Source organism: Paraburkholderia sp. RL17-380-BIE-A (genome assembly GCF_046028085.1).
Lineage (GTDB): Bacteria > Pseudomonadota > Gammaproteobacteria > Burkholderiales > Burkholderiaceae > Paraburkholderia.
In genome coordinates, this window is sequence record NZ_JARESQ010000024.1 from 55,745 (window position 1) to 113,415 (window position 57,671).

The window sequence follows — 57,671 nt, forward strand, 5'->3', positions numbered from 1 at the left end:
GCCGATCAATCTTGTTGCGGGCGGCTCTGCCCGCCTTTTTCATCGTACTGCCCGCTGCGTTCGCCCAGACCAATCCCGCGATTGCCCAGGTGGCGTACAAGGTGGTCGATGGCAGCAAGGTCGACAGCAATACGCTGCAAGGTTGGAAGACCTGGCGCGCGCTGGCCTGCGAACGCTGTCACGGCGCGCAGCAGCAGGGCATGGTCGGACCGTCGCTGGTCGAAGCGTTCAAGACGCTGGACAAAACGGAGTTTCACCGCACCGTATTCGGCGGCCGGGTCGACAAGGGCATGCCCGACTTCAGTTCGAGCCAGATGATGCAGAAGAACTGGGAGAACCTTTACGCCTATCTGAAAGGGCGCTCCGACGGCCAGATCAAGCCCGGCGATCTGCAGGCCATCGACGCGAAATAGCGCCCGCGTCTCTACTTCAGGAGGTTATCGATGCGTCATGGCAAACGAATGCCCACGCACGTCGCGCTCGTCGCCGCCGCGCTGTGCTACGCGGTGATTGCAGGCGGCGCGGTGCGTGCCGAAGGCGAGGCAATGCCGAATAACGATGGCGCCGACGGCGTGCTGCGAGTCTGTGCGGACCCGAACAACATGCCTTTGTCCAACAACAAAGGCGAAGGTTACGAGAACCGGATTGCAAGCCAGATGGCGAGCGATTTCGGTTACAAGCTCGAGTACACCTATTTTCCGCAGCGCATGGGCTTCGTGCGTCACACGTTGCGCGAGAAGGTGCCCGAGACGGAGCGCTACAAGTGCGACCTGATCATCGGCGTGCCGAAAGGCTACGACATGACCTCCACGACGCAGCCCTACCTGCGTTCCACGTATGCGATGGTGTTTACCAAGCGGCCTGAACTCGCCGGCATCAACACGCCTGATGATCTGCTCAAGCTGCCGCCGGACCAGTTGCACAAGCTGCGCTTCGGCATTTTTTCGCAGACGCCCGCAGTCGACTGGCTGCTCAGTCATGACCTGATCGATCAGGCGGTTTCGTATCAGGTGCAAAGCGGCGATCCGCAAGAATATCCCGGCCAGATGATCGAAAAGGATCTGCAGGCGGGCAATGTCGATGTGGTGTTCCTGTGGGGGCCGATTGCGGGTTACTTCGCCAAGCGTTCCGGCGATACGGTCAAGCTCGTGCCATTCCCCGCCACGCCGGGGATCCGCTTCGACTATACGATCTCGATGGGCGTGCGCTACGGCGAGAAAGCGTGGAAGGACAAGGTCGATCAATGGATCGGCGCGAACCACGACAAGATCGACAGCATTCTCACGAGTTACGAAGTGCCGCTTCTGAAGCCCGTCGACACGCCGGCCGGCAAGTCCGCGGACGGGTCGCCATGAAGGGTGCGCGAATGCGGTTGCGCCGCGCGTGGCGGCAGGTGCTTGCGGTGGGCGTCACGTGCGCGGCGTGTGGGATGCCTGCCGCAGCGTTTGCCGCGAACGCTGATGAAATCTCGGCCGCCGAGCGGCTCATCTTCACGACGGATCATTTGCCGGGCGTACAGCAGCAGACCGAGCTCGACTACACGTTCCTCAGCTCGAATCAACCGGCGCACAGCACGGACGTCGTCAAGGTGCTGGTGCTCAGCCCGGACAATGCCAAAGGCGATGCCCAGGTGTCCGATCACAGCGGAGCGGTGCCCTTGCCGAATGCCGGGTTGCAGTGCAATCCGGTGATCATCTATTTCCTCGAACGCGATATCACGGAGATGCAGAACCTGACCGGCGGGCAACGGCGCTACTTCCAGCAGCGTCTGCGGCTCGCGCTCGCCGCGGGGCCGAAGATCGAGACGGTGACCAGTCAGATCGGCGGCAAGACGGTCAAGGCCCGGCAGATCGTCGTGCAGCCGTATCTGGGAGACCCCAATGCTGAACGCTTCGCGCAATACACCGGCAAGCGCTATACGTTCCTGATCGCGGATTCGCTGCCCGGCCGGGTCGCGCTGATCCGCACCGACGTGCCCGGCGCGAACAACGATTTTGCACATCCGGTGCAGACCGAGACGCTCAGCTTCCAGGCGGCGTTGCAAAAGCTGCCGTCGCCGCCGCACGCGCCGCATGCGCCGGTGAAGCCTTCCGACGCGCCTCGTGCGAGCCGTTAGCGAGGCCGCGCCAAGGTGAATTTCATCCGCTCGCTGACCTTGCGTCAGTTGCAGATCTTTGTGGTGGCGAGCCGGTACACGAGCTTCGCACGGGCCGCGGAGGAACTGCATCTGACCCAGCCGGCGGTGTCGATGCAGATTCATCAGCTCGAAGAGGCGGTCGGTCTGCGGCTGTTCGAGCGGATTGCGCGCAAGCTCACGTTGACCGAAGCGGGTGAAATGCTGAGCCACCACGCGAGCCGCATTCTAGGCGAGATCAAGGATGCCGAAGACGCGATGACCTCGCTGAAGCAGGCCGATAGCGGCTCGATCGCGGTGGGTATAGTCAGTTCCGCGACATACTTCGCGCCGAAGCTGCTCGCCATGTATTCGCACCTGTATCCCAAGGTCGATGTGCACTTTTCCGTCGGAAATCGCGACGCGCTGCTACGCCTCTTGCAGGACAATGCGATCGACCTCGCCATCATGGGGCGGCCACCGCCGGAACTCGACACCACGACCGAGCCGCTCGCGTGGCATCCGCAAGTAGTGATCGCGCCGCTCGACCATCCGTTATGCGGCGCGCGGCGCTTCGATCTGCAGGAGCTGCGCGGCGACACATTCCTGCTGCGCGAGCACGGTTCGGGAACGCGTATGGCAGCCGAGGAAATGTTCAGGCAGCATCTCTTCACGCCCGCGAAGGTCGTCACGCTCGGCAGCAACGAAACGATCAAACAGGCGGTCATGGCCGGCATGGGGGTGAGTCTGATTTCCCTGCATACACTGCTGCTGGAACTGCGTACCCAGGAAATTGCGTTGCTCGACGTCAATGGCACGCCAATCGAACGGACGTGGCAAGTCGTGCATTTGCGGGCCAAACAACTGTCGCCGACCTGCACGGTGTTCCGGCAGTTCCTGCTGGAGCAGGCCGCCGTTTATCTGGAGCGCGAGTATGCGCCATACACCACGTTGCCCGCGAAATCAGGAGTGATGAGATGAGCATGACAGGACGTGGGGCGTTTGTGCGATACGTGCAGTACGTGCGATACGTGCGGACCCTCGGCGTGATCTGCGTGGCGCTCGCGTGCCCGCAGGCGTTCGGCGCGCCGACCTCGATCGCGGTCATGGATTGCGTGCTGATCGACGATAACGCGGCTTATAACGATGCCGCGACCAACCGCATCCAGCAAGCGCGTATCGAGATGGTCAGCGAGGCGCTGCGTGAGCAGTTGCGCGACACCCAGCGCTATCGTGTCGCCGACAATGCGCCCGCCACCGGTCTGATCGCCGAACTCGGCGCGTCGCAAGATCTGAACGCGTGCGCTGACTGTGCGCGGCAGGTGGGACGCAAACTCGGCGTCGAACAGGTCGGCCGGTGCTGGGTCCAGAAAGTCAGCAACCTGATTCTGAATATCAACCTGCATGTCGAAGATGTCGCGAGCGGCGCAACCGTCTTCCAGCGTTCGGTCGATATCCGCGGCAATACCGACGTATCCTGGCGCCGCGGCGCAGCGGCGCTGGCGGGACTGCTTGCCGGCAGTGCGGCGGCGGGTTCGGCTGCGAGCAGCATTTCACCGTGAGAGGGTCCGGGATTCTTCAGCGGCGGCACACTGTGTACTCGAATACGTGACACGTTGACATCGTTCCTCGCGCGGGCGCGCCTGCTGCGCCCGGCAGCGTACTGGCACAGAGTATGCGGCGACGTCCGCGCATAGCCATGAGAAGCACATTCATTTGGTGGGTTCATGACGAGCCCGCGCCTGAATTGTCTGCTATAGGGGATTGCATCGATGGGTGCTGGCGAATTGCTTCAGGACTGGCGCGTGCATGCGCTGCAGATCGAAGATGAAGTCTCGCGCGTCGTGATCGGCCAGCCGCAGATCATCCGTCTCATCACCGTCGCTCTGTTTGCCCGCGGTCATGTGCTCCTCGAAGGCGGAGTCGGTGTCGGCAAGACAACAGTATTGCGCGCGTTTGCGCGGGTGGTGGGCGGGGAGTTCGAGCGCGTGGAAGGCACCATCGATCTGATGCCCGGCGATCTCGTCTATCACACGTACGTCGACGCCGAGGGCAGGCCGCGCATCGACCCCGGTCCGCTGCTTCGACACGGCGAGGGGCTGAGCACGTTCTTTTTCAACGAAATCAATCGCGCGCGCCCGCAGGTTCAGTCGCTTCTGTTGCGCGCGATGGCGGAGCGTTCGGTGTGGGCGTTCGATCGCGAATTCCGCTTTCCGCATATGACGGTCTTCGCCGACCGCAACAAGGTCGAGAAGGAAGAGACCTTCGAGCTTGCATCGGCCGCGCGCGATCGCTTCCTGTTCGAGTTGGGCATGCCCACGCCGACCGAGCCCGACGTGCGGCGGGCGCTGGTATTCGATCCGACGTTCCATGACGTCGACATGCTGCTTGCGCGACTGCCGCCCGCGATCGTTCCATGGGAACAGTTGAACCAGGTCGGCGCGGTCATTCAGGAGAGTGTGCAGTCGAGTGAGACGATCGAGCGCTACGTTCTGGATATCTGGCAGGCAACGGAGACGCCACAGCGTTTCGGCATTGCGCTAGAGGGCGTCGATATGGATCGCCTCATTCTGGCGGGCGCGAGCCCTCGCGGCATGAGCGCGCTGCTGCGCGCCGCGCGCGTGGTGGCGTGGCTGGCCGGCCGTGCGCATCTGGTGCCCGAGGATATTCATGCGGTGCTGATGCCGGCGCTCGGGCATCGCGTGTTCTTCACGCCGATCTACGAACTGCGCCGCCAGGAGCTCGCCGAAGCGCTCACGGCGCAAATCATGAACAGGTTGGCCGTACCCTGAGCCATGAACGCGACCCCCGAATTTCACTACCGTTTGCCGATGCGCGCAGGCGGTTCTCGTCCCGGTTCGCATCCGGGATCGAGCTTCGGCGCCGGCCAGGAATTCGCGATGCACGGCCGCCTTTTCGACTACCCGGATCCGCGCCGCCTGGATCTGCGCGCCAGCGTGCGCGCCGCACGCTCCGAATGGCTGGTGCGGGTTCACCTGCAGCGCGCTGCGGTGCCGGTGCAGGTGATCGTCGATGTTTCGGCGTCTATGCACTTCGGCGCGCGCCAGACGAAATTGCAGGTTGCCGCCGATTTTGTCGAGGCGTTGGGATACAGCGCGTTTCGCGTCGGCGATCAGCTGGGCATGCTCGCCTTCGATAACGCTGCGCGTGACGATCTATTCATGCCGGCGCGATACGGCCGGGGCGTCGGCAACCTGCTCGCGACGATGTTGCGTGACAGCACGAGCGACACAGCCGGAAGCGGCGGTATTGCCGGGCTGCAGCGCGCCGCTTCGACGCTGGCCGGGCGGCGCGCGCTGATCTTCCTTGTTTCGGATTTTCACTGGCCGCTCGCGGAATTGCCCGCCGTACTCGACCTGCTGGTTCATGCCTGTGTGGTGCCGATGGTGGTCTGGGATACCGCTGAGATCGCACCACCGCACGGCGCTCCGCTGCTCGCGGTCCGTGACGCCGAGTCCGCCCGGCAGCGCACGCTATGGCTGCGTGGCAGCGTGCGCGCGCGTTGGCGCGAGGCTGTCGCGCGGCGGCGTGCTGAACTCGCGACGATGTTCGGCAAGCGTGGCATGCAGCCGTTTTACATCGAGAGTGCTTTTGATCCAGAGGCGATGTCGCGCTATTTTCTGGAGACGATCGCATGAGACTCGACGTGCGCTGCACTGGCGGATCGTATAGATTGCTGCGCGGGACCTCTGTCGCGAAGAGGTTTGTCTCTTCGCTAGCGTGGTTGTTGGTGGTGGCGTTGGCGCCGGTCCCGCTAATCAGCGTCGCCGCAGGGCCGGCCGATGTGTCTCAGCCAACGGTTCAACAGCCGCGCGCATTCGGCCACCTGCTCGGCGATATCCTCACGCAACGCATTCTGCTGTCCGCCGGCGATCACGATGCGGGTTCGGTGGCGCCGCCTTCCGTCGGCCGCACTGACGAGTGGCTGGAACGGCGGCCCGCCCGGTTCGAAACCGATGCCGACGGTCGTCGCTGGATGGTAATCGACTACCAGATCGTCAACGTCGCGCCCACGCTCACCAGGATTGCTTTGCCGGCGTTGACATTGACCTCGGCGTCCGGCGCGACGCTGCAGGTCGCGGAGTGGCCGCTCAGCATCGGCCCGATGACACAGGTCGATGCCTTCGATGCCGGTGACCTGCAATTGATGCGGCCTGACCGGCAGGCTCCTTCGCTACCGACCGCGCCGCTGCGGCGGCAGGCGAGTTTCGCGCTTGGCCTGCTACTGCTGACGCTGCTGTCGTGGGCGGGTTGGTGGCGGTGGCGCAACTGGCACGAGTCGGCGCGGTTGCCTTTTGCGCGCGCGTGGCGGCAGATGCGGCGGCTGAACCCGCCGAACGCGGACACGTCTGCCGATGCATGGCTCTGCCTGCACCGCGCACTGAATGAAACAGCGGGCCATGTCGTTCACGCGGGTTCTTTGCCCAGCCTGTTCGCGCGAGCGCCGTATTTGCAGCCGCTACGCACGCAACTCGAACAGTTCTATCAGCAATCGACCGAGCGCTTCTTCACGCCTGCACCGGCGCTCGCCCCTTATCCGCTACGAGGGCTGTGCCGCGCACTGTATCGCGCAGAGCAGCGCCATCAGCGATGAACACCGCATTCGATTTCGCCTATCCGTGGCTGCTTGTTCTCGTGCCGTTAGCCGCGCTGCCGTTGTTGCCACGACGCGGCGACACGCTGGTCTTCTCCTGGGTCGCATGGCTTCCGGAGGATCGCGTTGGGCAATGGCTCGGCTTCGTCGTGCGGGGCAGTGCCGTGCTGGCGATGGTGGCGATTGTGGTTGGCCTCGCCGGTCCGGGACGCTCGCAACGGCAAGTGCTGCGTACCGGCAGCGGAGCCCAGATCCTGATCCTGATGGACCGCAGTGCGAGCATGGACGAAACGATGAATAGCAAAGGCGTGGAGTCGCCGGCGGGTGAATCGAAGAACAAGGTGGCGCGCGCTTCGTTGACGAACTTCGTGGCTCAACGGCCCAACGACCGGCTTGCGTTCATGATGTTCGGCACGAGTTCGGTGCTGGCGATGCCGTTTACCTACGACTCCCGTGTGATCGAAGCCGCGATTGCGGGCACGGCGGTGGGTCGCGGCATGCCGGACACGCAACTCGACCATGGGTTGCTGGCGGCGATCGGCGAGTTCAATGGCTGGGCATCGTCGGGGCGCCGGGCGATCGTGCTCGTCTCGGACGGTGGTGCGAGACTCGACGCGGAAGTACGGCGTCTCATTCAGGATGGACTGACGCGCAACCAGATCGCGCTTTACTTTATCTACTTGCGCAGCGGCACCTACAGTCCCGATCTGAACGCTGCGGTTCCCGCGAGTGAGTCTTCGGCCGAAGCCGAACTGCATCGCTTCTTCCTCTCGCTGAAGACCCCGTACCGGCTTTTTCAGGCCGGCGATGCGCGAGCGATGAAGGACGCGATGGCCGAGATCAACCGCCAGCAAAACGCGCGGACTTCGTTTGTCGAGCATTTGCCACGGCAGGATCTCAGCCCGTATTGTTTCGCGCTCGCGCTGGCCGGATGTGGGCTATTGCTGGCTTTGCGGCTGCTTCAGGTGCGGGCCTGGTCATGAAGCGCGCGTCGATTCATCTCATCTTCGCGGCCGTCGCGCTGTGTTGCGCCGGTGTCGCGGCGTATGACGGGGTTCGCCTGCGGCACGCGCAGCACGTCAATCAGGCGGTCGCGGCAGTCGCGGCTGAAACAGCCAAAGCAGCCGGCAAAGCGGCCGCGACAGGCGCTCTGCGCGACGAACAGGGCCAACGCGAGGACGGCCAGGTTCGACTCGCGCGCGCCATCGCGTTGTCGAACGCGGGTGCCTACGACAGGGCGGGCCCGCTCTTCGAGGACCTGATCCGCGACGGGCAGTCTGGCGAGGTAGGGCGCGCGGCGCTGTTCGATCTTGGCAACATGTACCTGCGCGAGAGCATGGGCGACAGCCGCTCCGGCACGGTCCGGTCGGCCGCCATGATCGAGGAGGCGAAGGCGCGCTACCGGACCTTGCTGCGTGCCGCGCCGGACGATTGGGATGCGCGCTATAACCTCGAACGGGCGCTGTGGCTCGCGCCTGAAACGCACTCCACGGCGGAATCGCCGGAGGTCAAGTCGCAGCACAACGTCAAGGTGAGCGAGCCGCAGAGCAAGGATCTGCCATGAGATTCGGCGCGCCGCAGCGTGGGCTTTCCGGACGGCGGCACTGGACGATGCCCGTGGCGCTCGTGTTGTTGATCGCAGCGGTCGCCATGCCTCGCGTGGTACTGCCGCGCAATACGTTCAGCTACATCGTCACCTTCGACATTACGCAGAGCATGGATGTCGAGGACATCGCACTGAATGGCGCACCGGTGAGCCGCCTGGCGTTCGCGCGGGCTGCGGCGCGCGACGCGCTGGGGCGATTGCCATGCGGGTCGAAGCTTGGGTGGAGTGTGTTCACCGGTCAGCGGACGTTGCTGTTGCTGCCGCCCGTCGAAGTCTGCAGCAACTACGATGCGTTGCTGTCCTCGCTCGACAGGATCGACTGGCGAATGCGCTGGACCAACTGGAGCCGCATTGCCGAGGGCGGCGTCTATTCCGCGGTTCGTGTGGCGCAGGATATCGGTCATGGCGCGGCCGTCGTGTTCGCTACCGATGGACAGGAGGCGCCGCCAATCCTGCCTTCGGATGCGCCGGCGCGGGACATCAACCCCGCTCAGGTCAAGGGCTGGCTGATCGGCGTTGGTGGCGATCAGGCCGCGCCCATTCCGCGCACCGATGCCGACGGTCGGCGTGACGGCTACTGGCAGGCAGAGGACGTGATTCAGGTACCCACGCGGCCGGGATCCGAAACGCGGGCGGAAAGCCACGAGGAGCTGTCCGAATTGCACGGGCATTACCTTGCCGCCGTGGCCGAACAGATCGGCTTCGGATATCGCCGCCTGTCGAGCACTGCGTCCTTGAGCGAGGCCCTGCTCGATGCGCGATTCGCTCACCGCGAACCGGTGCCGACGGATTTGCGCTGGTGTCCCGCGCTGCTGGCGCTGCTGTTGCTCGCCTGGCGATTCGCACCGGAGTTTCACTCGGCCACGCGTCGCGTGAGCGCCGGACGTGCGAACTCGTCATACGGGTAAATCCGCTCTGCTCAATACCTGTCGAGGGTCTGGAAAATTTGGAGCGTATCGCCTACGCTTAAGCGAGCCGGCCTTTTGGGGCGAGGGCATGACCTTCGCCCGTCTGTGCGCAGCCGACCCATTCTGACAAAGCAATCAACGGTTCTAAATCGTACGCTTTTGTTGTTTGAGAGGGTTGTGCCATCCTGCTTTTCTACGCCATTGCTGGCGTGGATGAATGCCGCACTCCAGTGCTGAAATTCTTGAACAATAAAAAGCCAAGGAGACGCTCATGCCATTCGTTCGCATTCCAGATGCTATTGGTCTTTCCCTGCTCGCCATTGCATTCGGCCTACCCTCTGCTTTTGCCGCTGACGAAGTTCAGAACACTTCGACTACGACGAGCTCACCCGTGCCGTCGACGCTGCAGCCCGTAAGTCAGGATCAGCTCGACAAGGCGGCCACCACGTCCAACGACTGGCTGCTTTCGAACGGTTCCTACGCGCAGACGCGCTACTACCGCGGCGCACAAATCAACAAGACGAATGTGGCGAAACTCAGACCGGCTTTCATCTTCCAGACAGCCGTCAACGAGTCGATGGAAACGGCGCCGATCGTATCGAATGGTGTGATGTTCATTACCACCTCGTTTAACCACGTGTATGCGGTCGACGCGGTCACGGGCAAGGAATTCTGGCATTACAAGCACAAGATGGGCTCGGTCACGACGTTTTGTTGCGGGCCCAACAATCGCGGCGTAGCCATAGCCGGCGACCGGCTCTTCATGGGCACGCTCGATGCGAAACTCGTCGCGCTCGACGCGAAAACCGGCAACGTGCTGTGGCAAACGCAAATCGCCGATCCCGATCAGGGCTACTCGGAAACGATGGCGCCGACGGTCGTCGACGGCAAGGTGCTGATTGGCACGAACGGCGGCGAATATGGCATTCGCGGGTTCCTCAAAGCGTTCGATGCAAACTCCGGTCAATTGCTGTGGACGTTCTATACGATTCCGGAAACCGGCCAGGAAGGCGTGTGGGCCACGAAAGATGCGACTGGCCGCGACGAGAAACGCGATATCGATGCCGAGAAAAAACAGCTCGCCGCGAAGGGGGGTGATTTCTACAAGACGCTCGGCGGCGGTGTGTGGATGGCGCCCGCCGTCGATCGGCAAACGCATACGGTGTTCTTCGTGGTGGGCAATCCCTCGCCGGACCTGTATGGCGCAATCCGCCCGGGAGACAACCTCTATACGGATTCGCTCGTCGCGATCGATCTGGACAGCGGCAAGTACAAATGGCACTACCAGTATGTGCCGCATGACGTGTGGGATCTCGACGCCGTGAGCCCGCCGATGCTGATCGACGTGCGCGACACCAACGGCAAGATGATTCCGGGCGTGGTGCACGGCGGCAAGACCGGACACGTGTACGTTCACGATCGCGCCACCGGGCGGCTGATCCGCTATTCGCAGGCGATGATTCCCCAGGAGAACATGTGGACGTTGCCGACAGCCGCGGGCGCGCGGATGCTGCCCGGCGCGAACGGCGGAGTCGAGTGGTCGCCAATGGCGTTCGATCCGCAAACGCGCCTCGTGTATGCGGCCAATCTGCATCAACCGATGACGTATCAGGTCGAGGACGCGGCCTATCCGGGTGGCAGCAAGCTTTGGCTGGGCGGCGCGTTCAAGACGATCGCGGCCGAACAGCAATGGGGCAAGCTCTCCGCGGTCAACGTCGATACGGGTAAGGTGGCGTGGGACTTCAAGACCGAACAACCGCTGATAGGCGGCGTGCTGGCGACGGCGGGCGGTCTCGTATTCAACGGCGAAGGCAACGGCCTGTTCCGCGCATTCGATTCCGCCACCGGCAAGAAGCTCTGGGAGTTCCAGTGCGGCGCCGGCGTCAATGCGCCCGCGGTGTCGTACATGGTGCACGGTAAGCAATACGTCGCGGTCGCGGCGGGCGGCAATACCCAGCTCGACTTCAAGCGCGGCAACACCGTGGTGGTTTTTGCGCTGCCATGACGATGCGCATGCTGATGCTACGGGGAACCCGGGGAGCGGCGAGCCGCTCATGGACGGCATGGCTGTGCGGCTGGTTCGCCGCCGCATGGCTGCCGTTGAACGCGCACGCCGACGCCGAGGCGGGCAAGGCGAAAGCGCAGGTGTGCGTGGCCTGTCATGGGCCGATGGGCAATTCGACCAATTCGGACTATCCGATTCTCGCGGGTCAGAGCGCGCGCTATCTCTATCTGCAACTCAAGGACTTCAAGGAAGGGCGGCGCAGCGACCCGCGCATGTCGCCGATGGCGGCGAACCTTTCGCGCGACGACATGCAGGATCTGGCCGACTACTTCGCCGCGCAAAAGCTGGTGTCCGTTCCATTCAAGGCGGATAGCGCCAGCATCGAAGCCGGAAAGAATAAAGCTGCAGAGGTGTTATGCACGATGTGCCACCTGGGCGGCTTTTCTGGTCAGAACGAGATTCCGCGCGTCTCGGGTCAACTGTATCCGTACATCGTCAAGCAAATGCAGGACTTCCGTTCGCATACGCGGACCAACGACGCCGGCAACATGGCCAGTGTGACCCGCAATCTGACAGACGACGACATTCGCAATCTCGCCGCATACATCAACAATCTCCAGTAGCAGGGAGGCGATGCCGTGAAACAAACTCTCATCCGTACCACTGCTGTTGTCGTGTTGCTTGCGGGCGCATTCGGCGCATGCATGCCCGCGCATGCGCAAGGCGACGGAGAAACAAACAGGCAACTGCTTGCAGCCGCGAAAGACGGAGACGAGCCGTCGGCTCTCGCGGCGCTTCAGCGCGGGGCCGCAGTGGATGCCATGAACCGCATCGGCGACACTGCGCTAATTACCGCGTGCAAAAAAGGCGACGTGGGAACGGCGCGCATGCTGATCGAACATGGCGCGAACGTTCAGCACGCCAGCGCGCCGGGCGTCACACCGTTGATGGCCGCGGCGTACGGCGGCTTTGATGAAATCGTCGCGCTGCTGCTGGCGCACGGCGCCGATCCTCTTGCCACGGATCGCATCGGCAAGACTGCGATGGAGTATGCGGCCGGCCAGGGACAGTCGAAAGTGGTGAGTCAACTGCTCGATGCCGGGGTCGACGTGAATCGTCCTTATAAGAACGACCTCACTGCGCTGATGTGGGCTGCGGGATACGATCGCGCGGATACTGTCCGGCTGCTGATCGCACGCGGAGCGAATCGGTCGCTCAAGGATAATCGGGGATTGACGGCGAAGGATATCGCGGTGCAGACGAAGTCGGACCAGGTGGCTCGTCTGTTATCTGCCGGATAGTGCGGGAATGAGTCCGGCATGCGCGGACGCACATGCGTTGAGAAGAGTGAGCGCCTTGACGCTAAAGTTAGGCGGCGCTCATCGTTCGAACGAAGCGCTCGTTCACCGAATACGGAGCTTGAATTCAAGCACGGCCAACGAAGCGTCGGGCTGACCTTGCCGTTGCAGATCCTCCGCAAGAAGCTTTTGAAACAAGGCTAATTCTCGATCTCCATATAGTTCGACGAATTCGGCGAATACTTCGGTAATGGCATTGCTGCGTGTCGCCGGAGTCAGCGTACTGCCAATGTATGAGCGCCCTCTTGCAAGCTCGAGCGCATACGCAGAGCGAGCATTCCCGACGGCCGCGCTAATTTTTCCCCTTGCCATCTAATCTCTCTTTTTTTTGTGGGCCGACCGCAGGCCTTTTTAGGTCCGTTCATGCGAACCGGGAAAACGGTCTACCTCGAATTTAAGGGGAAATGCTGAAGGAAATCTTAAGGGAGCGGAATAGAGCAGACATGACGTGCCCCCTCTAAAACCGGAGGCCAGAAATCAGGGCGCACATTTTTCTTCGTCAGCGAATTCACGCGCGAAGAAGTTACCGATCGGATATCGGCATCAGTATCAACCCTTAGCGCTTGTCATAACGGGCCCACGGCTGAACGCGGCGCTTTGCGCCCGATTCAAGTTTGCGCCGGAAAAGCCGATAAGAAGCTGGATGAATGCACCATTTCCTGCGCTACGTTAGTAAGTTTTACTCCCATGTCCGATTTGCGTAACTTTGCGCGCGGTGTTAAGTGCACGTTGCGCCTCACATTACTTGCCGCAGCGTCTGCTGTTATCGCGGCACACAACGTTCGAGCGGCCGCGCAGGCGAAGCCGGAGCTATCCACGAGCGAGCATGCGCCGGGCGATCTGACCGCGCTACCGCTGGAGGCGTTGATGCAGGTCACGGTGAGTAGCGCCAGCCGGCTTGCCCAGCCGATATCCGACGCACCGGCCGCGGTCTTCATTCTGACGGCCGCCGATATCCGCGATTTCGGATGGAAGACCCTCGCGGATGCGCTCGCGTCGCTTCCCGGACTCTACACAACCTACGACCGGACCTATTCGTATCTCGGCGCACGGGGCTTTCAGCGCCCGGGCGACTACAACAGCCGGTTTTTGCTGCTGATCGACGGAGTACGAACCAACGACTCGGTATTCGACCAGGCTGCCATTGGCACCGATTTTCCGGTAGACCTGGATCTTGTCGAGCGTATTGAGTATGTGCCGGGTCCAGGATCGGCTGTGTACGGTTCGAACGCGCTATTTGGCGTCGTGAACGTGATTACAAAGACCGGCGAAAGTCTCCGCGGTGCTCAGGTCGCAGTCGCAGCAGGGAGTTTTGGCGAGAAGCAGGCGCGCGCATCCTACGGCTGGCATGGCACGAATGGCGCGGACGTACTGCTGTCGGCGAGTTCTTTTGTCAGCAACGGGCAGAGCCTGTTTTATCCGGAGTTCGATACGCCCGACCAGAACAATGGCGTGGCACAAGGACTCGACTACGATCGCAGTCAGAAGTTGCTCGCCAAGTTCACGTACGGCGAGTTCGGCCTTAGCATGGGCTATGGCAACCGGACGAAGGGCGTCCCCACCGCGCCGTATGGCGCGATATTCAACGCGCCGTTCAGCACGACCGATACGCATAGTTTTATCGACGGCACTTTTCAGCACACAATCGCGGAAGGCATACAACTGGCGTCGAGCGCGTACTGGGGACGTTACGACTATCGCAGTCCGAGTCTTTATGCGCCAGGGCCGGTGGAGAACGTCGATGGCGACCACGCGCTCTGGTACGGCGTCGACGTTCACACCACGTTCACGTCCCTTCCGAAAAATAGAGTCGTGCTGGGTTTCGACTATACGCGCGACGCTCATCGCGATCAGTACAACTTCAACGTCGAACCCTACGAGAGTTTTCTCGACGACCGGCGCTCCGGTAACCGCACCGGAATCTACGGTGAAGACGAACTGCAATTGCCCGCGAATTTTTCGCTCAATGTCGGACTTCGTTACGACGTGGAGACAGCGGCAGGCGGCAACGTGAGTCCACGCGTGGCGCTCGCCTACAAGCCGACCAACAGCGACACAGTGAAACTGGTGTACGGTCGCGCCTATCGCGCGCCGAACGCCTATGAACTCTATTACGCTGTACCGGGGGTGGGTGGACAGTCCGCGAATCCTTCATTGAAGGCTGAGCACATCACGACCACCGAACTGATCTACCAGAGACAGTTTGGCGCGACGGGTCACGCGACACTTTCTCTGTTCCATTACGACATTCGCGACCTGATCTCGGAAACGACTTCGCCGGCCGGGCTGTACGTTTTCGAGAACCTCGACCGGGCGAAAGCGAACGGCGCTGAAATAAGCTATGAGCAACGATTCGGTGAAACCCGAGTCCGGGCCAGCTATTCGTGGCAGATCGCCCGAGACGGCGCCACCGGAGACATTCTGCAAAATTCACCGCGGCATCTCGCGAAACTCAATCTGGTACTGCCGCTCTTTGGCAATGCGGCGCGGCTCGCCACCGAACTGCGCTGTGTATCAAGCCGACTCGCCGAAAGTGGCCACGCAGCAGGGTACTGCCTGGGCAATCTGTCCGTCGGCTCGACGCGCCTGATCCAGCATGCCGACGTGTCGTTCTCGGTGTACAACGTAGCCAACACACAGTATGCGGATCCGGCGGGCCCCGGCTATACGCAGGAGGTCATTGCGCAGCAAAGCCGCACCTTCCTCGTCAAAATGGTGTACGGATTCTAGTATGCGGTTCAATCGCACACTCCGCACATTCACCGTGTTGGGCTCGTTAGTCCTCGCGGTCATTGCCGGGCCGTCGAACGCACAGGTTGACGAAGCGATGCTGAGCGCAGCATACATCTACAACTTTACCCAGTTCACCACCTGGCCGGCAGGAGGGCTCTCCGATTCGAAGCTGGTCGTCTGCGCGAACGGTGAGAGCGCGCTGGGAATAGCGCTCGCGAACCTTAACGGAAAGATCGTGAGCGGACGCGCGTGGACTTTCGGCTCGCTGAGCCACGGTGATGGTCCGTCAGGATGCAACGTCGTTCTCGTCGAAGAAGGTAAGCCATTGTCGAAGCAAACGAGAGAAGTGCTCAACTCCGACAGGCCCGTACTCGTCATCACCAATTCCACGCTGGATACACAGGACACGGTGATTCGCCTGGTCACGGACGGAAACCATTTGCGTTTCGATATCAACAACCGCGAGGCGGCTCGGCGACATCTTTCGCTCAGCTCGAAGCTGCTTCAACTGGCAAGGACTGTCCTATGAGCTTGATCGAACGGAACAAGCCAAGTTTGTCGCGCGCGTTGGGACGGGTCAACATCATCGGAGTGGCGGTTGCTCTGGTGATTTCGAGCGTTGTCCTGCTCGTCTATGAGGCGGTTTCGCTTCGAGGCGCGCTTGCGGACAACGCCCGGCTTCAGGCCGCAATGGTCGCGGAAAATATGTCGGCGCCACTGCTCTTCCGCGACAGCGAGGTGGCGAGCGAAGTGTTGGCGCACCTCGGCAATCTCCCCTATATCGAAAGCGTTGCGGTCTTCGATGCTAAGGGCGGTCGCTTTGCCCGCTTCGTTCAGCGAGGGCTATCGGAATTTGAGCAGAACGAAGGCACGGAGGCCGCGGCGCAGACACAAGTGCGCCTTTCTTTCAAGGACGTGATCGTCGCCGCACCCGTGGTTCAGGGTGGCGCACGGGTCGGCACGGTGGTCCTCGTTGCGACGACCGACGGAATGAAGGCGGAATTCACGCGCTATGCCTGCTTCCTGTTTCTAGCGTCGGCGTGTGCGCTGTGGATAGCGTCGTTCGTCATGTCGCGTACCAGAGCGCGCGTCATCGAGGCGGAACGACAATTGGAATACTTCGCTCTGACCGACCCGCTGACTGATCTGCCCAACCGTCGCGCTTTCTATGACGAACTGGCTGGCTGCCTGCGTCCGGCTGCTGGTGTTTCCCCGCAGGTGACACTTGTCCTGATCGATCTCGACGATTTCAAAAAGATCAACGATACGCTCGGGCACGGTGCCGGGGACGAACTACTGCGCGCGGTAGCGCACACCCTGCGGGGCACTGTTCAACAACGGGACGTCGTGAGCCGTATCGGCGGTGACGAATTCGCGGTGTTGGCAACTTCGGATGCCGACCGGATCCAGAGCCGAAGGACCGCGGAGAAAATCGTGCGCAGCCTTGGGCGGTCGTTCGAACTCGAAGGGACGATGGTGCCCGTCACCGTGAGCGTGGGCTTTTCGCGGTATCCGGACGACGCAGGCGATATTGCGTCCCTCTTAAGTAGCGCGGATATAGCGCTCTATGCGGCCAAAGGCGGCGGTAAAAATCTTGCGGTCGAGTTCCGGCCGAAAATGACGGCAGAGGCGCAGCGGCGTGCGTCGCTGGAGCGCGATCTGCGCGAAGCGGTCGAGCGCGATGGCCTGGACATTGCCTATCAGCCGCAATTCGATTGTCGCACCGGGCGGTTAGTCGGCGTGGAAGCGCTTGCTCGTTGGGATCACCCTTCACAAGGGGCTATTTCTCCCGCCGAATTCGTGCAGATTGCGGAGAGTAGCGACTTGATTCTGTCACTCGGCCGATGGATTCTGACCCGAGCCTGTCAGGATGCCGTGCGGTGGAATAGCGATGCGGCGACGTCTGTTAGCGTCTCGGTGAATGTATCGGCCCGACAGCTCCGGCATCACACTTTCGGTGCCGACGTGCTTGCAACACTGCAGGAGACCGGTTTGCGACCGGAGTTGCTTGAACTTGAACTGACCGAGAGCCTGTTGATGGAGAATGTCACGGTGGCGGCGGAGGTCATGAGAACGCTGCGTGCGCGAGGTGTGCGCCTGTCGATCGACGACTTTGGCACGGGCTATTCGTCTCTATCGTACCTGCAGACGTTTCCGCTCAATCAACTGAAAATCGATCGCAGCTTTGTGAAGGCGTTACCGTATTCGGGGCAGCCAATTGTTACAGCCATCATTTCGATGGCGCACAGTTTTGGTCTCACTGTCGTCGCGGAAGGGGTTGAATATCCGGCGCAACTGGCGTGGCTATGCGATAGCGGGTGCGACTTCGTTCAGGGTTATCTCACGGGCCGGCCAATGACATTTACCGCATTGATGGAGGCATTGGAGGAAGAGCGCGAGCATTTCCTCGCCGCCGAGCGCACTGAGTCGGCTGGACCCGTCGCGTAGAAACATGTAACTTCACGTTGCGACTCTCAGGCTTGGTCCTGACGCAGCTTCAGTATCTTCCATGTGCAGGAGATGGAGTTAGGGCTTGCAAAACGATTCGATACGAATTGGCATTGATCGCGTCAAAGTACCGAATCGCGCTGCTTGCGATCTTGAACAGTAGCCGCGAACGATGCGGCTGACACGCGGCGCGAGCGTCGCGGAATCGGGGGTGAGATGAAAAGTTTTTTCGTTGGCGCAGCGCTGGTGAGTATGGGCATCACCGCTTCGGGATTTGCGCATGCGACGGATATTGGCGTCGGCATTAACATCGGTACGCCACCTGTCGTGGTCGCGCCGGCCCCGGTCGTCGTCGTGTCGCCTGGATGGCATGGCGACCGCTATTGGGACGGCCACCGCTATTGGGATCGCGACGAATGGGAGGAACACCACCATCATCACGGACATAAGGACGGTCACTGCCCGCCCGGACACGCAAAGAAGGGCGAATGCTGAACCGCGCAACCATCCATGTCTCTGGAGTTCCGCCAGAGACATGGATGTGCATGAACAAAGTGTAGATTCGCTCGCGTCGCGTCTACCATTATCGGCGGCAGGCACCGTACGTTGGCGTACGGCCTGCCGTCGTGCTTTCTGGTTCGTCACGGGTTGCATGCACGCGCGCGCCTTCGAATGGCGCGTGAATGGATGAGCGGCTAGGGAGCAGGGCCCGAAAAGACCGGATTTCCCGGCTTTACCTTCCGTACTTGAAACGCAAGCGTACGGTTCGTTCTAGATACAGAGAAGACTTTCCCCGGTCGCCCTGAGAAGCACAGGGCGCGGCGGGACAATTGAGTGGAAGGCACCCGTCACGCCGAGCTGCTGACGTGTGATGGAAACGATACGCAATGGTCTCTTTGCTTCAGCCCCCTCGACTATTTCAGGAGAGTCGTGATGCCCTATCATGCGAACCGTCTGCGGCCGTTGACCCGTGCGGAACTGGAAGTCCTCAGCCCTCTCAAGGCAACCAGAGAAAACCTGCGTGTGACCGCGAAATCCATCTGGTCTACTACCTACGTAACTGTCCCCCCCGGCGTGGAGCTAGCGCCAAAAGTGAAAAGCGAGCGAGTTGATGTGCGCCCCGATGGTCAGAGCCTGTGGAAAATCGGCGTCGAGATGAGCGCCGGTTCGACGCCCGGACTGCCCATGGGCTGCACGGTCCAGAGGCACGAAAAAACCGATACGATGGGACAGATTTCCGGCCACCCGTCGTTCCGGCCAGAATGGATGGACGTTCGATTCATTCCCAAAACGGGCATCCGCCGCCCGCAGCCGCAGATGCGAGACGGAAAAGGGCGCAAGGTCAAACCACTCACGGTCTTTCCCGGCGATGCACGCCAGGTTCTGTTCGATACAAGCTGGCCGTGGTTGCTGACTGGAAAGATCGTTACGAGCGACGGCACATCCGGTTCGGGCGTGCTGATCGGCGATCGCCTCGTTCTGACAGCACGCCACGTCATGCCTTGGAATAGCATCGGAACCGGCAACTGGTGGATGAAATTCACGCCGTACTATTTTGACGGTACGGAGCCATTCGGGTCGTCTTACGTCAGCGACGCCCGCCACTATGGGACCGACGACACGGACTTCAACCTGTCGCACGACTATGCGGTATTACGGCTATATGAGCCCTTGGGCAACCGGTTAGGCTATATCGGCACGACGAGTTTCGACGACGGCTGGAGAGGGCTGAACGTATGGGAGAACGTGGGTTACCCATTCGATGTCGCGGGCGGGGAGCGACCCGCGGTGCAAAGCTGGCAATCCTTCGAAGACGACTACGAAGACGACGACGGACAGACATTGGAAACGGAGGCGAGCCTGAACCACGGCAACTCCGGTGGCCCGTTCTTCGCATGGTTCGAAAATGGCAGTCAGGTTCGCGCGTGCGGCGTGGTATCGAGCGAAGTGAGTTTCGACGGCGACGCGGACAATTCGGTCAGCGGCGGAGACAATCTGGTCAACCTGGTCGACTGGGCGCGAGCGAATTGGCCGTTGTAGGGCGCTAATCGCGCAAGGCAATCCGGATCCGGGTGGCTCGGGGCAGTATGACGAGCAGCCACCCGTTTTCCATAGGTCCGTATCAGCTGTCTAGAAACACGAGAATAGTATTTCAGCAGCAGTCCCAGCATCTGGCCATCGGCGTCGAATTGCTGGCCGCCCGAATCAAAATACCCTCGCTTGAAATCCCACCATACAAAGGTGTGACCCACACCTCCCTTTCTCTGATCCGCCGATCCCAACGCATAACTATTCCGGCGATCCCATCCGGCCTATTCTGCTGAACACAACGAGCCGCAGCGAAGTCGTGGCCCGAAATGCTTCGAGTGGAGATTATCCGACATGACCGTACCGCTTTCTCGCCCCGCCATTCCCGTTCTCGAAGCCGGCATGCCGGCGCCGGATTTCACGTTGCAAGCCACACCCGACCAGAAGATCACCCTATCCGAGTTACGCGGCGCGCCGGTGGTGATAGCGTTCTACCCGGCCGACTGGAGCCCTGTGTGTGGCGACGAACTCGGTCTTTTCAACGCCGCGCTTGCTGAATTGCGCCGGTTGGGGGCGCAACTGATCGCCATTTCGGTGGATAGCGCGTGGTCGCACACGGCATATGCAACACAACGCAAGCTTCATTTTCCGCTGCTCTCGGACTTCGAGCCGAAGGGCGAAGTCGCACGAAGCTATGGTGTGTACCGCGCGAAGGAAGGTGTTTGCGAGCGCGCGTTATTCGTTCTCGATGGGAACGGCATTGTGCGGTGGGCCTATGTTTCTCCCATCACCGTGAACCCGGGCGTCGACGGAATACTCGGCGCACTCGAACAAATGAACAATTCCACGCAACAGGACACGCCATGAGCCATCTCTCCGCGCCGGTCGGATCTCTGGACCATATCGAGGGTGCGTTCGGCGCGCCCGTCACGTTGATCGAATACGGCGATTTCGAATGCCCCTATTGCGGGGCGATGTACGGTGTGATCAAAGCGGTGCAGCAAGCCATGGGACCACAACTGCGATTCGTCTTCCGGCACTTCCCGTTGACGGATATGCATGCCCACGCGCTGCACGCCGCGCAGTTTTCGGAAGCTGCGGCGACTCAAGGCAAATTCTGGGAAGCGCATGACATCCTGTATGAAAATCAGACGGCACTGAGCGATACGGATTTGGCGCGGTATGCGGCGCAACTCGGCCTGCATGCGCGCGATCTGGCCGCGGCGTTCGAAGGCACTTACGACGAGCGTATCCAGCATGACTTCGACAGTGGCTTGCGCAGCGGCGTGAACGGCACGCCTACTTTGTTCATCAACGGCCAGCGTTATGACGGCGAGCGCGACGCCGAAACTCTGCTCGAAGCGCTGCGCGCCGTCGCCCGTCACGTGTGAGTGTGCGGATAGAAGAAAAGGGCGGCAAGGTCAACCTTGCCGCCCTTTTTCACGAGCACGCGAAAGCGTCGAAAACAAAAGTCATCCGCACGCTCGGCGCGATGCGGATGACGGATTCCCCAACCCGTTAAACGTCGATCAAACCTCGATCAAACGTCGATCAGTTTGCGCAGGCTTTCGCCGGCAAGCGGCATGTCGCGCAGGCGCTTGCCGGTGGCATCGAATAGCGCATTGCCGAGCGCGCCCGCGGTCGGTCCCATCGACGCTTCCGCCGCGCCGAGAAACGGTGCGCCCGGCCGGTCGATCAAATGCACATTGACGCTGCGCGGCACCGCGGAGAAGCGCAGGATCGGATAACTGCTCCAGTCGAAGCTGCGAATCCGCTTCGTATCGAACTGCAATTGTTCATACAGCGTCCAGCTTGCCGACTGAATCACGCCGCCCTCGATCTGATTGCGGATGCCGTCGGGATTGACGATCTGTCCGGAATCCACCGCGACTTCAGCGTGTTCGAGAATCACCTGACCGGTTTCGGGCACGACGGATACCTCGACGGCAATCGCGACATAGGCCATCAGGTTCTTATACTTCGCGAACGCAAAGCCGACGCCGTGATTGCGCTTGCGCGGCGCACGCGGCCAGCCGAATTTCGCGGCGGCGAGTTTTATGACGTCACGGGCACGCGGGTCCTGCATGTGCTTCAGCCGGAACGCCACGGGGTCCTTGCCGGCAGCGGCGGCCAGTTCGTCCATGAACGTCTCGATCGTGAAGATGTTCATGTGCGCGCCGAGCGAGCGCATGGCCGACGTATGCAGCGGCATGGTCGGCGAGAAGTTGTTCATCACGTGCATGTTCGGCAACGCGTACAGCGGGATCGCGTTGCGATCGCCGCCGCCTTCGGGCTGCACCATCGGCACCGAGGGCGCGGGCGCGAATGGCTGCTCCAGCAACTGCGCCGGAATGAGCCGGCCGGCGTTGACGATGCGCTCGTTGTGCGAACTGCTCCACAGCGCGTAGTTCCAGTCGACGATGCTGCCGCTCGCGTCGAGCGAGGCGCTGACTTCGGTCACCATCGCGGGCGTGTAGTGGTCCCACGTGTTCTCCTGTTCACGCATCCATTGCACGCGCACCGGCTGGCCGTCCATTTCGCGCGCGATCAACGCGGCGTGCGCGGCCACGTCGTCCGCGCCGTTGTGGCCGTAGCAACCCGATCCTTCCACATGAACGCAGCGGATCTTGTCTTTCGGCATGGCGAGCATTTCGGCAAGCCCGTCACGCAGCGGGTAGACCCCTTGCGAATGGGTCCAGACGGTCAGCGCACCGTCCTTGAAGAGCGCAACCGAGCAGGACGGCCCGATCGAGCCATGCATCATGTAACGCTTGGTGTATTTCGCGCCGAGCGTTTTCACGGCAGTGCCGGTGGTGCTGTGCGTGTTGGCGATTTCGATGTGTTCGGTGGAGATCGTCTTCAGATCGCGATGTACGGTAGCGGGGTCGGGCAGTGCGCGCCCGGCCGTCCATTGGCTTCCCGCAGCAAGCGCGCGTTGCGCCTGCACGGCTTGCCACTCGCCTTTGGCGACCACGGCGAGCATGCTGCCGTTTCTGATGACCTTAAGGACGCCCGGCATCTTCAGAATCGCGGGCGTGTTCGTTTGCACAAGCCGCGCCTCGTAGACGGGTGGCATCACCACACGGGCGTGCACCATGCCCGGCATCATCATGTCCTGCACATAACTCACGCCGCCCGTCACCTTGCGGGGAATGTCCACGCGCGGCAACGAGGTGCCGATCATGTCGAACGTCGCGGGGTTCTTCAACGGCGAGACGGGCGAGGCCATGCGATGCAGGTCGACGAGTCCCACCGCCTCGCCATAGGTCATGCTGCGGCCATCCGGCGCCTTGATCACCGCATTGCGCGCGCTCAGCACCGTGCTGGCGACGCCGAAGTGCTGGGCGGCGGCATCGACCAGCAGCCCGCGCACCTGAGCCGAAGCGTTCAGCAGCGCACTGCCGCTGTCGGCGATCGTGTGGCTGCCCGCCGTGAGACCTTCATCGGGCGACGCGCCCGTGTCGGCGGTCAGAAACGTGATCAACGAGGGCGCCATGTCCAGCTCCTCCGCTGCGATCTGCAACAACGCGGTGCGCACGCCCGTGCCCAGTTCCACCTTGCCGGTGTAGACGGTCACGTTGCCCGCCCGATCGATTTTGATCCACGAATCGAGGTACGGGTTGGTCTTCAGGCTGCCGGCGAGCGTCTGGGTCGCCTTGCCGATATGCACGGCGGCGCCTTCGTCCGCGATCACTTCCTGCGCCATCGCGCTCACGCCCGGAACCATGCTGAAGCTCACGACGAGTGCGCCGGACAGCAGAAAGCGGCGGCGTCCTTCGTTGATTTCCTCTTCCTTGACGGTCATTGCGCGCCTCCGTGGCTTGCCGCGCCTTGGGGTTTCGCCGCCGTCGCGTCACTTGCCGGCAGATGCGCGACTTCGCGAATCGCCGCGAGAATGCGGGTGTGCGTACCGCAGCGGCACAGGTTCGGTTCCATATGATCGAGCAGCTCGCGCTCGGTAGGCCGCAGATTGCGATCGAGCAACGCCTGCGCGCGCATGATCATTCCGGCGATGCAATAACCGCACTGCGCCGCCTGGTGATCGATGAACGCCTTTTGCAGCGCACCGGGGTGTTCGATCGTGCCGAGACTTTCGATCGTGCGCACGGGCCGTTTGCCGATCGACGAGACCGGAACCAGGCACGAGAACACCGCTTCGCCATCCACGATCACGGTGCAGGCGCCGCATTGTCCGAGGCCGCAGCCGAACTTCGCGCCGTGCAGTTGCAGGTCGTTGCGCAATGCGTAGAGCAGTGGCGTGGAAGGATCGATATCGAGCGCGTGCTGCACGCCATTCACGGTTAGATTGATCATCGCGCGTTGTTCTCCTTTCTGACCTTGGCCGCCATCGCCTCGACGTCCTGCCACGGGCCGCGCTGCGAATTGGTCGCGCGAACGTAGGCGGCGAGATCGGCGATCTGCTGGTCGTCGTAAATCTGGCTGAAGGCGGGCATGTAGTTCTCGCTGTCTTCGCCGTGCCAGCCGTTGCCGCTCAATATCATCTGGACCGCGTTGCGCGGCGTCGCGGCATTGACGGCGGTGCTGAACGCAAGCGTGGGGCGCTCGCCGATCGACTGCATCGGCGCAGCGGGTCCGTGGCATTGCGCGCATGAGGCGGCGAACAGGGTCGCGCCGCGTTGCGCCTCGGCAGACTGGACCCCCTGGTTGGCAGTGGACACGCTCGCCGGGAGCGGCTGCGGTTTCTGGATCGACAGCAGATAGGTGGCAATCGCCTGCACGTCCTCAACGGGCACGGTGGCGAGATCGCGCGTGACGGGCAGCATCGGTCCGGCCGCCGCGCCGTGTTCGCTGGCCCGGCCCGAACGTAGGTACGTGACCAACTGGTCTTGGGTCCACGGCTTGGGCGCCGCGCCGAGCGCATTGAGCGCGGGCGCTTCCCAGCCGTCGACCACGCCGCCGTCGAATGCGTGTCCCGACTTCTCGCCGCCGATCGGATTGAGCGGCGAATGACACGACGCGCAGTGGCCGAGGCCATCCACCAGCAATTTGCCGCGGTTCCACTCGGCGTCCTTCGACGCCTCCGGCTGCTGCGCGCCGGGATGCAGAAACAGCACGTTCCAGAACGCCAGCAGCGGCCGGAAGTTCAGCGGGAAAATCAGTTCGTTGGCGGGCGCGACGGCGTTGACCGGCTCACGTGTCATCAGATACGCGTAGGCGGCCGAGATGTCGGTATCGGACATGCGCGTGAAGTGAATGTACGGAAACGCCGGATACAGCAGATGCCCGTCGCGCGCGACGCCATGACGAAGCGCGCGCGTGAAGGCTTCGAGCGACCAGTTGCCGATGCCCGTTTCGGCGTCCGGCGTGATGTTGGTCGCGTAGATCGTGCCGAACGGCGTGGCGAGCGGCAGGCCGCCGGCGAATGGCTTGCCGCCCTTCGCGGTGTGGCACACGATGCAGTCGCCCAACGCGACGACACGCGCACCCGCGAGCCTCGTCTGCGCGTCGAACGAGGTCGGCGCGGGCGGGCTGACCGGCGCGATGGCGGGCTTCCACATCAGCAGGAAGGCGACGGCCAGCGCGGCCACGACAACCACGCCGCCTCCCGCCAGCAGTCTAGACTTGCGAGTCATTCACGCACCTCTCACCAAAGTCCTGGAACGAACCGGCCGCGTGATACGCGCCGGACGTTTGCCGCATCGATCGCGTCATGCTCGTGCCGCGCCTGCTTCTACGCCCTGGCCGGCGCTGCCGTGGAACGGATAGTCGATATAGCCGGCCGCGTCGCCTGCATACCAGCCAGTCGGCTTCGGGGCCGCGAGCGGCGCGTGGGCCGCAATGCGTTCGACCAGATCGGGATTCGCGATATACGCGCGAGCGAACGCCACGAGGTCGGCCTGGCCTTCGCGAATCAAGGTCTCGGCATGCTCGACGGAAATGCCGCCGTTGACCATCAACGTGCCCGAGAACGCGCGGCGCATGCGCTCGATAATGCGCGGCAAATCCGGCTGGCCGCTCCAGCCGTTCGTATCCGCCGCATGCACGTAGGCGACGCCGAATTCGTCGAGCATCTTGCCGACGTAGTCGTAGGTCGTGTCCGGGTCCGCGTCGCGTACGTTGTTGTAGTGCGCGTACGGCGAGATACGTACGCCGACCTGGTCGAGCGGGACCACCGAGCCGATCTCCGTGAGAATGTCGCGCAGGAAATTCGCGCGGTTCGCGACCGAGCCGCCGTAGCGGTCATTGCGCGTGTTGGTGGTCGACGAGAGGAACTGATGCGGCAGATAGCCGTTCGCCGCGTGCACTTCCACGCCGTCGAAACCGGCGGCGATCGCGTTGGCCGCGCCCTGGCGGAACGCGTCGACGGCGAGCTTCACTTCGTCGAGCGACATGGCGCGCGACGGCGTGGCGTGAATCTTGGTGTACTGGCCGTTGTGCAGTTGCGCCCACACCTGCAACTGTTCGAGGTCGTCGTTCACGCCCGAAGGGGAGAGCGGTGCTGCGCCGCCGAGCAGCGCGAACGAACTGACGCGCCCGCCATGCCACAACTGCATGAAGATGCGGCCGCCCGCGGCATGCACCTGGCTCGTGATATGACGCCAGCCGTCGATCTGCTCTGCCGTGATGATGCCGGGCGTCAGGTCGAACGCCGCCGAGGCCGGACTGACATTGGTGGCTTCCGTGATGATCAAGCCGGCCGACGCGCGCTGCACATAGTACTCGGCCATCATCTCGGTCGGCCGGCCGCGCAACGGCGCGCGCGAGCGGGTCATGGGCGCCATCGCGACGCGGTTCGGCAAACTCAATCCCGACAGGTCGTAGCCGTCGAGCAGGGGCGAAAGGGAGGACATGGTGATTCCTTGATGAGCAATCGAGCGTCGTTCAGGTGAATGACTCTGCTGGTCAGCGTATCGCCGAGCCCGCGAAATTTCCTGAAGCCACGCTGAAATGTTGTTAATCCGGACAGCGAGCCGCCCGGTTGCGAAGCAATGCGTGTATCAGGCGTGGCGGGCGGCGTACGGACGGCCGATCACCAGGTAGTGCGCCAGCGCGACGATCGGAAAGGCCGTGGCGACCGCGGCGACGAGCGGCCAGCCGCCGTGTTCGTAAAGCGGGCTGGCGAGCGCCGAGCCGAACGCGCCGCCCACGAAGATGCTCGTCATATACAGCGCGTTCAGGCGGTTGCGGCTCGCCGCGTGCAACGCATAGATCTCGCGTTGACCCAGCACCATGTTCATCTGCACGGCGAAGTCGAGCACGATGCCGGTCGCGACAAGCCCGAGCACGCCCCACGCGGGATGGATCAGCGTGGGCGCATAGGCGAACGCGCCCACCACCAGCGCGATCAGCGTCGCGCGCACCGTATGGCCCGCATCGGCGAGACGGCCCGCCACCGGCGCGGAGGTCGCGCCGATCGCGCCGACCAGCGCGAAGATGCCGATCTCGGTTTGCGAGAGCCCGAACTGGCGGGTCAGCTCGACGGGAATCGCGGTCCAGAACAGGCTGAACGAAGCGAACATCAGCGCCTGGTAAAACGAACGGTGACGCAGCACCGGCATCGTGCGAACCAGGTGGCCGAGCGAGCCGATCAGTTCGAAGTACGTGGCCTGGTGATCGGGCTGGCGGCGCGGAATGGTCAGCGCGAGCACGCTGGTGACGATCGCCATCAGCACGGCGGCGGAACCGAATACCGCGCGCCAGCCGAAGTGCCCGGCCACCACGCTGGAGATCGGCCGCGACAGCAGGATGCCGAGCAGCAGGCCGCTCATGATGGTGCCGACCACCTTGCCGCGCGATTCGTCCGGCGCGAGATGCGCGGCGAGCGGAATCAGGATCTGCACGGCAACCGAACTGAAGCCGACCAGCAGCGAGATGCCGAGGAACACGGCCGGTTGCTGCGCGAACGCCGCGGCGGCGAGGCTGGCGATCGACACCAGCGCGGTGGTGATCATCAGCTTGCGGTTTTCCAGCAGGTCGCCGAGCGGCACCAGAAAGAACAGGCCGAATGCATAGCCGATCTGCGTGAGCGAGACGATCAGGCTGGCGGTGCCGCCGGACATGTGGATGGCCGGTGCGATCAGTTCGGTGATCGGCTGCGCGTAGTACAGGTTCGCGACGATGGCGCCGCAGCAGAACGCGAACAACGCGATCAGTCCGCGTGTCAGCTTGACGGGGCTGTTGGCGGCCGCCGTGGTGGATGCCTGGGTTGACATGACAACTCCTTGAAGAAAAGAAACGGAATACGTGGACTCAGCGCGCGAGGTTCATCACGCGGTCGCCGAGTGAAATACCCAGATCGGTCATCAGCCTGCCGCGTTGCAACTGTTGGTTCTCCCAACGTTTCAGGGCTGAATCGATCGTCGCGCCGCTTTGCCAGGTCGAGGACAACGCGAGCGCCAGCGCATGGGCATTGGCGGCCGCTTTCGCCGTGCTGCCCGCCGTGTGAGGGCGCGGCACCGAAGCGGCGTCGCCGAGCAGCACCGCGCGGCCGAACACCATCTTCGGCGAGCGCAGATCGACGATCGGCTGCATGAAGGGCGCGTCGGTGGCATCGACCAGTGCGCGGAACGTCGGCCCTAACGACGCCTGCGCGTCTTCGCGGAGCTGTGCGATGTCGGCGCCCTTGGTCGAGCCGGGCGGCAGCGAGAACGCGCGCCGGATGCCGTGACGATCGACCAGCAACTCTTCGAGCCTTGCCGCGCTGTACTTGCGATACCACACCCAGTTGAAGCGCCGCTCGCCGGCCACGGTCGAATCGTTCTCGCCCGGAATCAGATAGGAGAGCCCCGAATGCCCGTCGCCTTGCTGAAACGCGAAGCGCCCGCGCAGCATGTCCGCTGCGTGCAACGGCAGATCGGCTTCCTCGACGAGGCCGCGCCATGCGACATAGCCCGCATACTGCGGCGCGACTTCGGGCAGCAGGCGCCGCCTGAGCGTCGAGCGGATACCGTCGGCGCCGATCAACAGATCGGCCTGTTCGCTGCGGCCGCTCTCGAACAGCGCGACGATCCGCTCGCCTTCCATGTGGAAGTCGGTAAAGGTCTCGCCCGCATGCAGGTAAGACGCGGGCAGCGCGTTCTTCATGGCGCGGTAGAGCAGGCTCCACGAGGTCTGCATCTGCGGCATGTGGAGTTGTTCGACCACCCGGTCCTCGCGGTCCAGGTAGATACGATCGCCCGAGGCCACACCAGGCGGGTCCGGCAGTTCGACGCCGGCGAAGGCGAGCGCGTCCAGCACGTCCGGCTGAAGCACCACGCCGCCGCCGCGGCTTTCGAGCTGGTTCGGCGAGGTCTCGAACACGTCGACGTCCCAGCCGGCCGAGCGCAACGTATTGGCCGTCAGCAAGCCGCCGAGCGATCCGCCAATCACGACGGCACGCGGTCTTTCGAGCGATCTCATGCTGCTTTCCTTTGCCCTGCCGAACGCAGCGCGTTGATGAAGACCACGGGCGGTTGCGCGCCGCTGATCACATCGCCGTCTATGCGGATGGTCGGCACGGCCTGAACGCCCAGACTGTCAGCCCGCGCGCGCGCCGCGTCGATGTCCTGATTGCCGGCGGCGCTCAGCAAATACGCGCGCACCTCGTCCGCGTCGAATGCATGTTCCGCGGCAAGCGCGACCAGCGTGTCGAGCGAGCCGATGTCGCGGCCTTCGGAGAAATAAGCGGCGTAGATCGCCTGATACAACGCGGCCGTCGCGCGCGGGTCATTGCGCTGCTGCGCGAACTGCATCAGACGATGCGCAAGACGCGTATTCGGCGTGCGCAGCACCTTGTCGTACTGGAAGCGCGCGCCGGCCGCCAGTCCGGCGGCGGTGACCTGCGCATCCATGATCTGCGAGCGCGCCCAACTGCCGAATTTCCCGCTGCGGTACGCGCGCCGGTCCATCCCTTCGGCCGGCATGGCCGGATTCAATTCGAACGGCACATAGCGGATCGAAACAACCGTGTCCGCGCCGGCCTCCGTCAGCGCCGACGCGAGGTTCCGTTGGCCGATCCAGCACCACGGACAAATGAAGTCGTAATTGACCTCGACCTGAATGGCTTGCATGTCGCTTCCCTCACTAGGTAACGCATGCAGCTTATCCGTTGCGTTATCGTTGTTGAATATGGATAAAATGCAAGCTGACGTTGCGTTTTTTGCAACCAAACCGTCAATCAGGCCGAACATGGACAAATTCCTCGCCGTCAAAACCTTGCTTGAAGTGGCGGACGCCGGTGGCTTTTCGAAGGCCGCGCAACGTCTCGGGGTGGCGACCTCGTCGGTCACGCGCCTGATGGACTCGCTGGAGGCCTCGCTCGGCACCGCGCTGCTGACCCGCACGCCGCGAAAGGTCAGTCTCACGGACGCCGGCATCGCTTACGTCGAACAGGTCGCCAAGGTGCTCGACGATCTGGCCGAGGCGGACGAGAGCGTGTTCGACAGCGGTGCGTCGCCGGTCGGCGCGCTGCGAATTTCGGTTCCGTCCACCTACAGCCGCCTGCGCCTTGCGCCGCACCTCGCCGCCTTTCTCTCCGACAATCCGCGGGTGTTCCTCGACGTCGTGGTCGCCGATCACTTCGCCGATCTCGCGCTCGACCGGATCGACGTCGCGATCCGGATCGGTCTCGCCGATCGCGACGCCAACCTGATCGTCAAAAAACTGGCGGACAATCCGCGCTACGTGGTGGCGAGCCACGACTACCTCGAACGCAGCGGCACGCCGCAAACACCCCAGGAGCTCACTGACCACGAGTGCCTGCGTTTCGCCTATGGCGGCGGCTACCGCACTCGCCAGGCCTGGACCTTCCAGCGCGAGGGCGTGGAGCAACGCGTCGACGTGCACGGCCATCTGCTGTCGAACAATCTCGACATCCTGCTCGAAGCGGTGATGGCCGGGCGCGGCATCGCATTGCTACCCGAATGGCAGGTGGCGGCCGAAATTCGCGCGGGCCGCCTGCTGCGCCTCTTCGAACACTTCGACGCGAGTCCTCATGCGGGCGACGCCGTCGTCTACGCCGCGTATCTACCCAACCGCCGCCAGTCCAGCAAAGTGCGCGCGCTGGTTCAGTTTCTCGAGACGCGGCTTCGCGTATCGCTCGAAGGTTGAACGGTTGCGCGCGCCGCGCTCACTCGGTGCGTTTTTCAGCGCGCATTCCACCGGTCTGACTGATCGAAGTCGCGAAAGGGTGATTCAACGCTGACTGCAGTGTAGGAATGCCGCGCCCATAAAGTCCTGCAGAAAACATGAAATGTTCTGAGCGGGCGCCGGCGCTCGGCCGCGCCAGTGTGAACGCGCCGCAGGCGTGCGCGCCGGAACGCGCTTTGCCGACCATATTGTTTAAGAACTATTAAGGTCGTTCGCCAAGGACTCGGCAAAAACCCGTGGCTAGAATGGGCTCCAGCTTTTCTCGCACTTCAAGCGAGTGCGGCCTGTCCTCCCATGTTCACCAAACCTTTAGGAAGTACAACGCCATGGCAAATCCGAAACTGGAAGTCCTCACGCCTGCAAACTCGCAGATCATCTTTATCGACCAACAGCCGCAAATGGCTTTTGGCGTCCAGTCCATTGACCGTCAGGTACTCAAGAACAACGTAGTAGGACTCGCGAAGGCAGCGCGGGTGTTTAACATCCCTACCACTATCACGACCGTGGAATCAGAAAGTTTCTCCGGCTATACGTACCCGGAGTTGCTGGACGTATTTCCGGAGCACAAGGTGCTCGAACGCTCGTCCATGAACTCGTGGGACGACCAGAAGGTTCGTGACTCGCTTGCTGCGAATGGCCGAAAAAAGGTAGTGGTGGCAGGTCTGTGGACCGAGGTTTGCAACAACACGTTTGCGCTGTGCGCGATGGCCGAAGGTGACTACGAAATCTATATGGTCGCCGACGCGTCGGGCGGCACCTCGAAGGACGCGCATGACTACGCGATGCAGCGGATGATTCAGGCCGGCGTGGTTCCGATGACCTGGCAACAGGTGCTGCTCGAATGGCAACGCGATTGGGCACACAAGGAGACTTACAACGAAGTCATGGCGATTGCCAAAGAGCATTCGGGCGCGTACGGGATGGGCGTGGACTATGCCTACACCATGGTGCACAAGGCTGCCCAGCGCGCGGCGGGGACGCATGAGGTTCTGGCGCCGGTGCCTGCAAAGAAGTAAGCAGCGACGAGCGCCCGCTTCCGATGAATAGCTCCGCGCTTGAAAGCGGAGCGCTCCCTATGAGGATCGCCATGAATTCCAGTACTTCCGAATCGACGCCGGCCGAGGTCGTGTTCTTCAACGGCAAGATCGCCACGCAGGACGACAAGCGTTCATTCGCCGATTCGCTCGCCGTCGCGAACGGCCGTGTCCTCGCTGCGGGCTCGCGTGAGGCCGTGATGCGTCACGCGAACGACGCCACGCGCCATGTCGACCTCAAAGGGCGCACGGTCATTCCCGGACTCAACGACTCGCATCTGCACATCATTCGCGGGGGCCTGAACTTCAATATGGAGTTGCGTTGGGACGGCGTACCATCGCTTGCCGACGCGCTCGACATGCTGCGCAAACAGGTGGCCCGCACGCCGGCGCCGCAATGGGTGCGGGTGGTGGGCGGCTGGAACGAATTCCAGTTCGCCGAGCGGCGCGGCCCGACGCTCGAAGAAATCAATGCGATCGCGCCGGACACGCCGGTGTTCATCCTGCATCTGTACGACAGCGCGCTGCTCAATGCCGCGGCGCTGCGCGCGGTCGGCTACACCAAAGACACGCCGAACCCGCCGGGCGGCGAGATCCAGCGCGACAAGCGCGGCAACCCGACCGGCATGCTGATCGCCCGTCCCAACGCCGGCTTGTTGTACGCCACGCTCGCAAAGGGGCCGAAGCTCGGTCTGGAAGACCAGCGCAACTCCACACGCCATTTCATGCGTGAGCTGAACCGCCTCGGCGTGACGAGCGCAATCGACGCGGGCGGCGGCTATCAGGCCTATCCGGACGACTACGCGGTCATCATGGAAATGGCGAAGCACAGCGAACTGACCGTGCGCATTGCCTACAACCTGTTCACGCAGAACGCGAAGAAGGAAATCGAGGATTTCGCCAAATGGGTGAAGATGACCAAACCCGGCGAAGGCGACGATTTCCTGCGCGTGAACGGTGCTGGTGAGATGCTGGTGTTCTCCGCCGCGGACTTCGAAGACTTTCTCGAACCGCGCCCGGATTTGCCCGAGTCGCTGGAGACCGAACTGGAAGCGGTCGTCAGGCTGCTGGTGGCGAACCGCTGGCCGTTCCGGCTGCACGCCACTTACAACGAATCGATCGAGCGCTTCCTGAACGTGTTCGAACGCGTGAACGCCGACATTCCGTTTAACGGTCTGCGCTGGTTCTTCGATCACTGCGAGACCATCACGCAGAAGAACATCGATCGGGTAAAGGCGCTCGGCGGCGGCATTGCGATCCAGCACCGGATGGCGTATCAGGGCGAGTACTTCATTCATCAATACGGCGAAGAGGCGGTGAAGCGCACGCCGCCGATCCGCCACATGCTCGACGCCGGCCTGCCGGTCGGCGCGGGCACGGACGCTACGCGCGTCGCGAGTTTCAACCCGTTCGTGTCGCTGTACTGGATGGTGTCGGGCAAAACGGTCGGCGGCACCGCGATGTATGGCAGCGAGAACAAACTCGATCGCATGGAGGCCTTGCGCCGCTATACGGTGGGCAGCGCGTGGTTCTCGAACGAAGAGGACAAGAAGGGCGCATTGGTGCCGGGCCAGTTTGCGGACTTCGCGGTGTTGAGCGAAGACTTTTTCACCGTCGACGAGAGCCGCATCAAATTCCTGACCTCGAACATGACGGTGGTGGGCGGCAAGGTCGTCTACGCGGACGACGAGTTCGCGCCGCTCGCGCCGCCGGATCTGCCGGTCAGCCCGTCATGGTCGCCGGTGGCGGAATTCGGCGGCTATAGCCGCTACAAGCCGACGGCGGTGGCGTGCGTGGACGGCTGCGTGAATCTGTGCGGCGTGCATGCGCATGCGCACGGTTGGGCGTGGCGCAAGAACGTGCCGGTCAGCGATTCGAACGGTTTCTGGGGCGCGTTGGGATGTAGCTGCTTCGCGTTCTGATCACGCCCGTTTCGTAGCACCACGCGAGCGAGGACCTTTATGCCGACCCTGACCGACGGCGTGCTGTTTGGACTGGTCATACTGGTCCTCGATTTTCTCGCGTGGCGTTTCATGAGCCGCAAGAGCGACCAGACCCGGCTCGCGTTTCGCGCGCTGATGTTCGCTCTGTCGAGCTACGTGCTGTTCAGCTATGGCATGAATCCGCTGCGCGCGGCGCCGTGGCCGGACGAGCCGCTGCGTCATCTGCTCGCGCAGGTGCTGGAGATCGTGTGGTGGCTCCAAGGGGCGCGGCTTGTCACGATTCTCCTCGATCGCGTGGTGTTGCCTGAGGCATGGCACAAGGAGCGATTGTTTCAGGACGTGTTCGGCGCGCTGGTGTTTCTCGCCGCCGCGGTCGGCGCGATTGCCTTCGTGTTGCAGTTGCCGGTGCGCGGCCTGCTTGCCACCTCGGGCGCGCTCGCGGTCGTGCTGGGCCTCGCGATACAGAGCACGCTCAACGACGTGTTCTCCGGCGTCGTGCTGAATGCGACCGAGCCATTTCGCCTCGGCGACTGGGTGACGATCGGCGACGTGGAAGGCAAAGTGGTGGAAAGCAACTGGCGCGCAACGAGCCTGCTCAACGGGCAGGGCAACATCGTCGTGATTCCGAACAGCGTGGCGGCGCGCGCGCACATCGTCAACGCCAACGAACCGTCGCATACGCACGGCATTAGCGTGGTGCTGCCCATCAAGCCGTCGATCCGGCCGGCGCTCGTGCTGGAGGCGCTCGCGAGCGCCGCCGAAAGTTCGCGCGATGTGCTGGACGATCCGAAGCCGGTGGTGAGCGTGCGGCGCGCCACCAACGACGCGATCGAGTACGAGATCGTCTGTTTCGTCAGCGAGCTGGCCAAGAAAATCACCGTGCGCAACGACCTGTTCGATCTTGCGCACCGCCATCTGCTTTCGCGCGGCGTGGTGTTGCGGCCGTTGTCGGTGCCCGAACCCGTGACGGGCGGCACCGCCGACGAGAAGCTACGGCTCTTGCGCAACGTGCTGATCTTCCAGACGCTGGCGCGCGACGAACTCGCCGAATTGGCCACGAAACTGACCCAGCACGAGTTCGATGCCGGCGACACGATCTACACCGCGGCGGATGAAAGCGGTCACGAGCTGCACATTCTGGCGCAGGGCGTGGCCAAAGTGGTCGTACAGAAAGACGGTGGCGAGATCGAACTGCGCAGGCTCGCGCCGGGCGACTCGATCGGTCAGTCGGGGATTCTTGCGGGTGTCAGGACTGCGGTGGTGGTGCGGGCGCTGACGCGCGCCACGGTCTTCCGGCTCGACAAGAGCGCGTTGACGCCCGTTCTCACGCAGCGGCCGGAAGTGGTCAAGGAAATGTGCCGGCTGCTGTCGGAACACCATGCCACCGAGGAAATGCTGCTGGCTTCGCCGTCGAATCTGGATGACAGCGGCGGCGGCCTGCTGAAATGGATTCGCGATGGCGTGCGGCGCTTCCACGAACTGACGCTGTGAGCAGATTCGCATAAGTAGCGTAGCGATTAAGGGTTTTTAAGAATCCGCCAAAGTCTTTATAGATTTATTTCGCTACGCTGCGGTGGATAGTCCCTGGACTCTCATCGATTCGCCACGCGGGCGGGTCGCGGCGTCCGGTCGGCATGCGTGAAGACGCGTCGGGAAAGGGGCTGACACGGAGGAGTTGACATGAAGAAGCGCATTGCCGGTGTTGACATCCCAGACGGTGTCATGGCCCAGGCGGCAACTGACCTGATCCGCGGCACGGAGTCGGAACTGATGTTTCATCACGCGCTGCGGGCCTTCCTGTTCGCCGCGCTGATTGGACACCGCGAGAGCCTGACTTTCGACGCGGAACTGCTGTACGTCGGCGCGATGTTTCACAACGTGGGCCTGAATGCGAAGTACGAGCGCTCGCCATACCGCTTCGAAGTGGACGGCGCGAATGCCGCGCGCGATTTTCTGCGGCAGTACCGCGTGGCCGAGCGCGAGATCGAAGAAGTGTGGGTGGGGATCGCCTTGCACACCACGCCGGGCATTCCGGAGCATCTGTCGGCGCTGGTTGCGCTCATCAGCGCCGGCGTGCAGATGGACGTGCGGGGCGCGCGATACGACGAATTCACCGCGCATCAGCGCGACGAAATCGTCCAGGCGTATCCGCGCGAATCCGGCTTCAAGAAGAAGCTGATCGACGCATACGCGCACGGCATGGCGCATCGGCCCGAGACGACCTTCGGGACTGTGAATGCCGACGTGCTGGACCGGTGGGATCCGAACTATCGCCGCCTGAATTTCTGCGGACTGGTGCTGGGATCCGACTGGCCGAATTGATGAATGGTTGACAGAAAGGAAGATAGGCATGGGCTACATCATTTCACTCGGAGTCGGCTTCGGCATCGGGCTCCTCTACTGGCTGCTCAAGGTTCAGTCACCGGCCCCGCCGCTGATCGCGCTGGCGGGCCTGCTCGGCATGGTGCTGGGCGAGCACGCGATTCCGGTCGTCAAAGCGCAGCTCTTCACGCAGACGGCTACGGCGCAGGTCGCCGAACCGCTCAAGGGCGCCGCCGTGCAAAAGCCTGACGCGAGCAAGGAAGGCGGTTGATACGCAAGGCGCGCGCAGTTCGCCGGACGGAATGCCGTTCGCGGGCCGTCATTCAAATTTTGCCCACTCAAACGGATAGTCAAATGTTCAAGTCGCTTCATAGGTACCGCTCCATCGCGCTCGTGTGCGCCGCGCTGCTGGTCGGGTTCACGCCGGTTTCGTCAGCCCTCGCCGATGCGGGGCCGCCGGAAGTGCCGGGCAGCAAGGCCGCGCTGGTGAAACACCCGGACGTGTCGGTCGGTCCGCAGTACGACACCACGCATGTGTACGTCGCCTCGGCCGACCTCGACGCGTTCGTCAACAGCTTCCTCGCGACCTTCGGCGGCAAGGCCTCGCCGCGTGCGGTTTTCACCGTGACGCCGACGCCGAGCAAGACGGCCTCGCAATACGTGCAGACGCCGGTCGGCATGCTGTCGGTGTTCGGCTTCGAGACGCCGGTTCCCTATCCGTTCGGCAATGAGCGCACCGGCTACCTCGTCACGGATATCGACCAGGGCGTGAAAGCGGCGCGCGCGGCCGGAGCCGACGTGCTGGTCGAGCCGTTCGACGATCCGATCGGCAAGGACGCGATCATTCAATGGCCGGGCGGCCTGACGATGCAGCTCTACTGGCACACCAAGGCGCCGAATTACGCGCCGTTGCAGAGCGTGCCCGACAACCGCGTGTACGTGTCGCGTTATGAAGCGAACAACTTCGTGCGCCGCTGGCTGCACTTCTCGCACGGCAAGGTGGTGTCGGACAACCCGCGCGCGGATGCCGGCGTGATCGGCCGCCCGGGCGAGACGGTGCGCGAGATCCGTATCACGTCGGGCTTCGGCCGCATGGTCGTGTTCGTGACGGACGGCAAGCTGCCGTTCCCGTTCGGACGTGAAACCACCGGCTACGGCGTCGACGACGTGGCGCAGACGCTGGAGCGCGCGCAAACGGCCGGCGCGAAGGTGGTGTACCCGGCGTATGCGAGCGGATCGGGCAAGACCGCGATGCTCGAATTCCCGGGTGGGTACATTGCCGAAGTGCACGATGGCAAGTGAGGCAAACGTCGTGGCGCCGTTCAGAGTGCGACGCATGCGCCGCGCCATCCGCGCGTTGCTGATCAGCACGGGGCTGGCGGCGGCGCTGCCGGCTGTGGCCGCGGACACCGCGCTCGGCGGCGCGGACGATACGTCCACGACCGGCAGCACGGCGGCCGCGGCGGCGCCGTCGTGCGCGCGGCCCGCGATCATGTTCAATCGCTGGCAGGAAAACTGGTCGGCGCTGGCCAACCCCTGCGTGCCGAAAAAGCCCTTCGATTCGCTGAAGTACATTCCGCTGTTCGGCAATCCGGACGCGTATATTTCGCTCGGCATGGTGCTGCGCGAACGGCTCGAAATCAACGACGCACCGCTGTTCGGCCTCGGCGCGGCGCACGACGACACCTACCTGCTGCAGCGGCTCGAAGTTCACGCGGACGTGCGCCTCGGCCCTCATGTGCAGATCTTCACGCAATTCGAAGACGCGCGGCCTTACGGCAAGGATGTCGTTACGCCGGTCGACAAGAACCCGCTGGATCTGCGCCAGGCGTTCGTGGCGATTACCGAACCGCTCGGGCCCGGTACGGTGAAGTTTCGCGTCGGCCGCCAGGAAATGGCGTTCGACTTGCAGCGTTTCGTTTCCGTGCGCGACGGCCCGAACGTGCGCCAGGCGTTCGACGCGATCTGGGCCGACTATGAAACCGGCCCGTGGCGCTGGATCGCCTACGCAACGCAGCCGGTCCAATACCGCGACAACTCGGATTTCGACGACGTCTCCAATCGCGATCTGACTTTCAGCGGCGTGCGCGTGGAGCGCAAGAACGTCGGGCCGGGCGATCTGTCCGCGTATTACTCGCGCTACAACCGCAATAACGCGAAGTTCCTCGACGCGAGCGGCGACGAACACCGCGACGTGTTCGACGCGCGCTACGCCGGCAATGTCGCGCCGATCGACTGGGACGTCGAGGCGATGTATCAGTCCGGACATGTCGGCAGCAAGACCATCGGCGCGTGGGCGGTCGGCTCGCTGGCCGGCTATACGCTGACCTCGTTGCCGTGGACGCCGCGCCTCGGCATTCAGGTGGACGCCGCTTCGGGCGACAGTCATCCGAAAGACGGGCGCATCGGCACCTTCAATCCGCTCTTTCCGAACGGCTACTACTTCGCGCTGGCCGGCTACACCGGCTACACGAACCTGGTGCACGTCAAGCCGACGCTCATCCTTAAGCCGAGCAGCAAGCTCACGCTGCTGGCCGGCGTCGGCCTGCAATGGCGTCAGACCACCGCGGACGCCGTGTACGGCCAGGGGTCGTCGGTCGTGCCGGGGACGGCGGGACATGGCACTCCGTGGACCGGTTTCTATACGCAACTGCGCGCCGACTATGCGGTTGCCGCCAATCTTGCGGCGGCGCTGGAAGCCGTGCATTTTCAGGTCGGTCCGTCACTGCGCGATCTGGGCGCGCGCAATGCCGACTACGTGGGCGCCGAACTCAAGTTCGGCTGGTAGAGGTATAGAACAGCAGCAAGAGTGTATTGAACAGCAAGCGGTAGCGTACGCGCTACCGGCAAACCGTCGTTACGGCGACGGGCCAGATGAGGTCAAGCTATGAGCACTCCGGACATATCCGTCGACGCAACCACGCCCTCGGAACTCGAGTTTCCGTATTCCTCGCTGGAATATCGCAGGCATCAGATGTTCCCCCGTCTTTCCGCCGCCGAGATCGCGAGCCTGCGCCGCTTCGCGCGGCCGATGTCGTTCAAGGCCGGCGAACTGATCTTCGAAACCGGGCAGGTGGCGCTCGGCCTGTTCGTGCTGCTGCATGGCCGCGTGCGGATCGAGTCGCGCGACAGCTTCGGGCGCTCGACCGTCGTCACCGAACATGACGACGGCCACTTCATGGCGGAGATGGCGCAGCTCTCCGGCAAGCCGGCGTTGATCGACGGCATCGCGCTGACGGACGTCGAGACGCTCGTGATCGAGCCGGAGCGCTTGCGCGCGCTGATCGTCGCCGACGCGCAACTCGGCGAGCACATCATGCGCGCGCTGATTCTGCGGCGGCTCGGGTTGATCGAGCAGGGGCTCGGACCGGTGATCGTCGGCAATGGCGACGACGCGCGGCTGATCCGGCTGCAAGGTTTCCTGCGTCGCAATGCTTATCCGGCGATGGTGATCGACGCCCGCACCGATCCCGAAGCCATGAAGCTGCTGGGCGGCATGACGACCGGTCCGGGCGATTTCCCGCTGGTGTTCTGTCCGAACGGCTACGTGCTACGCGCGCCGGACGAGGCGCAGCTCGCGTCGTGCCTCGGCCTCGTGCCGACCTTCGAGCAATCGCGCGTGTATGACGTGGCGATCGTCGGCGCCGGACCGGCGGGACTGGCCGCCTCCGTGTATGCGGCCACCGAAGGTCTGTCGGTCGCCGTGTTCGACCAGCGCGCGCCGGGCGGCCAGGCCGGCGCGAGTTCCCGCATCGAGAACTATCTGGGCTTTCCCACCGGCATTTCGGGCCAGGCGCTCGCAGCCCGCGCGTTCCAGCAGGCCTTGAAGTTCGGTGCGCATCTGGCGATTCCCGGCAAGGTCATGGACGTGAGCCGTCATGACGGCATCTTCATGCTCACGCTGGAGGACGAGCAGCGCATCAGCGCGCGCACCGTCGTCGTGGCGAGCGGCGCGGCGTACCGCAAGCCGACGGTGCCCGGGTTCGACCGTTTCGAAGGGCGCGGCACGTTCTACTGGGCATCGACAATCGAGGCCAAGCTCGTGAAAGGGCAAGACATCGTGCTCATGGGCGGCGGCAATTCCGCGGGCCAGGCGGTCGTGTTTCTGGCGAACTTCGCGCGCAGCATTCGCGTGCTGATACGCGGCGCGGATCTCAACGCGAGCATGTCCAGATACCTGATCGACCGGATCGGGTCCTTGCCGAACGTGACGCTTTGCACGCGCTGCGTGCTACGCGAACTCGGCGGCGACGAAAGCGGACTGACCGAGGTACGTATCCGCCATGAGGACGAGGGCGCGGACGAAGTGATTTCCACGCGCCACCTGTTTCTTTTCATCGGCGCGGACCCGAAAACGGATTGGCTCGGTTCGAGCGGCGTGGAGCTCGACAACCGCGGCTTCGTCGTGACCGGCTTCGCGCGCAGCGAGCACGGCTTCTCCGAGTCGAGCGCGCGCTATCCGCTCGAAACCAGTGTGCCGGGCATGTTCGCTGTTGGCGACGTGCGCTCGGAATCCGCGAAACGGGTCGCGGCGGCGGTGGGCGACGGGGCCGCCGTGGTGAGTCAGATTCACGCGTATCTGAGCCAGCTCACGAAGGCGGCGGCTTGAGGAAAACGGTTCAGGTCGAAGGGTTCGCGAGCGCGATGCCAGCCAGCATGCGGACGACGGAACAGCCGATGCAGGACCTGGCCGGGAGCGCCGGCGTGCATCACGGCGTCATACCTAAGTGTGATAGTGCGAAGCGCCGGCCGGCCCCTAACATGCAAAGGAATGGGATCGTGCCTCTGCTCGTGCGTCGCGTGCAAGCGCGGCGCAAGGTCAGCATGACGCCGGGCGGGGCGCGCCTGAAACATTGAAGGTCGCGCCAGAATCGAGTGTCGGCATGACATTGGCGCAATGTGGGTATCCGCAGCTATGAGCTTTATTTGCATCGTCGACGACGACGCGTCGTTACGCAGCGCTCTCGGCAACCTTCTCAAGTCGGTGGGCTACACGACGATGACGTTTGCGTCGGGCGAGGCATTTCTCGCCTCGCCGGTCGTCGACGACGCGTTGTGCGTGTTGCTCGATCTTAGAATGCAGGGCATGCAGGGTCTCGACTTGCAACGTCGACTGCAAGAGGATCATAGGCAAATTCCCGTCGTGCTCATGTCGGCGCATGGCGACGACGAAACCGTTCGGCGTGCGATGCAACGCGGCGCCGTCGGGTTCGTGCGCAAACCTTTTGCGGATGACACGCTGCTAGAGCTGATCCAGCTGGCCATTAGAAGGAAGGGGAAATGATTTGAGCACCGAAGCATTTGCCGACGGATTACGTGCAGCGTCGCCTGATGCCGGCGCCACGGCGCATTTCGACCAGATCTGGTTTGATCAGCTCATGCTCGAGGCGCTGCTGGTCGACGGCAACATCGTGCGCTATCGCGCGAGGAAGCGCGACGGTGCGCAGTCGTGGCTGGTCGCGGTGCCGGCCGATGTGCCCTCCGAGGCCGTCTTCCGGCGTCTCGCGCAGGAGTTCGCGCCGGCCGACAAACTCGACTCGGCGTGGGGCGTTCGACCACTCGCGCTCGTCCAGCTCGCGCGCGGCCCGATACTCGTGTACGAAGACAATGGCGGCGCGCTGCTTCTGCCGCCTGCCGACGGCACGATCGCGCTCGGCCGTTTCCTGCGCATCGCGGTCGGCGCGGCGCGTGCTCTGCGGCTCGCGCATAGGCGCGGCGTTTTGCATCGCGACCTCAAGCCGTCCAATCTGCTGGAAGGCACTGACGGTACGGTTCGTTTGCTGGGATTTCGCGACGCCTTCCATCTCGCGGCCGATCCCTGCGCCGAGTCGCCGGATATCCTGTACGGCACGCTCGCCTATATGTCGCCGGAGCAGGCGAGGCGCGCCGAAGGCCAGGCCGACGAGCGAAGCGATCTCTATTCACTCGGCGTGACGTTGTACGAACTGCTGACCGGCCGTCTGCCTTTCGAAGCGGTGGACGCGCTCGAATGGGTCTACAACCACGTCGCCCGTCAGCCCGCCGATCCGCGGCAGTATCGTCCGTCGCTGCCCACGGTGCTGAGTTCGATCGTCCTCAAGCTGCTGGCGAAAAGCCCGGCGGATCGCTATCAAAGCGCGTCGGGTCTCGAAGCCGATTTGCGGCGTTGTCTGGCCGACTGGAACGAGATGCAGCACATCGCGCCGTTCGAGCCGGCCGCGGAAGACAACGTCAGGAACCTTGTCGTCACGCATCGCCTGTTCGGCCGTGCGCACGAATACAACGCGCTGCTCGAAGCCTTCGAGCGCAATGCGCAGCACGGCGCGGCGCAGCTCATCTTCGTGTCCGGCTACTCGGGCGCGGGCAAGTCCGAACTCGTGCGCAGCGTGCACCGCGCGACCGCGCAAACGCCTACGCTGTTCGCCTCGGGCAAGCTCGAACAGTACGGACAGAATGCCCCCTACGCGCCCTTGATGCAGGCGATACGCTCGCTGTTCCAGCGCATTCTGGGCGAGAGCGACAGCGAGCTCGCGCGCTGGCGCGACGTGTTGCGCGAAGCGGTAGGCGCGCAGGGCAAACTGATCGCGAGCTTCATTCCGGAACTGGAACTGGTGATCGGCGAGCAGCCGGAGGTGCCGGATCTGCCGCCGGTCGAAGCGCAACTGCGTTTCCAGGCGCTGATCACGCGCCTGTTGTCCGTGTTCGCGACGCAGGCGCATCCGCTGGTCCTGTTCTTCGACGACGTGCACTGGTTCGACGACGCCACGTTGAAGTTCATTGCGCAATTCGTGGCGACCGTGGAGATCCGCCATGTGCTGCTGATTTGCGCCTATCGTGATAACGAGGTGGACCGGTCGCCGAAGTTCAAGGCATTTCTTAACTCGCTGCCGAGCGCCGCTGCGCACGTCGCCACGCTTGCCGTCGGCCCGCTCGATATTGCGAATGTCATGGCGCTGCTCGCCGACGCGCTGCATTGCGACGCCGCGCAGGTTTATCCGTTGGCGGCGATCGTCCACGAGAAGACCGGGGGCAATCCGTTTTTTATCAAGCAACTGCTGCTTGCGCTAGCTGACCACCAACTGATCGCTTATGACGGCATGGCCGGGCGCTGGACCTACGATATCGACCGGATCAGCGAGTACGAATCGTCCGATAACGTGGTCGATCTGATGGTGGCACGGCTGTCGCGCTTGCCGCGCGAGGCGCAGGCCGTGCTCAGGCTGCTGGCGTTCATGGGCCGCCGGCTCGACCGCTCGACGCTGATGCGGATCGATCATGCCGGCGGAGCGGAACTGGAGCGGCGGCTGCAACCGGCCATCGAGGCCGGCCTGGTGGTATCCGACCGGACGGGTTTCGCTTTCGCCCACGACCGGGTTCAGGAAGCCGCATACGCGCTGACCCCCGCTAACGGGCGCGGTATCGAACATGCCCGCATCGCCGCCATTCTGACGGAAGATTTCGACGCGCGCGCGATGAGCCAGTCGGCCTTCGACATCGCGCATCATATCGAACGGGCTCAGGCGGCCGGCGCGCTGCGCGGTCTCAATCCGGACGAAACGGCTCTGTTCGCGAAGATCTGTCTGCAGGCGGCGCGCCACGCAAAAGAAGCGATCGCCATCCAGTCAGCACTGAGCTATCTCGACGTCGCGCAGACACTCCTTGACGCGAGCGTGGTGGACTACGCGCAGTCGTTCGGCTACGAGATCGGGGTGCTGCGGGTGCAGTGCCACATCCTGAATGCGAACTTCGATGCCGCCGGCGCGGAGATCGCGAGGCTGCTGCGGCAGGACCTGTCGGTTGTCGCTCGCGTGTCGGTCTACAAGCTGAAGGTCGACATGCAGCAGCATCTGTCGGACTATGAAGCCGCGGTCGACACCACGCTCGAAGGCGTCAAGCTCTTCGGCACGTATCTGCCGCGCTATCCGGAAGCCGCCGATGTCGAAGCCGCATACAGCCGGCTCAACGAATCGCTCAAGACGCGAAGCATCGCCTCGCTCGCGGATTTGCCGATGTTGCGCGACGAGAAAATCGAATCGGAAATGAATCTGCTGGCGAGCGTCTATGCGCCTGCATCGTTCGTGAACGAACGTCTGGGCTTCCTGCATCTGTGCCGGATGGTGCAGCTCACCGTCGATCACGGCATCACCGCGGCTTCGGCGCATTGTCTATCGTGGTTCGGTGTGTACGTGGCGGAATTTTTCGGCCGCTACGAGGAAGGCTTCGAGTTCTCGCGGCTCGCGCGCACGCTGGTGAAGGAGCGCGGTTTCAACACCGTCGCCACGAGCGTGCTGGTCGCGCTCGACACGGTCGCCGTCTGGACGCAGCCGCTGCCCTACGTGCTGGACTGCGCGCGCGATGCCTTCGAATCGGCGCGCCCGAGCGGCGATCTGACCATGAGCTGCTACTCGTGCAACCACATCGTGTCGGATCTGCTGACGATCGGCGCGCCGCTGGAACAGGTCGACAGGGAAATCGATCTCGGCCTGTCATTCGCGAGGCGCGTGCGTTTCAAGGACGTGGAAGACATTCTGGAACTGCAGAAGCGCTACGTTCACAGTTTGACGGGCGGCCCTGGACTGCCGGGCAACTTCGGCGTCGTGGTGGACGGCCGCATGACGTTCGACGCCGATCTGCTCGACACCCAGATGACGACGCTGCGTTTCTGGATCTGGCTGTTCAAGGGCATCTCCTGCTATTTCCACGGTGACTACGCGAACGCGCGTCATTGCCTTGCCGAAGCCGGCGAGCTGAAGTGGTCGACCCCCGCACATATCCATCTGCTGGACTATCACTTCTATACGGCGCTCAATCTCGCCAAGGTCTACTCGGGCGATGCCGATGCAGCCGGCGCCGTCGCACGCATCGAACCGCATCTCGCGAAACTGAAAACCTGGGCGCGACTCAATCCCGCGACCTTTCAGGACAAGCTACTGCTGATCGAGGCCGAGGTGGCGCGTCTGAACGGCGCGCCGCTCGCGGCCATGGCGCTCTACGAACAGGCCGCCGCGGCGGCTTCGGAAAGCGGCTTCAATCACGGCAACGCGCTCGCCCACGAACTGGCATCCATATGCTGCGAGGCGAACGGTCTGTTCAGCGCGGCGCGTCACCACCGCCGGCGCGCGATCGAAAGCTACACGCGTTGGGGCGCGCTCGCCAAGGTCGAGCAACTCGAACGCGGCGACCGTCCGGTGCGCCTCCCGGTCGAACAGCCGGTGGCGTCGCGCCCCTCGATTGAAATCGCCGATGCCCAGCATCAGTTCGACCTCGTGGCTGTGTTGAAGTCGTCGCAGGCGTTGTCCGAGGAGATCGTGCTCGAGAAACTCATCCGCACGCTCGTGACACTGGCCATTGTTCACGCCGGCGCGCAGAACGGCATGCTGATCCTGTCGAAGGGCAACGTGCCGGTCATCGAGGCGAGCGGGCGGGATACGGCGGACGGCGTTCAGGTGACGTTGGGCGGCGACAGGCTCACGCGCGAGGATCTGCCGGCCTCGGTGTACTACACGGCGTTGCGCACGCGCAAGCCGGTCGTGGTGGAAGACGCGCAACGCGATGCGCGCTTTTCGTTCGACGTGGCCTTTTCGAAGCGACTGGTTCGTTCCGTATGCTGTCTGCCGCTCGTCAAACAGGGCAAGGCCATTGGCGCGCTGTATCTGGAGAACAACCTGAGCGCGGGCGTGTTCACGGAGTCCCGCACGTCGGTGCTCGAAATGCTGGCTTCGCAAGCGGCCATTTCGCTCGAAACGGCGCGCCTCTATGCCGAGTTGGTGGAGGAAAACCGGCGCCGCCAGGAAACCGAAATGGCTCTGCGCATGAGCGAAGAGGCGCTCGCGCTCGGACAAAGGATCAGCCGCTCGGGCAGCTACATCTGGAACGGTCTGACGGGCGAACGGTACTGGTCCAAAGAGCTTTACAGCGTGTTCGGCCTGCCGCAGGAAGACGTGGGGCCTGGCACCCAGGCGATCCTCGAGCGGATTCATCCGGAAGACGTCGCCTTCTATCAGCAGACCGTCGAGCAGGCCGCGCGCGATCGCACGCCGTTCCGGCAGAAGTTCCGCGTCGTCGTGCCGGACGGTACGGTCAAATATCTCGAAGTGCTCGGCGAGCCCTCGGGCGTGAGCAGCTTTGTCGGCGTGGTCACGGATTTCACCGACCGGCATACCACCGAACTGGCGTTGCAGAACGCCAAGCTCGAGTTGGCGAAAGCCTCGCGCGCCACCACGATGGGCGAACTCGCGGCCTCGATCGCCCACGAAATCAATCAGCCGCTTGCTTCGATCGTGTCGAACGCGAGCGCGGGTGTGCGCTGGCTCAACCGGCCGGTGCCGGACATTCCGGAAGCATTGGGCGGCCTGCGCGATATCGTGAAAGACGGCAAGCGCGCGGGTGAAATCATCCGCGCGTTGCAGTCGCTTGCGAAGGAGGCCAAGCCGAGCTTCGTGACGACCTATGTCGACAATGTCGTGCGCGAAGTGTTCGAACTGGCGGCGGCAGAAATCGAACAGCGCAGCCTGGTGGTCAGGCTCGATCTGGCCGCCAACCTTTCGGTGCTGGCCGACCGGGTGCAATTGCAGCAGGTGCTGTTCAATCTCGTCATGAACGCCGCGGATGCGATGAGCCATCTCGACGCGCGCCAGCGCCTGCTTACCGTCACGTCTTCCGTCGACGATCGGGGCGCGGTGATCGTGTCCGTGCAGGATAACGGCAGCGGGATCAGCGAGGAGATCGCACCGCGCATTTTCGATGCGTTCTTCACAACGAAGTCGACCGGCATGGGCATGGGGCTCGCCATCTGCCGGTCGATTGTCGAAGCGCACGGCGGCACGTTGTCGGCCGCGCCGGGTCAGCCGCGCGGGACGGTATTCGTTTTCAGTTTGCCGGTCGCCAGCTAGCATGGGCTCACGCTGCGCATCACCGAAAGGAGTGAGCGACAAGCCGCACGACCGGCCGTGCGAATCTGAAAAATGTGGGCAATCAGAAAGAGGCGAAAACTGAAGGTCAGCAATACTCAGTTGACGCATCGGAAGCCGGCACACGCCGGTCAATCATCTCGAATGGAGCAACAGCGATGGCTTATATCACCACCAAAGACGGCACGCAGATCTATTACAAGGACTGGGGTACGGGCCAGCCGATCACGTTCTCCCACGGCTGGCCGCTCGATGCGGACGCATGGGATGCGCAGATGCTGTTCCTCGCGGAACAGGGCTATCGCGTGATTGCGCATGACCGTCGCGGCCATGGCCGTTCGTCGCAGCCGTGGAACGGCAACGAAATGGACACCTATGCGGACGATCTCGCCGAACTGATCGAAGCACTCGATCTGACCAATATCGTGATGGTCGGCCATTCGACCGGCGGTGGCGAAGTGGTTCGCTATATCGGCCGTCATGGCACGAAGCGTGTGGCCAAAGCGGTGCTGATCGCAGCCGTGCCGCCGATCATGCTGAAGACGGAAGCGAATCCGGGCGGCCTGCCGATGTCGGTGTTCGACGGCATTCGCGAGGGTGTGCAGAATAACCGTTCGCAGTTCTTCAAGGATCTGGCCGTGCCGTTCTACGGCTTCAACCGCCCGGACGCGAAAGTCTCGCAAGGCACGATCGACTCGTTCTGGCAGATCGGCATGCTGGGTTCGATCAAAGGTCTGTACGACTGCGTGAAGGCGTTCTCGGAAACCGACTTCAATGAAGACCTGAAGAAGGTGACGGTGCCCGCGCTCGTGTTGCAAGGCGATGCCGATCAGATCGTGCCGCTCGACGATTCCGGCAAGCTGTCGGCGAAGATCATGCCGAACGCGAAGCTGAAGGTGTACGAAGGTGCGCCGCATGGTATGTGCACGACGCATGCGGACCGCGTGAATGCGGACCTGCTGGAGTTTATCAAGTCGTAATGGAGCAGGCCGGCGGCCCGTGCGGCACCGGCTTTTTCGCCGCCTGTGCCGCGCGTGCGGGTTTCGCGGGCACCGGCGGCGGCTCGCGAACAGCCCGCGAAGCCGAGGCCAGCGCGGCGCGCAGGCGTTTCTCGCTGGCGGCGCTCACCGTTCCCGATGGTAGCCTGGCCAATGCATCGACGGCTTGTGCGGCGCGTGCGCAGCACTCTTCGAACAGTCGGGCGTCAAGCAGTGCATCGACCAGATTCGACGCCAGCTCGATCCCGGTGCGCGGGTCGCCGTCGGCGGAAAACGCCCAGTCGAAAGCGACGCGCGCATCCTCGAACATTTGCTGACGATCCGGCGAAGTAGCGGACTCGTTTTCGATATTTCGCATCCCACCGAGCAACTTGGCCTGACAGCGGCGCGACACGTGGTACGCGTTGCGCGCAATGATCTCCCGCAGCTCGCCCTCGGCCTTGAGCTGCTCCAGCGCGTAAGCCCGGGTCGATTCCGAGAGCCGGTATTTCGCCGTGGCCCCGGCGAACTCAACGCTTACGAGCGACTTCGCCACCAGTTCGGTGATGCCGCCAATCGCATTCGCCGTTGTGTGTTCCTCGTCGCACACCACTGCGCACATCGATTCGAAAGAAAACGTGCCGCTAAATAGCGCGAGACGGCGGAACACGGCCCGCGTGACCGGGTCGAGCAGCGCGAAGCTCCAGTCGAACGTGGCGCGCAAGGTTTGATGGCGCGGCAGCGCGGTGCGATAACCGCCCGCCAGAATCGCCATGCGGTCGTCCAGCCGGCGGCACACGCCTTCCACACCGAGCGCGACGACGCGTGCGGCGGCCAGTTCGATTGCGAGCGGAATGCCGTCCAAGCGGCGGCAGATTTCGCCGACGAGCCGTAGCTCCGCGCTATCTGTGGCCACGGTCTTCTGCAGGGAATTGGCGCGCAGAACGAACAGGTTGACCGCGGCGCATCGCAGGATGTCCGCGTCGCCGGCATGCGGCGGCGGCACATCGAGCGGCTCGACCCGGAATACCGTCTCGGCCATGATGCGCAGCGGCTCCCGGCTCGTGACGAGCACACGCAGGTCTGGGTTGCCGGCTACCAGCGCGTCGGCGATTTGCGCCACGGCGCCCACCACGTGTTCCGCGTTGTCGAGCAGAAGAAGCCTGGGCTTGCCGGCAAGCGCCGCGGCCACGCGCCTCACGTCGATCTGCGCACCGGGGAGAGCCAGCCCGCAGCTTTCGGCAACGGCGCAGAGCACGGCTTCCGGCGTGGTCAACGCAGCGAGTTCGACAAAGCAGACCGGGTCGGCAAACTCCGCCGCGCTATGGCGAGCCGCTTCGATCGCAAGCTGGGTCTTGCCGATGCCGCCCGCGCCGACCAGCGTCAATACATGCGCCCGGCGCAGCATCGAGCGGATCAGTTCGACCTCGGCGTCGCGCCCCAGCAAGCCGGACTTGGGCGGAGGAAGGCGGCGGCCACAGGCGGCCGGCGAACGGGCTTCATCGAGCAGCGGGTTTTTCTTGCGCGGCAACAACTGATAGCCGCGGCCGGGCACGGTGAGGATCAGGTCGCGCTCCGTCCCGAGCACCTTGCGCAGTGCCGATAGATGGACCTGAATGTTGTTTTCTTCGACGATGGTGTCGGGCCAGACAGCATTCATCAACTCGTCTTTCGTAACGAGACGGCCGCCCGCCGATGCGACCACGACAAGAATGTCGAACGCGCGCGATCCGAGACGCACGACTTCGCCGTTCCGCCGCAAAGTGCGCATTTCCAGATCGATCTGAAAGCTGCCTATTTCCATCATGGCGTTGACCGGTTGAGGATATCGAGCGAGGTACGGAGGCGACGTCGATGGGCCGGCGGAGATAGGGGAGAGGGGGTGCATGCGCCGGGGCTGGTAGGAGGGAAGTTACCGCGCCCCTGGCCCGCGTGTCTTGCATGTTAGTGCGATGGTTTGTAGGAAAGTCTATTGGTGAGGCTGAGGCTGAGGCTGAGGCTGAGGCTGAGGCTGAGGCTGAGGCTGAGGCTGAGGCTGAGGCTGAGGCTGCGGCAGTGACTGAGGCAGTGACTGAGGCTAAGGCCGTGTCCGGGGTCGTGGTACCCCCGCCCGATGACCACCCGGCTCAGTCGTCCCTTGCGCGAGTCGGGCGCCCCGCGATCCACTCAGTTGCCGGCGCGTCGGCGCCAGCTTCCCGGCGGCGTGCCGACCAGTTGCGTGAAGGTGCGTGTGAAGTGGCTCTGATCGGCGAAGCCGCATGCGATGGCAATCTCCGACAGTGACGAATCGGAACCGCGAAGCAGCTGGCGAGCGCGTTCGATACGCTGCTCCAGCAGCCACTGATGCGGCGTGCGATGCGTCGTCTCGCGAAACGCACGGATGAAATAGCTGCGCGACAGGTTGCAGGCGTTCGCGATCTCTTCGAGCGAAACACTGCCTTGGGTCTTCGCGAGCAACATGTCTTTGGCTCGCGCCTCGTGCAGGCTCGAGAGTCGCCGGCCCGACCTGACCGATTGCGCCGGCGCGCTGCCGTAACGATCGACCAGATGCGTTCCGATGGCGACGCCGAGTTGCTCGATGAACAACGGGCTTGCCTCGCTCGTACGATCCAGCGCGAGCGCGAGCACCTGCGCGAGGTGGCCGAAGATAGGGTCCTTGAGGCCCGGCCGCGCCGAGAAGCCGGTCATGTTCGTGCCGCTTCGTTCGTAGCCGGTGTTCGCGATGAACGCGCGCGAAAACTCCACCAGCACGAAATCGAAAGCGCCGTGCAGGTCGGCACGGTAGTCCTCTTCGAAATTGCGAATGTAGACCGAGTCGCGGTCGAACTCGTGCATGGCCGAGCGGCTGCCCGAGATAATGCGCCGGCGATGGCCGGTGCCGAGCGACACGCCAATCAGGACGCCGCGGTCGGATGCGGGCGTGACCACTTCGCTGGTCTTTTCCTGACGACGGCACTTGCGATAAAACGTGAAGTCGCCGGCTTCGAGTTCGAGGTCCTTGTGCAGTTGGTTCGAAAGACAGCCCAGCGAATCCTTCTTGCGAGCTGCCGTAGGGGAGACAATTTCAGTCTGGTTCAACATGATCCGTCACCTCTGGTCGTCGCGGTCCATGCGCATGCCCGTTCGCGTTGCCAAAATCAAGAGATGTCAATAACCGGCGGAGTGGCGCGATTATCTCGGAAATTATTTTCGTTGAATATTAATTTTCGTTTAGGTTTGAGCGTTGCAAGCGAAAAATTAACCAGATGACTGACCAAGGGCCGTGCCGGTCAGGCTTGATACACCGCTTTGGGCCGTTCTGACGGGACTGCCGGTGGGTCGGTCAACGCCAGATTCGCAATACGCAAATCGAGTTTCTGTTTCAGTGTCACTATGAGGAATTCAACGAACGTTCTTATTTTTGCATCGACAAAGCGACGTGAGGGATAAACCACGAACACGTTGGTCGTTTGCAGGGGGTAGTCTGGAAACAGCGCAACGAGCTTGCCTTCCCGGAGTTCGTCCGCGACCGAATAGGTCGGCACGGCGCCCACGCCGGCACCCGCCAGCAATGCGACTCTGAGCGCCTGCATGGTGTTGACGACAAAATGGCCGGACTGCTCCGGATTGCCCGCGACCCGGCCCGCCAGTTCGGACGGCGGGTCGAACGACGAACTGGTCTGCATGAGTGTGTGGTTCGGCAGGTCTTCCACGCTGCGCACGGGATGCCGCGAGAGATAGTCCGGCGAGGCGACCAGAATACGCTCGCAACGGCCGATGAGCCTGCTCACATTGCGGGAGTCCGGCAACGACGAGGCGGACACGATCGATACGTCGAACTCGTCTTCGATCAGATTCGCCATGTGCGGCAGCAGCTTCAGGTCGACGGAGACCGCGGGATACGCGTGCCGGTATTCGACAATGGTGGACGTCAACTGTTTCAGTCCGATGTCGGGCACGGCGTGAACCCTCAACTTGCCGCGTGGCAGCGTGTGCGCGTCGCTGGCTTCAGCGTCGGCTTCGTCGATATCGGCGAGGATTTGCTTGCAGCGCCGGTAGTACCGCTCGCCGCACTCGGTGAGCGACACGCTGCGCGTGGTGCGCTGGAGCAACCGCGTGTGCAGATGTTCTTCGAGCGACACCACCGCTCGCGAGATATTGCCGGCGCTGCGTTCCATATGTTTGGCAACTTCACTGAAGTTGCCGGTTTCCGCCACTCGTGAAAACACGCGCATGCTGAAGATTCTGTCCATAGCCGCTGTGACCTCTTGATCCGGTTGAATCCGGCAAAACGGTTTGCCTGATGTGGAAACAATACGACCCGCGGCAGGCTCGCGCTATCCCTACATACGGGTGGCGCGTTCATCCATGCATTCACGCCTCTAATCCGCTCGTATGAGCGCATGCGATGCCTGTGGACATGTGGACATGCAGGGCGCGGCGCTGAGCAGCGTCCACTCAGGACAATTAATAAAAATTAGCAACGGTTTCGAACGCGCCGTCGTATGCTTTTTTCATGATCGCAACTGGCACGGGAAACGGAATGTTGGCACTGATTCGGCGCATATCGCTCATGCACGTTGGCTGGTGGTGCGCACTCATCGTGAGCGTTTGCGCGGCGATAGGGCCGCACGCCGCGTTGGCCGCCGCGCCGCAGGTCAAGACGCAGGGGCCGGGCTTTTACCGGATCATGGTCGGCGACTTCGAAGTGACCGCATTGCTCGACGGCACGCATCCCTTTCCGATCGATACCGTCGTTCAAGGCGTACCGAAGTCCGACATCGCGCACGACCTGTCGCGCGACTTTCTGCAAGCACCGGTGCAGGGATCGATCAACGCGTTCCTGATCAACACCGGTTCGAAGCTGATTCTGATCGACTCCGGCGCGGGCGTGCTCTATGGCGACTGTTGTGGCCGGCTGACCGGCAACTTGCGCGCCGCGGGCTACCAGCCCGAACAGGTCGACGAAATTCTGCTCACCCATTTGCATAAGGACCATGTCGGCGGTGTCATCGTGAACGGGGCGATGGCGTTTCCCAACGCGGTCGTGCGGGTGAGCCAGGCCGAAGCGGATTACTGGCTGAATCCGGCAAACAAATCCACGGCACCCGCTTTCCTCAGTTCATTTTTCGACGCCGCGAGCGCCAGCGTCGCGCCGTATGTCGCGGCCGGCCGCTTCAAGCCGTTCAGCGGCGACGTCGAACTCGATTCGGGCATTCGCGCGTTCGCGCTCCCCGGTCATACGCCGGGCCATACCGCGTATCTCGTGCAGAGCGATTCGAAGGATCTGCTGGTGTGGGGCGACGTCATCCATGTCGCGGCGATCCAGTTGCAAAACCCCACGGCATCCGTCGAATACGACACCGACGCCGCCGCGGCGCAACGCTCGCGGCGCTATGCACTCAAGCTCGCAGCGGACAAACGCTATCTCGTGGGCGCCGCGCATATTGCTTTTCCAGGCTTGGGGCATGTCAGGAAAAACGGTAACGCCTACGACTGGGTGCCGGTCAACTACGAAGCCGAGCCGGGGCATTGAAGCCGGCTCGCGGTGCCCACGGTCAGTTGATGGGAGCAAGCGATGGGAGCAAGCATGATGCATAGCGAAACCCACTTGAAGCGACGCGTCGAGGCGAGCCGCGAAGCATGTTGCGCACCGCCCGAGCAGACCTGCACAAGCCAGGACGGGCCCGCGTCCGTGTGGGACCACGTGATCCACGGGCTGTTGCCGAGCTATCGCAGCGCGGGCAGCGACGCGTCGCGCGCGCGGCGGACGTCCCGCATGGCCGCTTGCGTGCCGTCGCCGCATGTGCAGGTGGAAGTCATCGAGCGTCTGTCCGATACGTCGGTCGCGGTGCTCTGGCAGGATGCAACCCGCTGCCGCTACGACGACCAGGTGTGGATCGTTTGCCGCGCCCGTCTGAAGGGTTACTGTGCGCTAAGCGGAACAGTGATCCGTCGCGACGATCTGATCTATAAGCCGAGAGTGCGGGCGAGCATACCGGCCAACGCCACCGCGATGATCCTCGCCTCGGTGGTCGAGCAAATGCCCGCTATGGTGACAGCGGGCGATTTGCTTTAGATCTTCAGCAACTGCGCGGCGTTGCCGCCGAGAATCAGATTTCTTTGCTCGGGCGGCAGCGTGAGGCGATCCAGGAACGTGACCGGCTGCTCGTAGCCCATGTCGAAGCAGTAGTCGCTGCCGAGCACCAGCCGGTCGATGCCGATGTTCTGGATCAGAAAGTCCAGCACCGGGCCGGAATGCGAGACCGTGTCGTAGTTGAAACGGCGCAGGTAGCTGCTCGGTTTCTGCGCCAGCCGCCGCGTTTCGGGGCGCACGGTCCAGCCTGCGTCGATACGGCCCATCAGGATCGGCAACGCGCCACCGGCGTGCGGCAGCGTGATGTTCAGTTTCGGATGCCGGTCCATCACGCCGCCGAGGATCAGATGCGACCCGGCAATCGCGGTGTCGAAGGGATTGCCGAGCAGATTGCTCAGATAGAAGTCGCCCAGCCGCGCACCGCCGACCGTCTGTTGCGGATGGAGAAACACCGGCAGATCCAGCTGTTCGATCCGCGCGAAGACCGGTTCGAACAGGGGATCGTCGAGGTCCCGGTTGTTGATGTTGGTCCCCATGTACACGCCGCGCACGCCGGGCAATTCGGAGGCGCGTTCGAGTTCGTCGATCGCGTCGTGCGGATTGAGCATCGGCAGTGTCGCGAGCACGACGAAGCGGTCCGGATGCTTGACATGGACAGCGGAGGCCGCCGTGTTCCACGTTTTCGCCAGCTTCGCGTTGAAGTCGCGGTCGGCCCAGTAGGCCATCGGCACGCTCAACGACAAGGCCTGCATGTCCACGCCGGACGCGTTCATGTCGGCGAGCCGTTCGTCGATGTTGATGAACTTGAGCGGCAGCGGTCCAAGGCCGCCCGCCGGCGTCTGGAAGCTGAAGCTGCTGGCGTCGCAGGTGAACTTCCCGCCGAACTTCTGGCCTTCGCTGCCCACCAGTTCGCAATAGCTCTCGGGGTAGTAGTGCGCGTGAATGTCGATCGAGCGGCCTTTGCGGGGCGCGCCGGCCGGGCCGGTCGTTCCCGCGGCCGTGTTGGCGGTGGCGGCCGTGGCCGGCACACCCGAGGCGAGGCCGCCGGCGAGTGCGGCCATCGTGCCGAGCAGGCGGCGGCGCTTCGGTGAAATGCAGCAGCTGCAATCCATGCTTCAGTCTCCTTGTTTATGATTTGAGTGTTAGGTTTTATCCGCGCTTGACCATGCCGAGTTCGCAGTCGACGAGCTGGTTGCCGTACAGCGCGCGTTCGCGGGCGGCGCGCGCGGAGGTGTCGGTGATCGAGAAAAACACCACGCCGGCGAAGGCGACGATCATGGAGAACAGCGCGGGATATTCGTAGGGATAGATCGCATGCGCATGGCCGAGTACCTGAACCCACACGGTCGGGCTGAGAATCGTCAGCGTCACTGCCGAGACCAGGCCGAGCGAGCCGCCGAGCACCGCGCCGCGCGTGGTCAGCCCGCGCCAGTAGATCGACAGCAGCAGCACCGGGAAATTCGAGCTGGCGGCGATCGAAAAAGTCAGGCTCACAATGAACGCGATGTTCTGTTTTTCGAAGGCGATGCCCAGCAGGATCGCGAGCACGCCGAGCACGAGCGTGGTGATCCGCGACACATGCATTTCCTCGCGGTCCGTGGCCGCGCCGCGGCGAATCACGTTCGCGTACAGGTCGTGCGACACTGCGGAGGAACCGGCGAGCGTCAGGCCCGCGACCACCGCGAGAATGGTCGAGAACGCCACCGCGCAGATGAAGCCGAGAAACACGTTGCCGCCTACCGCGTGCGCCAGATGGATCGCCACCATGTTCACGCCGCCCGTCACCGCGCCCGAGGCAGTGTGATATTGCGGATCGGTCGCCACCAGCGCAATCGTGCCGAAGCCGATGATAATGATCAGCGCGTAACCAACGCCGACGATTCCCGTCGCGTACAGAATGCTCTTGCGTGCCGCTTTCGCGTCGCCCACGGTGAAGAAGCGCATCAGGATGTGCGGCAGTCCGGCCGTGCCGAAGATCAATGCGAGGCCCAGCGAAACGGCGGACACCGGATCCGATACGAGGCCGCCGGGGCTCATGATCGCGGCGTGTTTCGGGTGCGCGAGAATCGCCTGCGCGAACAACGCATTCATGCTGAAGCCGAAGCGGCTGAGCACCATGAACGCCATGAAAGCCGCGCCTGCCAGCAGCAACGCCGCCTTGATGATCTGAATCCACGTTGTAGCGAGCATGCCGCCGAAGAACACGTACACCACCATCAGCACGCCGACCATTACGACCGCGACCGTGTAGTTGAAGCCGAACAGCAGCTCGACGAGCTTGCCGGCGCCGACCATCTGCGAGACGAGATAGAGCAGGACGATCACGATCGAACTCGACGCGGCGAAGGCGCGAATCGGTCGCTGCTTCAACCGGTACGACACCACGTCGGCGAGCGTATAGCGGCCGAGGTTGCGCAGCGGCTCGGCGATCAGAAAGAGAATGATCGGCCAGCTGGCGAGAAAACCGATCGAATAGATCAGGCCGTCATAGCCGCTCGTGAAGACCAGCGCGGAAATGCCCAGCAGCGAAGCGGCGGACATATAGTCGCCGGCGATCGCCCAGCCGTTCTGGAAGGCGGTGATCTTGCCGCCCGCCGCGTAGTGGTCGGATACGCTGTTGTTCTTCCGCGCGGCCCAGCGCGTGATGAGCAGGGTCGACGCGACGAACAGCAGGAACATGCCGATCGCGATCGGGTTGTGCGAACGTGTCGGCGCCGCGGTTTCGGCGGCAGCGGCGGGCAGCGCGGTGAGCGCGCTCGTCAGCATGACGCCGATGAGCGGAGCATGCCGGAGAAAGATGCGGTTCATTGCCGTGCTCCTTGCCGGATTTCGTTCACGGCGCGGTCATGGAAGGTATTGGCTCGCGCCACGTAGACCGCGACGAGCACGAACGTAAAGACGAACATGCCGAAGCCGACCGGAATTCCCCACGTTGCGGGAGAGCCTTCCACGATCGGCCGGCCGAGCAGCGCCGGGGCAAACGCGAGCGTGAGAATGAAGGCGAAGTACACCGCCAGCATCAGGATCGTGAGCAGCCACGAGAAAGCGCGCCGCTCGCGCACGAGCGCGCGAAAGCGCGGATCGTCGAGTAGCGGATTCGCCGCGGGCGGCGCTTCGGTGGCGGCGTATTGCGCGCTCAGCGAATAGGTTGGGGCGCTATGTTCCACTTTGTCTCCTTTCGAAACGACTTTTTGCTGTGCTTGCGCAGCGGTTCGGATTCGCCGCAACCGCCACGGATATCAGAAGCGTGCGGGCACCGCGGTCTCGCGCATCACGGCGTCAGGCGTGCGATAGCGCTCGGCCATTTCACGGTCCACGTCGTTCTTTAGTTGCGCCTGCATGTAGGCGCCGAGATGACGTGCGTGCTGCACGATCGCCGCACCCGCCTGGGTGCGCTCGAGGCTGTAGTCCGTGAGCGCGTCCTGCACGCTGCTGTGCTGGTTCAACGCTTTGACGAGCGCCATCGCGTCGCTGGCCGCCTTGGTCACGCCCATGCCGCAATGCGGACGCGCGACGAACGCCGCATCG

50 protein-coding genes (2 of these 50 running past the window's edge) are annotated in these 57,671 nt (G+C 63.1%); 35 read left to right on the top strand and 15 right to left on the bottom strand.

Features of this window, described 5'->3' with window-relative positions; all coding sequences use genetic code 11:
• From P0D68_RS31270 to P0D68_RS31335, 14 genes are all read left to right on the top strand, one after another.
• Positions 1–413, top strand: the 3' portion of a protein-coding gene (locus tag P0D68_RS31270; protein ID WP_091803505.1) for a c-type cytochrome. 7 nt of this gene lie to the left of the window's left edge; the window shows 413 of its 420 coding nt (coding positions 8–420); its start codon lies off the left edge, out of view; the stop codon is at positions 411–413.
• Between the two features lie 30 nt (positions 414–443).
• The gene (locus tag P0D68_RS31275) at positions 444–1,355 is read left to right on the top strand and encodes a substrate-binding domain-containing protein (RefSeq protein ID WP_408302633.1); all 912 of its coding nucleotides are present in this window, start codon (positions 444–446) and stop codon (positions 1,353–1,355) included.
• Positions 1,352–2,116, top strand: a complete 765-nt coding sequence (locus tag P0D68_RS31280; protein WP_408302635.1) for a hypothetical protein — start codon at positions 1,352–1,354, stop codon at positions 2,114–2,116. The genes P0D68_RS31275 and P0D68_RS31280 overlap by 4 nt, the downstream gene beginning before the upstream one ends.
• Positions 2,117–2,131: 15 nt before the next feature.
• Positions 2,132–3,094 carry a LysR family transcriptional regulator gene (locus tag P0D68_RS31285; RefSeq protein ID WP_408302637.1) on the top strand — a complete coding sequence of 321 codons (963 nt, stop codon included), beginning with the start codon at positions 2,132–2,134 and terminating at the stop codon, positions 3,092–3,094.
• Entirely contained in the window at positions 3,091–3,675 is a 585-nt protein-coding gene (locus P0D68_RS31290; protein ID WP_408302639.1) for a DUF3280 domain-containing protein, read from the top strand. Before P0D68_RS31285 ends, P0D68_RS31290 begins: the two co-directional genes overlap by 4 nt.
• Before the next feature lie 210 nt (positions 3,676–3,885).
• A complete protein-coding gene (locus tag P0D68_RS31295) occupies positions 3,886–4,905 on the top strand; it encodes an AAA family ATPase (protein WP_408302641.1) in 1,020 nt (339 codons plus the stop codon).
• A 3-nt stretch (positions 4,906–4,908) separates the two neighbouring features.
• Positions 4,909–5,772, top strand: coding sequence for a DUF58 domain-containing protein (locus P0D68_RS31300; RefSeq protein ID WP_408302643.1), 864 nt, complete (start codon positions 4,909–4,911; stop codon positions 5,770–5,772).
• On the top strand, positions 5,769–6,728 hold the full coding sequence (locus P0D68_RS31305; RefSeq protein WP_408302645.1) for a calcium incorporation protein MxaA: 960 nt from the start codon (positions 5,769–5,771) through the stop codon (positions 6,726–6,728). Before P0D68_RS31300 ends, P0D68_RS31305 begins: the two co-directional genes overlap by 4 nt.
• Positions 6,725–7,711, top strand: a complete 987-nt coding sequence (locus P0D68_RS31310) for a vWA domain-containing protein (RefSeq protein WP_408302648.1) — start codon at positions 6,725–6,727, stop codon at positions 7,709–7,711. Before P0D68_RS31305 ends, P0D68_RS31310 begins: the two co-directional genes overlap by 4 nt.
• Positions 7,708–8,292: a tetratricopeptide repeat protein gene (locus P0D68_RS31315; protein WP_408302650.1), complete on the top strand. Its 585-nt coding sequence runs from the start codon at positions 7,708–7,710 to the stop codon at positions 8,290–8,292. Before P0D68_RS31310 ends, P0D68_RS31315 begins: the two co-directional genes overlap by 4 nt.
• Complete coding sequence (locus P0D68_RS31320) at positions 8,289–9,242, top strand: vWA domain-containing protein (protein ID WP_408302652.1); 954 nt, start codon at positions 8,289–8,291, stop codon at positions 9,240–9,242. The genes P0D68_RS31315 and P0D68_RS31320 overlap by 4 nt, the downstream gene beginning before the upstream one ends.
• Positions 9,243–9,513: 271 nt before the next feature.
• Positions 9,514–11,247, top strand: a complete 1,734-nt coding sequence (locus P0D68_RS31325; RefSeq protein ID WP_091803476.1) for a pyrroloquinoline quinone-dependent dehydrogenase — start codon at positions 9,514–9,516, stop codon at positions 11,245–11,247.
• A 2-nt stretch (positions 11,248–11,249) separates the two neighbouring features.
• Positions 11,250–11,870 carry a c-type cytochrome gene (locus tag P0D68_RS31330; protein ID WP_408302717.1) on the top strand — a complete coding sequence of 207 codons (621 nt, stop codon included), beginning with the start codon at positions 11,250–11,252 and terminating at the stop codon, positions 11,868–11,870.
• 15 nt (positions 11,871–11,885) lie between these two features.
• A complete protein-coding gene (locus P0D68_RS31335; protein WP_408302654.1) occupies positions 11,886–12,548 on the top strand; it encodes an ankyrin repeat domain-containing protein in 663 nt (220 codons plus the stop codon).
• A 102-nt stretch (positions 12,549–12,650) separates the two neighbouring features.
• On the opposite strand, the gene P0D68_RS31340 is transcribed toward P0D68_RS31335, so the two are convergent.
• A complete protein-coding gene (locus tag P0D68_RS31340; protein ID WP_091803471.1) occupies positions 12,651–12,917 on the bottom strand; it encodes a hypothetical protein in 267 nt (88 codons plus the stop codon).
• A 375-nt stretch (positions 12,918–13,292) separates the two neighbouring features.
• On the opposite strand from P0D68_RS31340, the gene P0D68_RS31345 reads away from it, so the two are divergent.
• The 7 genes from P0D68_RS31345 (at position 13,293) to P0D68_RS31375 (ending at position 21,205) form a co-directional block, all read left to right on the top strand.
• On the top strand, positions 13,293–15,335 hold the full coding sequence (locus P0D68_RS31345) for a TonB-dependent receptor plug domain-containing protein (protein WP_408302656.1): 2,043 nt from the start codon (positions 13,293–13,295) through the stop codon (positions 15,333–15,335).
• 1 nt (position 15,336) lies between these two features.
• On the top strand, positions 15,337–15,867 hold the full coding sequence (locus P0D68_RS31350) for a YfiR family protein (RefSeq protein WP_177205119.1): 531 nt from the start codon (positions 15,337–15,339) through the stop codon (positions 15,865–15,867).
• The gene (locus P0D68_RS31355; RefSeq protein WP_408302658.1) at positions 15,864–17,786 is read left to right on the top strand and encodes a putative bifunctional diguanylate cyclase/phosphodiesterase; all 1,923 of its coding nucleotides are present in this window, start codon (positions 15,864–15,866) and stop codon (positions 17,784–17,786) included. The genes P0D68_RS31350 and P0D68_RS31355 overlap by 4 nt, the downstream gene beginning before the upstream one ends.
• A 216-nt stretch (positions 17,787–18,002) precedes the next feature.
• Entirely contained in the window at positions 18,003–18,281 is a 279-nt protein-coding gene (locus tag P0D68_RS31360) for a hypothetical protein (protein ID WP_091808875.1), read from the top strand.
• Between the two features lie 339 nt (positions 18,282–18,620).
• Positions 18,621–19,826 carry a trypsin-like serine peptidase gene (locus P0D68_RS31365; RefSeq protein ID WP_408302660.1) on the top strand — a complete coding sequence of 402 codons (1,206 nt, stop codon included), beginning with the start codon at positions 18,621–18,623 and terminating at the stop codon, positions 19,824–19,826.
• A 342-nt stretch (positions 19,827–20,168) separates the two neighbouring features.
• Entirely contained in the window at positions 20,169–20,681 is a 513-nt protein-coding gene (locus P0D68_RS31370; RefSeq protein ID WP_091803456.1) for a redoxin domain-containing protein, read from the top strand.
• On the top strand, positions 20,678–21,205 hold the full coding sequence (locus P0D68_RS31375; RefSeq protein WP_408302663.1) for a DsbA family protein: 528 nt from the start codon (positions 20,678–20,680) through the stop codon (positions 21,203–21,205). Before P0D68_RS31370 ends, P0D68_RS31375 begins: the two co-directional genes overlap by 4 nt.
• Positions 21,206–21,354: 149 nt before the next feature.
• Here P0D68_RS31375 and P0D68_RS31380 read toward each other — a convergent pair whose 3' ends face one another.
• From P0D68_RS31380 to P0D68_RS31410, 7 genes are all read right to left on the bottom strand, one after another.
• Positions 21,355–23,619, bottom strand: coding sequence for a xanthine dehydrogenase family protein molybdopterin-binding subunit (locus tag P0D68_RS31380; protein WP_408302665.1), 2,265 nt, complete (start codon positions 23,617–23,619; stop codon positions 21,355–21,357).
• Positions 23,616–24,128: a (2Fe-2S)-binding protein gene (locus tag P0D68_RS31385; RefSeq protein ID WP_408302667.1), complete on the bottom strand. Its 513-nt coding sequence runs from the start codon at positions 24,126–24,128 to the stop codon at positions 23,616–23,618. Before P0D68_RS31385 ends, P0D68_RS31380 begins: the two co-directional genes overlap by 4 nt.
• A complete protein-coding gene (locus P0D68_RS31390; protein ID WP_408302669.1) occupies positions 24,125–25,408 on the bottom strand; it encodes a c-type cytochrome in 1,284 nt (427 codons plus the stop codon). The genes P0D68_RS31385 and P0D68_RS31390 overlap by 4 nt, the downstream gene beginning before the upstream one ends.
• Positions 25,409–25,483: 75 nt before the next feature.
• Positions 25,484–26,626 carry an alkene reductase gene (locus P0D68_RS31395; RefSeq protein WP_408302671.1) on the bottom strand — a complete coding sequence of 381 codons (1,143 nt, stop codon included), beginning with the start codon at positions 26,624–26,626 and terminating at the stop codon, positions 25,484–25,486.
• A gap of 147 nt (positions 26,627–26,773) precedes the next feature.
• Positions 26,774–27,988 carry an MFS transporter gene (locus tag P0D68_RS31400; RefSeq protein ID WP_091803441.1) on the bottom strand — a complete coding sequence of 405 codons (1,215 nt, stop codon included), beginning with the start codon at positions 27,986–27,988 and terminating at the stop codon, positions 26,774–26,776.
• A gap of 37 nt (positions 27,989–28,025) precedes the next feature.
• Positions 28,026–29,174 carry an FAD binding domain-containing protein gene (locus tag P0D68_RS31405; RefSeq protein ID WP_091803438.1) on the bottom strand — a complete coding sequence of 383 codons (1,149 nt, stop codon included), beginning with the start codon at positions 29,172–29,174 and terminating at the stop codon, positions 28,026–28,028.
• Entirely contained in the window at positions 29,171–29,824 is a 654-nt protein-coding gene (locus P0D68_RS31410) for a DsbA family oxidoreductase (protein WP_091803436.1), read from the bottom strand. Before P0D68_RS31410 ends, P0D68_RS31405 begins: the two co-directional genes overlap by 4 nt.
• Before the next feature lie 118 nt (positions 29,825–29,942).
• Here P0D68_RS31410 and P0D68_RS31415 point away from each other — a divergent pair, with 118 nt between their 5' ends.
• The 12 genes from P0D68_RS31415 (at position 29,943) to P0D68_RS31470 (ending at position 48,070) form a co-directional block, all read left to right on the top strand.
• Positions 29,943–30,863, top strand: coding sequence for a LysR family transcriptional regulator (locus P0D68_RS31415; protein WP_091808871.1), 921 nt, complete (start codon positions 29,943–29,945; stop codon positions 30,861–30,863).
• 365 nt (positions 30,864–31,228) lie between these two features.
• On the top strand, positions 31,229–31,918 hold the full coding sequence (locus tag P0D68_RS31420; RefSeq protein WP_091803430.1) for a hydrolase: 690 nt from the start codon (positions 31,229–31,231) through the stop codon (positions 31,916–31,918).
• Positions 31,919–31,989: 71 nt separating this feature from the next.
• Complete coding sequence (locus P0D68_RS31425; RefSeq protein ID WP_091803427.1) at positions 31,990–33,858, top strand: amidohydrolase; 1,869 nt, start codon at positions 31,990–31,992, stop codon at positions 33,856–33,858.
• Positions 33,859–33,897: 39 nt separating this feature from the next.
• On the top strand, positions 33,898–35,370 hold the full coding sequence (locus P0D68_RS31430; protein ID WP_408184241.1) for a mechanosensitive ion channel domain-containing protein: 1,473 nt from the start codon (positions 33,898–33,900) through the stop codon (positions 35,368–35,370).
• Between the two features lie 189 nt (positions 35,371–35,559).
• The gene (locus tag P0D68_RS31435) at positions 35,560–36,201 is read left to right on the top strand and encodes an HD domain-containing protein (RefSeq protein ID WP_091803421.1); all 642 of its coding nucleotides are present in this window, start codon (positions 35,560–35,562) and stop codon (positions 36,199–36,201) included.
• A 28-nt stretch (positions 36,202–36,229) separates the two neighbouring features.
• Positions 36,230–36,472, top strand: a complete 243-nt coding sequence (locus P0D68_RS31440; RefSeq protein ID WP_091803418.1) for a DUF1427 family protein — start codon at positions 36,230–36,232, stop codon at positions 36,470–36,472.
• 83 nt (positions 36,473–36,555) lie between these two features.
• Complete coding sequence (locus tag P0D68_RS31445; protein WP_408302676.1) at positions 36,556–37,503, top strand: VOC family protein; 948 nt, start codon at positions 36,556–36,558, stop codon at positions 37,501–37,503.
• Positions 37,504–37,537: 34 nt separating this feature from the next.
• Positions 37,538–38,989 (top strand): alginate export family protein, encoded by a 1,452-nt coding sequence (locus P0D68_RS31450; protein WP_091808869.1) that lies wholly within the window; start codon positions 37,538–37,540, stop codon positions 38,987–38,989.
• A 99-nt stretch (positions 38,990–39,088) separates the two neighbouring features.
• Positions 39,089–40,810, top strand: a complete 1,722-nt coding sequence (locus P0D68_RS31455; protein WP_408302678.1) for an FAD-dependent oxidoreductase — start codon at positions 39,089–39,091, stop codon at positions 40,808–40,810.
• A 288-nt stretch (positions 40,811–41,098) separates the two neighbouring features.
• Positions 41,099–41,485, top strand: a complete 387-nt coding sequence (locus tag P0D68_RS31460) for a response regulator transcription factor (protein WP_286162101.1) — start codon at positions 41,099–41,101, stop codon at positions 41,483–41,485.
• Between the two features lies 1 nt (position 41,486).
• Entirely contained in the window at positions 41,487–47,072 is a 5,586-nt protein-coding gene (locus P0D68_RS31465; protein WP_408468798.1) for an ATP-binding sensor histidine kinase, read from the top strand.
• A 176-nt stretch (positions 47,073–47,248) separates the two neighbouring features.
• Positions 47,249–48,070, top strand: a complete 822-nt coding sequence (locus tag P0D68_RS31470) for an alpha/beta fold hydrolase (protein WP_091803400.1) — start codon at positions 47,249–47,251, stop codon at positions 48,068–48,070.
• Here P0D68_RS31470 and P0D68_RS31475 read toward each other — a convergent pair.
• From P0D68_RS31475 to P0D68_RS31485, 3 genes are all read right to left on the bottom strand, one after another.
• Entirely contained in the window at positions 48,060–49,874 is a 1,815-nt protein-coding gene (locus P0D68_RS31475; RefSeq protein WP_408302683.1) for an ATP-binding protein, read from the bottom strand. The two genes, P0D68_RS31470 and P0D68_RS31475, sit on opposite strands and share 11 nt — an antisense overlap.
• A gap of 359 nt (positions 49,875–50,233) precedes the next feature.
• On the bottom strand, positions 50,234–51,148 hold the full coding sequence (locus tag P0D68_RS31480; RefSeq protein ID WP_408302685.1) for a helix-turn-helix domain-containing protein: 915 nt from the start codon (positions 51,146–51,148) through the stop codon (positions 50,234–50,236).
• A 188-nt stretch (positions 51,149–51,336) separates the two neighbouring features.
• The gene (locus tag P0D68_RS31485) at positions 51,337–52,299 is read right to left on the bottom strand and encodes a LysR family transcriptional regulator (RefSeq protein ID WP_408302687.1); all 963 of its coding nucleotides are present in this window, start codon (positions 52,297–52,299) and stop codon (positions 51,337–51,339) included.
• A gap of 290 nt (positions 52,300–52,589) precedes the next feature.
• Between P0D68_RS31485 and P0D68_RS31490 the strand changes: the two genes are divergently transcribed.
• The gene (locus P0D68_RS31490; RefSeq protein WP_408302690.1) at positions 52,590–53,582 is read left to right on the top strand and encodes an MBL fold metallo-hydrolase; all 993 of its coding nucleotides are present in this window, start codon (positions 52,590–52,592) and stop codon (positions 53,580–53,582) included.
• 54 nt (positions 53,583–53,636) lie between these two features.
• Positions 53,637–54,125: a DUF3331 domain-containing protein gene (locus tag P0D68_RS31495; RefSeq protein WP_408302692.1), complete on the top strand. Its 489-nt coding sequence runs from the start codon at positions 53,637–53,639 to the stop codon at positions 54,123–54,125.
• Here the strand turns inward: P0D68_RS31495 and P0D68_RS31500 are convergent.
• The 4 genes from P0D68_RS31500 to P0D68_RS31515 form a co-directional block, all read right to left on the bottom strand.
• Positions 54,122–55,255, bottom strand: a complete 1,134-nt coding sequence (locus P0D68_RS31500; protein WP_408302694.1) for an amidohydrolase family protein — start codon at positions 55,253–55,255, stop codon at positions 54,122–54,124. The two genes, P0D68_RS31495 and P0D68_RS31500, sit on opposite strands and share 4 nt — an antisense overlap.
• 37 nt (positions 55,256–55,292) lie before the next feature.
• Positions 55,293–56,951 carry a cation/acetate symporter ActP gene (gene actP, locus P0D68_RS31505; protein WP_408302696.1) on the bottom strand — a complete coding sequence of 553 codons (1,659 nt, stop codon included), beginning with the start codon at positions 56,949–56,951 and terminating at the stop codon, positions 55,293–55,295.
• Positions 56,948–57,310 (bottom strand): DUF485 domain-containing protein, encoded by a 363-nt coding sequence (locus P0D68_RS31510; RefSeq protein WP_408184251.1) that lies wholly within the window; start codon positions 57,308–57,310, stop codon positions 56,948–56,950. The genes actP and P0D68_RS31510 overlap by 4 nt, the downstream gene beginning before the upstream one ends.
• Positions 57,311–57,382: 72 nt before the next feature.
• On the bottom strand, positions 57,383–57,671 hold the 3' end of the coding sequence (locus P0D68_RS31515) for an FAD binding domain-containing protein (RefSeq protein WP_408302698.1). Its footprint extends 941 nt past the window's final position; 289 of the gene's 1,230 nt are visible here — the last part of the coding sequence; the start codon falls outside the window, past its right edge; it ends in the stop codon at positions 57,383–57,385.

Excerpts from the sequence above, each read along its gene's own strand:
- P0D68_RS31275 (WP_408302633.1), top strand. The coding sequence starts at position 444 with ATGCGTCATGGCAAACGAATGCCCACGCACGTCGCGCTCGTCGCCGCC.
- P0D68_RS31280 (WP_408302635.1), top strand. The coding sequence starts at position 1,352 with ATGAAGGGTGCGCGAATGCGGTTGCGCCGCGCGTGGCGGCAGGTGCTT.
- P0D68_RS31290 (WP_408302639.1), top strand. The coding sequence starts at position 3,091 with ATGAGCATGACAGGACGTGGGGCGTTTGTGCGATACGTGCAGTACGTG.
- P0D68_RS31295 (WP_408302641.1), top strand. The coding sequence starts at position 3,886 with ATGGGTGCTGGCGAATTGCTTCAGGACTGGCGCGTGCATGCGCTGCAG.
- P0D68_RS31300 (WP_408302643.1), top strand. The coding sequence starts at position 4,909 with ATGAACGCGACCCCCGAATTTCACTACCGTTTGCCGATGCGCGCAGGC.
- P0D68_RS31305 (WP_408302645.1), top strand. The coding sequence starts at position 5,769 with ATGAGACTCGACGTGCGCTGCACTGGCGGATCGTATAGATTGCTGCGC.
- P0D68_RS31310 (WP_408302648.1), top strand. The coding sequence starts at position 6,725 with ATGAACACCGCATTCGATTTCGCCTATCCGTGGCTGCTTGTTCTCGTG.
- P0D68_RS31315 (WP_408302650.1), top strand. The coding sequence starts at position 7,708 with ATGAAGCGCGCGTCGATTCATCTCATCTTCGCGGCCGTCGCGCTGTGT.
- P0D68_RS31320 (WP_408302652.1), top strand. The coding sequence starts at position 8,289 with ATGAGATTCGGCGCGCCGCAGCGTGGGCTTTCCGGACGGCGGCACTGG.
- P0D68_RS31325 (WP_091803476.1), top strand. The coding sequence starts at position 9,514 with ATGCCATTCGTTCGCATTCCAGATGCTATTGGTCTTTCCCTGCTCGCC.
- P0D68_RS31330 (WP_408302717.1), top strand. The coding sequence starts at position 11,250 with ATGCGCATGCTGATGCTACGGGGAACCCGGGGAGCGGCGAGCCGCTCA.
- P0D68_RS31340 (WP_091803471.1), bottom strand. The coding sequence starts at position 12,917 with ATGGCAAGGGGAAAAATTAGCGCGGCCGTCGGGAATGCTCGCTCTGCG.
- P0D68_RS31345 (WP_408302656.1), top strand. The coding sequence starts at position 13,293 with ATGTCCGATTTGCGTAACTTTGCGCGCGGTGTTAAGTGCACGTTGCGC.
- P0D68_RS31350 (WP_177205119.1), top strand. The coding sequence starts at position 15,337 with ATGCGGTTCAATCGCACACTCCGCACATTCACCGTGTTGGGCTCGTTA.
- P0D68_RS31355 (WP_408302658.1), top strand. The coding sequence starts at position 15,864 with ATGAGCTTGATCGAACGGAACAAGCCAAGTTTGTCGCGCGCGTTGGGA.
- P0D68_RS31360 (WP_091808875.1), top strand. The coding sequence starts at position 18,003 with ATGAAAAGTTTTTTCGTTGGCGCAGCGCTGGTGAGTATGGGCATCACC.
- P0D68_RS31370 (WP_091803456.1), top strand. The coding sequence starts at position 20,169 with ATGACCGTACCGCTTTCTCGCCCCGCCATTCCCGTTCTCGAAGCCGGC.
- P0D68_RS31375 (WP_408302663.1), top strand. The coding sequence starts at position 20,678 with ATGAGCCATCTCTCCGCGCCGGTCGGATCTCTGGACCATATCGAGGGT.
- P0D68_RS31380 (WP_408302665.1), bottom strand. The coding sequence starts at position 23,619 with ATGACCGTCAAGGAAGAGGAAATCAACGAAGGACGCCGCCGCTTTCTG.
- P0D68_RS31385 (WP_408302667.1), bottom strand. The coding sequence starts at position 24,128 with ATGATCAATCTAACCGTGAATGGCGTGCAGCACGCGCTCGATATCGAT.
- P0D68_RS31390 (WP_408302669.1), bottom strand. The coding sequence starts at position 25,408 with ATGACTCGCAAGTCTAGACTGCTGGCGGGAGGCGGCGTGGTTGTCGTG.
- P0D68_RS31395 (WP_408302671.1), bottom strand. The coding sequence starts at position 26,626 with ATGTCCTCCCTTTCGCCCCTGCTCGACGGCTACGACCTGTCGGGATTG.
- P0D68_RS31400 (WP_091803441.1), bottom strand. The coding sequence starts at position 27,988 with ATGTCAACCCAGGCATCCACCACGGCGGCCGCCAACAGCCCCGTCAAG.
- P0D68_RS31405 (WP_091803438.1), bottom strand. The coding sequence starts at position 29,174 with ATGAGATCGCTCGAAAGACCGCGTGCCGTCGTGATTGGCGGATCGCTC.
- P0D68_RS31410 (WP_091803436.1), bottom strand. The coding sequence starts at position 29,824 with ATGCAAGCCATTCAGGTCGAGGTCAATTACGACTTCATTTGTCCGTGG.
- P0D68_RS31415 (WP_091808871.1), top strand. The coding sequence starts at position 29,943 with ATGGACAAATTCCTCGCCGTCAAAACCTTGCTTGAAGTGGCGGACGCC.
- P0D68_RS31420 (WP_091803430.1), top strand. The coding sequence starts at position 31,229 with ATGGCAAATCCGAAACTGGAAGTCCTCACGCCTGCAAACTCGCAGATC.
- P0D68_RS31425 (WP_091803427.1), top strand. The coding sequence starts at position 31,990 with ATGAATTCCAGTACTTCCGAATCGACGCCGGCCGAGGTCGTGTTCTTC.
- P0D68_RS31430 (WP_408184241.1), top strand. The coding sequence starts at position 33,898 with ATGCCGACCCTGACCGACGGCGTGCTGTTTGGACTGGTCATACTGGTC.
- P0D68_RS31435 (WP_091803421.1), top strand. The coding sequence starts at position 35,560 with ATGAAGAAGCGCATTGCCGGTGTTGACATCCCAGACGGTGTCATGGCC.
- P0D68_RS31440 (WP_091803418.1), top strand. The coding sequence starts at position 36,230 with ATGGGCTACATCATTTCACTCGGAGTCGGCTTCGGCATCGGGCTCCTC.
- P0D68_RS31445 (WP_408302676.1), top strand. The coding sequence starts at position 36,556 with ATGTTCAAGTCGCTTCATAGGTACCGCTCCATCGCGCTCGTGTGCGCC.
- P0D68_RS31450 (WP_091808869.1), top strand. The coding sequence starts at position 37,538 with ATGCGCCGCGCCATCCGCGCGTTGCTGATCAGCACGGGGCTGGCGGCG.
- P0D68_RS31455 (WP_408302678.1), top strand. The coding sequence starts at position 39,089 with ATGAGCACTCCGGACATATCCGTCGACGCAACCACGCCCTCGGAACTC.
- P0D68_RS31460 (WP_286162101.1), top strand. The coding sequence starts at position 41,099 with ATGTGGGTATCCGCAGCTATGAGCTTTATTTGCATCGTCGACGACGAC.
- P0D68_RS31470 (WP_091803400.1), top strand. The coding sequence starts at position 47,249 with ATGGCTTATATCACCACCAAAGACGGCACGCAGATCTATTACAAGGAC.
- P0D68_RS31475 (WP_408302683.1), bottom strand. The coding sequence starts at position 49,874 with ATGATGGAAATAGGCAGCTTTCAGATCGATCTGGAAATGCGCACTTTG.
- P0D68_RS31480 (WP_408302685.1), bottom strand. The coding sequence starts at position 51,148 with ATGTTGAACCAGACTGAAATTGTCTCCCCTACGGCAGCTCGCAAGAAG.
- P0D68_RS31485 (WP_408302687.1), bottom strand. The coding sequence starts at position 52,299 with ATGGACAGAATCTTCAGCATGCGCGTGTTTTCACGAGTGGCGGAAACC.
- P0D68_RS31490 (WP_408302690.1), top strand. The coding sequence starts at position 52,590 with ATGTTGGCACTGATTCGGCGCATATCGCTCATGCACGTTGGCTGGTGG.
- P0D68_RS31495 (WP_408302692.1), top strand. The coding sequence starts at position 53,637 with ATGATGCATAGCGAAACCCACTTGAAGCGACGCGTCGAGGCGAGCCGC.
- P0D68_RS31500 (WP_408302694.1), bottom strand. The coding sequence starts at position 55,255 with ATGGATTGCAGCTGCTGCATTTCACCGAAGCGCCGCCGCCTGCTCGGC.
- actP (WP_408302696.1), bottom strand. The coding sequence starts at position 56,951 with ATGAACCGCATCTTTCTCCGGCATGCTCCGCTCATCGGCGTCATGCTG.